General features: G+C 71.1%; 39 protein-coding genes (1 of these 39 running past the window's edge). 22 read left to right on the plus strand and 17 right to left on the minus strand.

What is annotated here, in order from left to right:
• The 3 genes in view from ACGFJ7_RS25940 to ACGFJ7_RS25950 are tightly spaced (at most 21 nt apart) and all read right to left on the minus strand, a layout consistent with a single transcriptional unit that may run on beyond the window.
• On the minus strand, window positions 1-463 hold the 5' portion of the coding sequence (locus tag ACGFJ7_RS25940) for an anti-sigma factor domain-containing protein (protein ID WP_392644217.1). The gene continues 263 nt to the left of window position 1, outside the view; 463 of the gene's 726 nt are visible here — the first part of the coding sequence; it begins with the start codon at window positions 461-463; its stop codon lies off the left edge, out of view.
• Complete coding sequence (gene sigK, locus ACGFJ7_RS25945) at window positions 460-1,023, minus strand: ECF RNA polymerase sigma factor SigK (protein ID WP_360259671.1); 564 nt, start codon at window positions 1,021-1,023, stop codon at window positions 460-462. The genes ACGFJ7_RS25940 and sigK overlap by 4 nt, the downstream gene beginning before the upstream one ends.
• A 21-nt stretch (window positions 1,024-1,044) precedes the next feature.
• Complete coding sequence (locus tag ACGFJ7_RS25950; protein ID WP_392644219.1) at window positions 1,045-1,911, minus strand: LysR family transcriptional regulator; 867 nt, start codon at window positions 1,909-1,911, stop codon at window positions 1,045-1,047.
• Window positions 1,912-1,988: 77 nt separating this feature from the next.
• On the opposite strand from ACGFJ7_RS25950, the gene mgrA reads away from it, so the two are divergent.
• Window positions 1,989-3,020: an L-glyceraldehyde 3-phosphate reductase gene (mgrA, locus tag ACGFJ7_RS25955; RefSeq protein ID WP_392644221.1), complete on the plus strand. Its 1,032-nt coding sequence runs from the start codon at window positions 1,989-1,991 to the stop codon at window positions 3,018-3,020.
• Here mgrA and ACGFJ7_RS25960 read toward each other — a convergent pair.
• Window positions 3,017-3,883, minus strand: coding sequence for an NAD(P)-dependent oxidoreductase (locus ACGFJ7_RS25960; RefSeq protein WP_392644223.1), 867 nt, complete (start codon window positions 3,881-3,883; stop codon window positions 3,017-3,019). The two genes, mgrA and ACGFJ7_RS25960, sit on opposite strands and share 4 nt — an antisense overlap.
• A 62-nt stretch (window positions 3,884-3,945) precedes the next feature.
• On the opposite strand from ACGFJ7_RS25960, the gene ACGFJ7_RS25965 reads away from it, so the two are divergent.
• The 3 genes from ACGFJ7_RS25965 (at window position 3,946) to ACGFJ7_RS25975 (ending at window position 9,737) form a co-directional block, all read left to right on the plus strand.
• The gene (locus ACGFJ7_RS25965; protein WP_360259680.1) at window positions 3,946-5,607 is read left to right on the plus strand and encodes a bifunctional 3'-5' exonuclease/DNA polymerase; all 1,662 of its coding nucleotides are present in this window, start codon (window positions 3,946-3,948) and stop codon (window positions 5,605-5,607) included.
• 120 nt (window positions 5,608-5,727) lie between these two features.
• Window positions 5,728-9,348 carry a methionine synthase gene (gene metH / locus ACGFJ7_RS25970; RefSeq protein WP_360259683.1) on the plus strand — a complete coding sequence of 1,207 codons (3,621 nt, stop codon included), beginning with the start codon at window positions 5,728-5,730 and terminating at the stop codon, window positions 9,346-9,348.
• The gene (locus ACGFJ7_RS25975) at window positions 9,345-9,737 is read left to right on the plus strand and encodes a rhodanese-like domain-containing protein (protein ID WP_360259686.1); all 393 of its coding nucleotides are present in this window, start codon (window positions 9,345-9,347) and stop codon (window positions 9,735-9,737) included. Before metH ends, ACGFJ7_RS25975 begins: the two co-directional genes overlap by 4 nt.
• On the opposite strand, the gene ACGFJ7_RS25980 is transcribed toward ACGFJ7_RS25975, so the two are convergent.
• Window positions 9,731-10,744 carry a sialidase family protein gene (locus ACGFJ7_RS25980; protein ID WP_392644224.1) on the minus strand — a complete coding sequence of 338 codons (1,014 nt, stop codon included), beginning with the start codon at window positions 10,742-10,744 and terminating at the stop codon, window positions 9,731-9,733. The two genes, ACGFJ7_RS25975 and ACGFJ7_RS25980, sit on opposite strands and share 7 nt — an antisense overlap.
• A 199-nt stretch (window positions 10,745-10,943) precedes the next feature.
• On the opposite strand from ACGFJ7_RS25980, the gene ACGFJ7_RS25985 reads away from it, so the two are divergent.
• Complete coding sequence (locus ACGFJ7_RS25985; protein ID WP_360259691.1) at window positions 10,944-12,647, plus strand: NAD-binding protein; 1,704 nt, start codon at window positions 10,944-10,946, stop codon at window positions 12,645-12,647.
• Window positions 12,648-12,661: 14 nt separating this feature from the next.
• Window positions 12,662-13,141, plus strand: coding sequence for a hypothetical protein (locus ACGFJ7_RS25990; protein WP_392644226.1), 480 nt, complete (start codon window positions 12,662-12,664; stop codon window positions 13,139-13,141).
• Here the strand turns inward: ACGFJ7_RS25990 and fxsT are convergent.
• Window positions 13,138-15,984: an FxSxx-COOH system tetratricopeptide repeat protein gene (fxsT, locus tag ACGFJ7_RS25995; RefSeq protein ID WP_392644228.1), complete on the minus strand. Its 2,847-nt coding sequence runs from the start codon at window positions 15,982-15,984 to the stop codon at window positions 13,138-13,140. The genes ACGFJ7_RS25990 and fxsT overlap by 4 nt on opposite strands.
• A gap of 209 nt (window positions 15,985-16,193) precedes the next feature.
• Between fxsT and ACGFJ7_RS26000 the strand changes: the two genes are divergently transcribed.
• From ACGFJ7_RS26000 to ACGFJ7_RS26015, 4 genes are read left to right on the plus strand one after another with little or no spacing between them, the layout of a single operon-like run.
• On the plus strand, window positions 16,194-17,045 hold the full coding sequence (locus ACGFJ7_RS26000; RefSeq protein ID WP_392644230.1) for an aminoglycoside N(3)-acetyltransferase: 852 nt from the start codon (window positions 16,194-16,196) through the stop codon (window positions 17,043-17,045).
• On the plus strand, window positions 17,042-17,239 hold the full coding sequence (locus ACGFJ7_RS26005; protein ID WP_360259700.1) for an FXSXX-COOH protein: 198 nt from the start codon (window positions 17,042-17,044) through the stop codon (window positions 17,237-17,239). The genes ACGFJ7_RS26000 and ACGFJ7_RS26005 overlap by 4 nt, the downstream gene beginning before the upstream one ends.
• Window positions 17,240-17,243: 4 nt before the next feature.
• Window positions 17,244-18,431 carry an FxsB family cyclophane-forming radical SAM/SPASM peptide maturase gene (locus tag ACGFJ7_RS26010; RefSeq protein WP_392644232.1) on the plus strand — a complete coding sequence of 396 codons (1,188 nt, stop codon included), beginning with the start codon at window positions 17,244-17,246 and terminating at the stop codon, window positions 18,429-18,431.
• Window positions 18,432-20,066 carry an aKG-HExxH-type peptide beta-hydroxylase gene (locus ACGFJ7_RS26015; RefSeq protein ID WP_360259704.1) on the plus strand — a complete coding sequence of 545 codons (1,635 nt, stop codon included), beginning with the start codon at window positions 18,432-18,434 and terminating at the stop codon, window positions 20,064-20,066. It abuts the gene before it with no gap.
• Here ACGFJ7_RS26015 and ACGFJ7_RS26020 read toward each other — a convergent pair.
• Window positions 20,063-20,542: a hypothetical protein gene (locus tag ACGFJ7_RS26020; RefSeq protein ID WP_392644234.1), complete on the minus strand. Its 480-nt coding sequence runs from the start codon at window positions 20,540-20,542 to the stop codon at window positions 20,063-20,065. The two genes, ACGFJ7_RS26015 and ACGFJ7_RS26020, sit on opposite strands and share 4 nt — an antisense overlap.
• 77 nt (window positions 20,543-20,619) lie before the next feature.
• Here ACGFJ7_RS26020 and ACGFJ7_RS26025 point away from each other — a divergent pair, with 77 nt between their 5' ends.
• Window positions 20,620-21,816 carry a cytochrome P450 gene (locus ACGFJ7_RS26025; RefSeq protein WP_392644236.1) on the plus strand — a complete coding sequence of 399 codons (1,197 nt, stop codon included), beginning with the start codon at window positions 20,620-20,622 and terminating at the stop codon, window positions 21,814-21,816.
• Entirely contained in the window at window positions 21,813-22,013 is a 201-nt protein-coding gene (locus tag ACGFJ7_RS26030; RefSeq protein WP_392644238.1) for a ferredoxin, read from the plus strand. Before ACGFJ7_RS26025 ends, ACGFJ7_RS26030 begins: the two co-directional genes overlap by 4 nt.
• 60 nt (window positions 22,014-22,073) lie before the next feature.
• Here ACGFJ7_RS26030 and ACGFJ7_RS26035 read toward each other — a convergent pair whose 3' ends face one another.
• Genes ACGFJ7_RS26035 through ACGFJ7_RS26045 form a run of 3 tightly spaced genes read right to left on the minus strand, consistent with a single transcriptional unit; the run spans window position 22,074 to window position 24,511 of the window.
• Window positions 22,074-23,114 carry a glycoside hydrolase family 43 protein gene (locus ACGFJ7_RS26035; RefSeq protein WP_392644240.1) on the minus strand — a complete coding sequence of 347 codons (1,041 nt, stop codon included), beginning with the start codon at window positions 23,112-23,114 and terminating at the stop codon, window positions 22,074-22,076.
• A 39-nt stretch (window positions 23,115-23,153) separates the two neighbouring features.
• Window positions 23,154-23,978, minus strand: coding sequence for a metal-dependent hydrolase (locus ACGFJ7_RS26040; protein WP_360259716.1), 825 nt, complete (start codon window positions 23,976-23,978; stop codon window positions 23,154-23,156).
• 56 nt (window positions 23,979-24,034) lie between these two features.
• Complete coding sequence (locus ACGFJ7_RS26045; protein WP_392644242.1) at window positions 24,035-24,511, minus strand: DUF1707 domain-containing protein; 477 nt, start codon at window positions 24,509-24,511, stop codon at window positions 24,035-24,037.
• Window positions 24,512-24,730: 219 nt separating this feature from the next.
• Here ACGFJ7_RS26045 and ACGFJ7_RS26050 point away from each other — a divergent pair, with 219 nt between their 5' ends.
• The 4 genes from ACGFJ7_RS26050 (at window position 24,731) to ACGFJ7_RS26065 (ending at window position 28,086) form a co-directional block, all read left to right on the plus strand.
• Entirely contained in the window at window positions 24,731-26,050 is a 1,320-nt protein-coding gene (locus ACGFJ7_RS26050) for a histidine kinase (protein ID WP_360259720.1), read from the plus strand.
• Complete coding sequence (locus ACGFJ7_RS26055; RefSeq protein WP_360259723.1) at window positions 26,051-26,722, plus strand: response regulator transcription factor; 672 nt, start codon at window positions 26,051-26,053, stop codon at window positions 26,720-26,722.
• A 59-nt stretch (window positions 26,723-26,781) separates the two neighbouring features.
• Complete coding sequence (locus tag ACGFJ7_RS26060) at window positions 26,782-27,597, plus strand: formate/nitrite transporter family protein (protein ID WP_360259725.1); 816 nt, start codon at window positions 26,782-26,784, stop codon at window positions 27,595-27,597.
• Window positions 27,598-27,732: 135 nt separating this feature from the next.
• On the plus strand, window positions 27,733-28,086 hold the full coding sequence (locus tag ACGFJ7_RS26065; protein WP_360259727.1) for a hypothetical protein: 354 nt from the start codon (window positions 27,733-27,735) through the stop codon (window positions 28,084-28,086).
• A gap of 157 nt (window positions 28,087-28,243) precedes the next feature.
• Here ACGFJ7_RS26065 and ACGFJ7_RS26070 read toward each other — a convergent pair whose 3' ends face one another.
• The 4 genes from ACGFJ7_RS26070 to ACGFJ7_RS26085 all read right to left on the minus strand — a co-directional run bounded on the left by ACGFJ7_RS26070 (window position 28,244) and on the right by ACGFJ7_RS26085 (window position 30,283).
• Window positions 28,244-28,609, minus strand: a complete 366-nt coding sequence (locus ACGFJ7_RS26070) for a nuclear transport factor 2 family protein (protein WP_360259729.1) — start codon at window positions 28,607-28,609, stop codon at window positions 28,244-28,246.
• Window positions 28,610-28,753: 144 nt separating this feature from the next.
• A complete protein-coding gene (locus ACGFJ7_RS26075) occupies window positions 28,754-29,083 on the minus strand; it encodes a hypothetical protein (protein ID WP_392644247.1) in 330 nt (109 codons plus the stop codon).
• Window positions 29,080-29,565: a response regulator transcription factor gene (locus ACGFJ7_RS26080; protein ID WP_392644249.1), complete on the minus strand. Its 486-nt coding sequence runs from the start codon at window positions 29,563-29,565 to the stop codon at window positions 29,080-29,082. The genes ACGFJ7_RS26075 and ACGFJ7_RS26080 overlap by 4 nt, the downstream gene beginning before the upstream one ends.
• A 43-nt stretch (window positions 29,566-29,608) precedes the next feature.
• Window positions 29,609-30,283, minus strand: a complete 675-nt coding sequence (locus ACGFJ7_RS26085; RefSeq protein WP_392644251.1) for a histidine kinase — start codon at window positions 30,281-30,283, stop codon at window positions 29,609-29,611.
• 97 nt (window positions 30,284-30,380) lie between these two features.
• Between ACGFJ7_RS26085 and ACGFJ7_RS26090 the strand changes: the two genes are divergently transcribed.
• Entirely contained in the window at window positions 30,381-30,527 is a 147-nt protein-coding gene (locus tag ACGFJ7_RS26090) for a hypothetical protein (RefSeq protein WP_392644253.1), read from the plus strand.
• 114 nt (window positions 30,528-30,641) lie between these two features.
• Here the strand turns inward: ACGFJ7_RS26090 and ACGFJ7_RS26095 are convergent, their stop codons facing one another.
• Both ACGFJ7_RS26095 and ACGFJ7_RS26100 read right to left on the minus strand, forming a co-directional pair.
• On the minus strand, window positions 30,642-32,393 hold the full coding sequence (locus ACGFJ7_RS26095; protein ID WP_360259739.1) for a SpoIIE family protein phosphatase: 1,752 nt from the start codon (window positions 32,391-32,393) through the stop codon (window positions 30,642-30,644).
• A 23-nt stretch (window positions 32,394-32,416) separates the two neighbouring features.
• A complete protein-coding gene (locus ACGFJ7_RS26100; protein ID WP_392644255.1) occupies window positions 32,417-35,035 on the minus strand; it encodes a glucosidase in 2,619 nt (872 codons plus the stop codon).
• 55 nt (window positions 35,036-35,090) lie between these two features.
• Between ACGFJ7_RS26100 and ACGFJ7_RS26105 the strand changes: the two genes are divergently transcribed.
• The 3 genes from ACGFJ7_RS26105 (at window position 35,091) to ACGFJ7_RS26115 (ending at window position 38,922) form a co-directional block, all read left to right on the plus strand.
• Entirely contained in the window at window positions 35,091-36,992 is a 1,902-nt protein-coding gene (locus tag ACGFJ7_RS26105; RefSeq protein ID WP_392644257.1) for an amylo-alpha-1,6-glucosidase, read from the plus strand.
• 131 nt (window positions 36,993-37,123) lie between these two features.
• The gene (locus ACGFJ7_RS26110) at window positions 37,124-37,276 is read left to right on the plus strand and encodes a hypothetical protein (protein WP_360259747.1); all 153 of its coding nucleotides are present in this window, start codon (window positions 37,124-37,126) and stop codon (window positions 37,274-37,276) included.
• 77 nt (window positions 37,277-37,353) lie between these two features.
• Entirely contained in the window at window positions 37,354-38,922 is a 1,569-nt protein-coding gene (locus ACGFJ7_RS26115) for an FAD-dependent oxidoreductase (protein ID WP_392644259.1), read from the plus strand.
• Here the strand turns inward: ACGFJ7_RS26115 and ACGFJ7_RS26120 are convergent.
• Window positions 38,835-39,053 carry a hypothetical protein gene (locus ACGFJ7_RS26120; RefSeq protein ID WP_360259751.1) on the minus strand — a complete coding sequence of 73 codons (219 nt, stop codon included), beginning with the start codon at window positions 39,051-39,053 and terminating at the stop codon, window positions 38,835-38,837. The two genes, ACGFJ7_RS26115 and ACGFJ7_RS26120, sit on opposite strands and share 88 nt — an antisense overlap.
• A gap of 68 nt (window positions 39,054-39,121) precedes the next feature.
• On the opposite strand from ACGFJ7_RS26120, the gene ACGFJ7_RS26125 reads away from it, so the two are divergent.
• Entirely contained in the window at window positions 39,122-39,952 is an 831-nt protein-coding gene (locus tag ACGFJ7_RS26125) for an LLM class F420-dependent oxidoreductase (protein WP_392644261.1), read from the plus strand.
• Window positions 39,949-40,368 (plus strand): TIGR03668 family PPOX class F420-dependent oxidoreductase, encoded by a 420-nt coding sequence (locus tag ACGFJ7_RS26130; RefSeq protein ID WP_392644262.1) that lies wholly within the window; start codon window positions 39,949-39,951, stop codon window positions 40,366-40,368. The genes ACGFJ7_RS26125 and ACGFJ7_RS26130 overlap by 4 nt, the downstream gene beginning before the upstream one ends.
• The last annotated feature ends 91 nt before the right edge of the window (window positions 40,369-40,459 follow it).

Genomic DNA, 40,459 nt, shown 5'->3' on the forward strand with positions numbered 1-40,459 from the left:
CCCGCCCGCCGCTGGTCAGCGTCTGTTCCCGCACCTGCAGGTCGGGGGCGGCCAGGATCGCGCGGACACGCGCCTCGGAGGCGCGCGCGGCTTCGGCGACGGCCCGTTCCTGCCGTACCCGCTGATCTTGAATGGCGTAGACGGCGGCGCCGACGCCGGCGGCCGCCACCACCGCGGCCGCCGCGGCCACCAGGTGAAAGCGGCGTTTCGGCGTGACCGCACGGACCGGGACGGCCGGGTCTTGCCGGGTGGTGGTGATCGCGTCGAGGATGTTCGCGCGTAGCGCGGGCGGCGGCACCGACCAGGCGGTGTCGGCCAGGCGGGCCGCGGCCTCGCGGAATTCGTCCACCTCGGCCCGGCAGTCCGCGCACTCGCGCAGGTGCCGCTCGAAGGCGGCCCGTTCGAGGTCGTCCACCGCGTCCAGCACGTAGGCGCCGACGAGCGCGTGCACGTCGGGCCTCACGCCGTCGCCCCCGTCGTCAGGCAGTCGCGCAGCCGGGCCAGGCCGTCGCGCATCCGCGATTTGATCGTCGGCAACGGCGCCCCCAGCAACTCCGCCACCTGGGGGTAGGTGTGGCCCTGGAAATACGCGAGGGTGACCGCCTGCCGCTGGAGGCCGGTCAGCTCGTCCAGGCAGTGCCGCACCTGCCGGCGTTCCAGGCGCACCGCGACCTCGTCGGCCACCGCGTCGTACGGGGTGTCGACCGCCGCGATGCCGGCCCGGACGGTCCGGTCGGCCGCCGCCCGCTCGGAGCGGGCCCGGTCGACCGCCCGCCGGTGCGCGATCGTGAAGATCCACGCCGTCGGGGTCCCCCGCCCCGGATCGAACTGGGGAGCCCGCCGCCACACCTCGACCAGCACCTCCTGCGCGACCTCCTCGGCCTGCGACACGTCCCGCAGCACCCGCCGGACCAGCCCGAACACCCGCGGCGCGACCACGTCGTACAGCCGGGCGAAGGCCTTCTCGTCGCCCCGCGCCACCCGCGCCAGCAGCGCCTCGATGTCCAGCACCGGCGTCACCATCCGCGCCCCCTCACGGGGAGCCTAGAGCGAGGAGATCATGCGCAACAGCTCCCCGGCCGCCGGCCCGGGCGGCGCCGACGCGGGCAGGGCCACCGACACCTGCCAGGACGCACCGGCGGCGAGCCGGGCCACGTGCAGGCCCGAGGCGTGCGGCTTGCGGGTCACCGGCGCCGGCACGACGGCGATCCCCAGCCCCTGGTGGACGAAGTCCAGCAACGTGTGGACGTCGTTCACTTCGACCGAGACGCGCCGGTCCACGCCGTGCCGGGCGAACAACTGGTGGTTGACCTTGCGGGCGCCCCAGTCGGGGCTGAAGTCGACGAAGTCCGCCCCGGCCAGGGCCGCGGGATCGAGGCCGGCCGGTACGTGGTCCGGGTGGGCGAGGAGCAACATCTCCTCGGTGGCCAGCGGTTCCAGCCGTACGCCCTCGGGAGCGGCACCGGGAAGCGCGACGAATCCGACGTTGAGGCGCCCCTGCCGGATCTCCTCGACGATGTGCCCGGAACCGGCGTAGCGCAGGCTGATCTCCACCCCCGGATGGGCGCGGCGGAACGACGCCAGCAGCGGTGGCGGATCGATCACCCCGAGGCACTGCTCGGTGCCGACCGCGAGGCTGCCGCGCAGCAGCCCGCGCACCGCGGCCACCGCTTCCCGGGCCGCGGCCGCGCTGGCCAGCGTACGATTCGCCTCGGTCAGCAGGGCGCGCCCGGCGTCGGTGAGCCGCACGCGGCGGGTGTGCCGGACGAACAGCTCGGCGTCCAGCTCGCGCTCGAGCGCCTTGATCGAGGCCGAGAGGCCGGACTGCGCCACCCGCATCCGCTCGGCGGCCCGGGTGAAGTGGCGTTCCTCGGCCACCGCGACGAAGTACTCCAGGTGCCGCAACTCCATGATTGAGCAGTCTAGGTGCTGAATCCGAGCGCTTTCTTCTGTTGGACCTTTGATCACCGAGGGACGAGGGTGGGGACATGCCAACCAGCTACACCGCCGAAGGCGACCGTTACGACACCATGGAGTACCGCCGGACCGGGCGTTCCGGGCTCAAGCTGCCCGCCGTCTCGCTCGGTCTGTGGCACAACTTCGGCGACGACAAGCCCCTGGAGACCCAGCGGGCCATCCTGCGCCGGGCCTTCGACCTCGGCATCACCCACTTCGACCTGGCCAACAACTACGGTCCGCCGTACGGGTCGGCCGAGCTCAACTTCGGGCGCCTGCTGGCCGAGGACTTCCGCCCGTACCGCGACGAGCTGGTCGTCTCGACCAAGGCCGGGTACGACATGTGGCCCGGACCGTACGGCGAGTGGGGCTCCCGCAAGTACGTGACGGCGTCGCTGGACCAGTCGCTCAAGCGGATGGGCCTGGAGTACGTCGACATCTTCTACTCGCACCGCTTCGACCCGGAGACGCCGCTCGAGGAGACGATGGGCGCGCTCGACGCCGCCGTGCGGGCCGGCAAGGCGCTCTACGTGGGCATCTCGTCGTACTCGCCGGAGAAGACCGCCGAGGCGGCCGCGATCCTGCGTGACCTGGGCACGCCGTTGCTGATCCACCAGCCGTCGTACTCGATGCTGAACCGCTGGATCGAGGGCGGCCTGCTCGACACGCTGCGGGAGGTGGGCGCCGGCTGCATCGCCTTCTCGCCGCTGGCCCAGGGCATGCTCACCGACCGCTACCTGGACGGCGTCCCTTCGAACAGCAGGGCCGCCGAGCACAAGTCGCTCTCGACCGACCTGCTGAGCGACGACAACCTGGGCAAGATCCGGGCGCTGAACGAGATCGCCCAGCGCCGCGGTCAGAGCCTGGCCCAGATGGCGATCGCCTGGTCGCTGCGGGACTCTCGGATGACCTCGGTGGTGCTCGGCGCGAGCAGCGTGGCCCAGCTCGAGGCGAACGTCGCGTCCCTGGGGAACACGACGTTCACCGACGGCGAGCTGGCCGAGATCGACAAGTACGCCACCGAGTCGGGCATCAACCTCTGGGCGCGCAGCAGCGAGGTCTAAGAGAAGGACGCGTGGTAGGACGCGGCCATGTCCGCGTCCCCATGCCCCTGCTCCTCGGCCCGGCGGAAACGTTCGGCGCCGGCTTCGGCCAGGTCCAGCCGTACGCCGTGACGCCGGCCGGCCTCGACGATGAGCCGCGCGTCCTTGCCGGCCGTGCTCACCGCGAAGCTGGCCGGCGTCAGGTTGCCCTCGCGGACGAGGCCGGTCTTGGCCCGCAGGTAGCCGTTGTCGAGCGGGCCGCCCTGGATCAGCTCGAGAAACTTGCCGAAGTCGACGTGCAGCGCCTCGGACAGGGCCAGCACCTCGCCGCCGGCGTGGGTCAGGGCCAGCACCCAGCTGTTGGCGACCAGCTTCAAACGGGTTCCCTCGCCCGGTTTGTCCAGCCACACGGTTTTCGCGCCGACCGCGTCCAACACCGGCGCGATGTCGTCCCTTTTGTCAGCGGGGCCGGCCGCCAGCACCGTCAGCTGGCCCGCCTCGGCCGGCTGCCGGGTGCCCAGCACGGGGGCGTCGTAGTAGACGAGGCCGTGGGACGCCGCATAACCGGCGAACTCGTCGACGTCGTCCAGGCTGACCGTTGTCGACTGCACCCAGATCTGGCCCTCGGAGAGCGCGAGCTGCGCCTCGCGCATCACCTCGCGCACGGCCGCCCCGTCGAAGAGCATGGTCAGGACGACGTCGGCCCCGCGCACGGCCTCCTCGACGGTGGTCACGACCCGCGCCCCGTCGGCCGCGAGGGGTTGCGCCCGCTCCGGGGTGCGGTTCCACACCCGTACGGTGAAACCGTTCTTGACCAGATTGCGGGCCATGGCGGCGCCCATGATGCCGGTGCCGAGAACGCTGACGGTGAGGGTCTCTGTCATGCGCATCATCTTCCCGCTCGCCCGCGGCGAAAACTGTCGTACCCCTTCGCGAGAATGGCCACATGCTGGTAGCGGTGGACCCGTCGGGGTTCCTTCAGGAGCTGCGGGCCGACGGATCACCCGCCGGTCCGCCGGTCCGCGCCGCCGACCTGCCGGCCGCGATCGCCGCGCGGGAGGCCGCCGACGGGCCGCGCTGGGTCTGGCCGTCCACCGCCGAGTTCTATCCGGGCCTGCTCAAAGCCGGGGTCCGGGTCGCCCGCTGCCACGATCTGGAGCTCACCGAGACGCTGCTGCTCGGCCACGCCGGCCAGTGGGGCGCTCCCCGCTCGCTCGCCGCGGCGCGGGCCCGCCTGCACGGTCTGCCCGTCCCACCCGATCCACCGCCGCGCCTGCCCGATCCGCCCGGTCTGGCCCAGGTCGCCCTGTTCGAGACCTTGGGCGGGCCCCCGGCGCCCGGATTCGACGTTCTCGAGACCATTTCCCAGGTGTACGCCGATCAGGTGCGCCGGGTCGCGACAACCGAACACCCGGGCCGCTTCCGGCTGCTCGTGGCCGCCGAGTCGGCCGGCTCCCTGGTCGGGGCCGAGATGGGCCACGCCGGCCTGCCCTGGCGGGCCGACGTGCACGACGAGCTGCTGCGCGAGCTGCTGGGCCCGCCCCAGGCGGTCGGGCCGCCGCGCCGCCTGGCCGAGCTGACCGCCGAGATCAACGCGGCCTTCGGCGTCCGGGGTCTCCACCCCGACTCGCCGGCCGAGGTGGTCAAGGCGTTCGCCCGGGCCGGCGTCGACATCCCCAACACCCGGGCCTGGGTGGTGCGCCAGGTCGAGCACCCGGCCGTGAAGCCCCTGCTGGAATACAAGGAGCTCTACCGCATCTGGACCGCGCACGGCTGGTCGTGGCTCGACCAGTGGGTCACCGACGGCCGCTTCCGCCCGGAGTACGTGCCGGGCGGCGTCGTCTCCGGCCGCTGGGCCACCCGGGGCGGCGGCGCCCTCCAGGTGCCGAAAGTGGTGCGCCGGGCCGTGATCGCCGATCCGGGCTGGCGGTTCGTGGTGGCCGACGCCGGTCAGCTCGAGCCGCGGGTGCTGGCCGCGATGTCCGGCGACCGGCGGTTCGCCGAGGCCGGGGCCGGACACGATCTCTACGCGGCGCTGGCCGCGGCCTCGTTCGACGGTGACCGGGCCAAGGCCAAGGTGGCGCTGATCGGCGCCATGTACGGCCAGACCGGCGGCAACGCGATCCCCGCCCTGGCCGTGCTGCGCAAGCACTACCCGGTCGCCTTCGACTACGTGGAGGCCGCCGCCCGTACGGGCGAGGCCGGTGGCCTGGTCCGCTCCTGGCTGGGCCGGACCTGCCCGCCCTCGTCAGCGACCTGGGGCGACGACGCCGGGCTGGACCCGCCAGAGACCGAGCAGCCGCTGAGCGGCGCGTCCGGGCGGGCGCGCGGGCGCTTCACGCGCAACTTCGTCGTGCAGGCCACCGCAGCCGAGTGGGCGCTGGTACTGCTGGCCACTTTGCGTACGGCTTTGGAGGGAACCCGGGCCGAGCTCGTGCTTTTCGTGCACGATGAAGTGGTCGTGCATTGCCCCGCCGAGGAGGCGGACCAGGTGGTCGCCGCCGTCCACGACAGCGCCGCCAAGGCGGGCCGGATGCTTTTCGGGGACACGACGGTGCGCTTCCCGCTCGACGTCTCAACAGTTGGCGCGTACGCCGACGCCAAGTGAGATTGCGGTAACTTGGGTGGACCGAAGCGAGAGGCGCTGCAACGGGGAGTGATCCCCGCCACGCTCGCTCGGGGCAATCCGACCAAGGGCGCCTCCGTTGTAACCACGGAGGTGGTCGGTATGGAGAGAAACGAACGTGTCGCGGAACTGAAGCGTCTGCTCGGCGAGCGGATCCTGGTGCTCGACGGCGCCTGGGGCACGATGCTGCAGGGCGCCGAGCTCAAGCCGGAGGACTACCGGGGCGACATGATCCCGGCGGATCATCCGCAGGACGTGACCGGCGACCCCGACCTGCTGATCCTCACCCGGCCCGACGTGATCCTCGACGTCCACCGGCAGTACCTGGCGGCCGGGGCCGACATCACCACGACCAACACCTTCACCGCGACCAGCATCGCCCAGGCCGACTACGGCCTGGAACATCTGGTCCGCGAGATGAACATCCGCGGCGCCCGGCTGGCCCGGCAGGCGGCCGACGAGGCCGGGGGGATGCGGTTCGTGGCCGGCTCGGTCGGCCCGCTGAACGTCACGCTGTCGCTCTCGCCCAAGGTCGACGACCCGGCGTACCGCGCGGTCACCTTCGATCAGGTCAAGGCGGCGTACGCGGAGCAGATCTCGGCCCTGGCCGAGGGCGGCGTCGACCTGCTGCTGATCGAGACGATCTTCGACACGCTGAACGCCAAGGCGGCCGTCGCGGCCGCCCGCGAGGTCGCGCCCGACCTGCCGCTCTGGATCTCGGTGACGATCGTCGACCTGTCCGGGCGCACGCTCAGCGGCCAGACCGTCGAGGCGTTCTGGCGCTCCATCGAACGGGCCGAGCCGCTGGTCGTGGGCGTGAACTGTTCGCTCGGCGCGACCGAGATGCGCCCGCACGTGACCGACCTGGCCCGCCTCTCGAACGTCTACGTGGCCTCCCACCCGAACGCCGGCCTGCCCAACGCCTTCGGTGGCTACGACGAGAAGCCCGCGGAGACCGCCGCGCTGGTGAAGGGCTTCATCGACGACGGCCTGGTCAACATCGTCGGCGGCTGCTGCGGGACGACTCCCGCCCATATCGGGCAGATCGCGCTGGCGGCCAAGGGCGCGACGCCCCGCGTGATCAACCCGCCGGCCGAGACCACCCGCTTCAGCGGCCTCGAGCCGTTCGCGATCGGCCCCGACACCGGCTTCGTCATGATCGGCGAGCGGACCAACGTCACCGGCTCGGCCAAGTTCCGCCGGCTCATCGAGGCCGACGACTACCAGGGCGCGGTCGACGTGGCCCTCGACCAGGTGCGCGGCGGGGCCAACCTGCTCGACGTGAACATGGACGCCGACCTGCTCGACAGCGAGCAGGCGATGACCACCTTCCTCAACCTGATCGCCACCGAGCCCGAGGTGGCCCGCATCCCGGTCATGATCGACAGCTCCAAGTGGAGCGTGCTCGAGGCCGGCCTCAAGTGCGTGCAGGGCAAGGGCGTGGTCAACTCGATCAGCCTCAAGGAGGGCGAGGAGGCCTTCCTGTCGCAGGCCCGCAGGATCCGTGACTTCGGTGCGGGCGTGGTGGTCATGGCCTTCGACGAACAGGGTCAGGCCGACACCCGTGACCGCAAGGTCGAGATCTGCGGGCGCGCGTACGACCTGCTGGTGAATGTCGCCGGCTTCGCGCCGGACGACATCATCTTCGACCCGAACGTGCTCGCGGTCGCCACGGGCATCTCCGAACACAACGGCTACGCCAAGGCGTTCATCGAGGCCCTGCCGCTGATCAAGCAGCGCTGCCCGGGCGCCCGGACCAGCGGCGGCATCTCCAACCTGTCGTTCTCGTTCCGCGGCAACGACGTGGTCCGCGAGGCCATGCACTCGGCCTTCCTGTTCCACGCGGTCAAGGCCGGCCTCGACATGGGCATCGTCAACGCCGGTCAGCTCGCCGTCTACCAGGACATCCCGGCCGACCTGCTGGAGCTGGTCGAGGACGTGCTCTTCGACCGCCGCCCGGACGCCACCGACCGGCTGGTCACCTTCGCCTCCACGGTCACCGGCAAGGGCAAGCAGCGCGAGGTCGACCTGTCCTGGCGCGAGGCCCCGGTCGCCGAGCGGCTGTCGTACGCCCTGGTCCACGGCATCGTCGACTTCATCGAGGACGACACCGAGGAGGCCCGGCAGCAGTTCGCGCGGCCGCTCGAGGTGATCGAGGGCCCGCTCATGGACGGCATGAAGGTCGTCGGCGACCTGTTCGGCTCGGGCAAGATGTTCCTGCCCCAGGTGGTCAAGAGCGCCCGCGTGATGAAGCGCTCGGTGGCCTACCTCGAGCCGTTCATGGAGGCCGAGAAGGAGCAGGCCCGCCTGGAGGGCCGGGTCGAGACGTCGCGCGGCCAGGGCAAGGTCGTGCTGGCCACGGTCAAGGGCGACGTGCACGACATCGGCAAGAACATCGTCGGCGTCGTGCTCGGCTGCAACAACTACGAGGTGATCGACCTCGGCGTGATGGTGCCGGCCGCCAAGATCCTCGACACCGCGGTGGCCGAGGGCGCCGACGTCGTCGGCCTGTCCGGCCTGATCACCCCGTCGCTCGACGAGATGGTCGCGGTCGGCGCCGAGATGCAGCGCCGCGGCCTCAAACTGCCGCTGCTCATCGGCGGGGCGACGACCTCGAAGCAGCACACGGCCGTCCGCATCGCGCCCGCCTACCAGGCCTCGACCGTGCACGTGCTCGACGCGTCGCGGGTCGTCGGCGTGGTCTCCGACCTGCTCGACCCCGACCGGGCCGAGAAGCTCGACGTGGCCAACCGGGCCGACCAGGAGCGCCTGCGCGAGCAGCACGCCAACCGGCACGCGCAGCCGCTGCTCACCCTGGAGCAGGCCCGGGCCAACCGTGAGCGGGTCGACTTCAGCGACCTGCCGACGCCCACGTTCACCGGGGTACGGGACGTGCAGCCCACGATCGCCCAGCTCCGCGAGATGATCGACTGGCAGTTCCTGTTCCTGGCCTGGGAGCTCAAGGGCAAGTACCCGGCCATTCTGGAGCAGCCGGTCGCCCGCGAGCTGTTCGACGACGCGAACACCCTCCTCGACAAGATCATTTCGGACGGTTCGTTCCAGGCCCGGGGCCGGTACGCGTTCTGGCCGGCACACAGCGACGGCGACGACATCGTGCTCGACAACGGCGTGACGTTCCCGATGCTGCGCCAGCAGACCCAGAAGCCGGCCGGCCGGGCCAACCGCTCGCTGGCCGACTACATCGCCCCGTCGGGCGACCACCTGGGCGGCTTCGCGGTCGCGATCCACGGGGCCGACGACCTGGCGGCCAAGTACGAGGCGGAGAACGACGACTACCGCGCCATCATGGTCAAGGCGCTGGCCGACCGCCTGGCCGAGGCGTTCGCCGAATACCTGCACCTCCAGGTCCGCCGCGAGTGGTTCGAGCCGGACGCCAAGCCGAAGCTGGAAGACCTGCACGCCGAGCGCTTCCGCGGCATCCGGCCGGCGCTGGGCTATCCGGCGAGCCCCGACCACAGCGAGAAGAAGGACCTGTTCAACCTGCTGGGAACGCGGGAGATCGGCGTGGGCCTGACGGAGTCGTACGCGATGACCCCGGCCGCCGCGGTCAGCGGCCTGATCTTCGCCCACCCCGACTCGCGGTACTTCACCGTGGGCCGGCTCGGCAAGGACCAGATCGTCGACTACGCGGCCCGCCGCGGCATGAGCGTCGACGAGGTCGAGCGCTGGCTGCGCCCCAACCTGGCCTACGAGATCGCATGATCGACTCTGTGCTGGAGAAGGCCCGCGAGGGCCTTCTCCGCCTGGATCCGCACCAGACCCGCGCCGCCGTTCTCGACGGCGCTCTGCTGATCGACACCCGGACCGACCGGCAGCGCGCCGAGCAGGGCGACCTGCCCGGCGCGATCGTCATCGACCGGACCGTGATGGAGTGGCGCCTCGACCCGGCGTCGCCGAACCGGATTCCCGAGGCCACCGGCCACGACGTACAGATCATCGTGGTCTGCCGTCAGGGTTACAGCTCGAGCCTGGCCGCGGCCAGCCTGCAGGCGCTGGGCCTGTGGCGGGCGACCGACATGATCGGCGGCTTCGAGGCGTGGGCGGCGGCGGGCCTGCCCCGGTCGGACAAGCCCGCCGACGTACGTTACTGAGGGTAGTCCTTGGTCTCGGTGAAGATGCCGACCACGGTGGCTGCCCGCACGTCGAAGCCCAGGGTCAGGAACCTGCCCGGCTCCAGCTCCACACTCGACGGATTCGCCTGGTCGGAGTGGCCCGAGTCGTAAAGCTGCACATCCTCGTACCCGTCCCAGCCCTTCTCCGGATCTCGCACGAGACGCCCGACCGTGTCGCGGTGCTCCGAGAACCGGGGCTTGAGGTCACCGTACGTCACCAGCACCTCGCCCGTGCTCAACCGCAGAGCGTGATGGGAGGAGGCGGGCATGTCGGTCGGCTGGGCGATGCTCCAGGTGTGCCCGTCGTCGGTCGACTCGGCCAGGTAGGCGTGCCCCACCGTCGTCCGGATCAGCACGATCACCCGGTCGTCGAGCACCGTGAGCGTCGGCTCCTGGAAATGGACGCCATCCGCGGCCGCCAGCAGGATCTCGGACTCGGCGGGCCAGGTCCGCCCGCCGTCGGTGCTGCGCACCACTGTCGCGCGCATCCAGGCCTCGCCGGGCAGACGCCCGTACAGCGGAAAGAGAAGATCGCCGCTGGGCAGCTCGGCCGCCGCGCCGTGCGAGGCCGAGAAGGTCTTGGAGGCCCGCCGCTCCTGTTCCGGCAGAGCCATGGCCGTGCCGACCAGGATCGGCTCACTCCAGGTCTCGCCGTTGTCGGTGCTGCGGTGCACCCAGGTGCCGTGCGTGGTGTGCCACGGCTCGGTCCACTCGATCACGAAGTAGCTGAGCAGCACGGTGCCGTCGCGCAGCACGGCCAGCTTGGGATCGCGGTCGTCGAAGGGCCCGTCCACCGCCGTACGCGGCGCACTCCAGGTCTTGCCGTTGTCATCGCTTTCCGCGAGCCGGATCCGCCCGTCCGCCTTGACGTGCCCGGTGCTCTCCCGCCAGGCCGCCAGCAACCGCCCGTCGGCCAGCCGCACGACATCGGGAAAATGCGGAAGCAGCCCCGGCTCGGCCCGGGCCACAGTGATCTGCGTAGGCAACGCTTCACCCCTCACGCGATGGTCGTCCCTCCCGTCCGACCCTACCGTGATGCCCTCGGCGGGAGTGCCGGCGAACCATCAGGCCGTACTCCAGGTAGCCGCGCAGTGACACAATGAGATGATGGCTGTGGCGAACGTCGATAGAGCAGCATCCGCCGCTTTCGGGCGCCATACCGCTGTCGTCGTACGGCTGTCCTTTGTGGCTCTGGCTTTCGCGGCGCTCATTCTGGGCTACCTGGGCCTCGACCGTTACTTCGTCGAGCAGGGTCTGCCGGGACGGACCTTCCTCAACATCGCCTACTTCGACCTTCAGCTGTTCGTGCTCGGCGCCGACCCGCTGCAGGAAGCCACCGCCCTGCCGCCGACTCTCCAGATCGCCCGCTTCGCCGCGCCTGCCGTGACGCTGTTCGCCCTCGCCGAGGCGGCCCGGCTGCTGCTGTCGGCCGAGTTCGGCCGGCTCCGGGCCCGGAGCGCCCGCGGGCACGCCATCGTCTGCGGCGACTCGACCGCCGCGGCCACCCTGGCCCGTAATCTCGCGACAGCGCAGCGCCGGACGGTGCTCATCCGTACCCTTCCGAGCGGCCCGCTGGCGTCCCGCCGCGACCATCTGCTGAGCGTCACCGGCGATGCCACCGACCCGGACATCCTCCGCGGCGCCGGCGTCGCCCACGCCACTGTCATCTACGCCTGCACGGATGACAGCGCCACGAACGTGGCCATCGCGGCCGCGGCCGGCCGGGTCATCGACAACCAGTCCGGACGGGCGACGGTGTACGCGCAGATTCACGATCCGGAACGGGCCGTCGCCCTGCAGGCCCGGCGCCTGGGAGTCGACGCCGCCCCCAACCTGAGGCTCGACTTCTTCAACCTCGACCAGCTCGCGGTGCAGGTGCTGCTCACGGAGCGGCCGCCGGAGCCGGTCGGCGGGCATGCGCCGAGACTGCTGATCGCCGGCGACGCGCCGTTCGCCCGGGCGCTGCTGGTCTCACTCGCCCGGGGCTGGCGGCTGCGGCGCCCCGGCGGCGACACGCGGATCGCTGTCGACTTCGTCCGGCCCGGCGCGGGCGACACGCTGGCCGCGCTGCGCGGGCGTTACCGGATCCTCGACGACGCCTGCGAGATCACGGCGTACGAGACCGACGTCCCGTCCGTGCTCGCCGGGCGGCCGGAGCTGGTCTACGACGACGCCTATCTCTGCTATCGGGACGAGGAGTACGGCCTGGACCTGGCGCTGACCACGTACGAGTTGTGGCATCGCGTCGCCGGAACGGTGCTGGTGCCGGTCGACCGGCTGGCCGGGCTGACCGACGCGTTCGGCGACGAGCACGGCCGGCGGCTGCTCGACCAGGTCCACGGCAAGATCAAGCTGTTCCCGAAGCACGCCGCCGCCTGCGATCCCGCGCTCATCGCCGAGGACCTCGTGGAGCGCCTGGCCCGCCTGATCCACGAGCGGTACCTGATCGCCTGCCGGGAGCTTCCCGACGAGCCCACCGACCCGGCCGCCCTCGTGGAGTGGGACCGGCTGGACGAGGAGCGCCGCGCCTCCAACCGGTCGCAGGCGGATTCCATCGGCGCCAAGCTCGGCGCCATCGGCTGCACCATCGTGGCCCGCAGCGGCTCCGGCGACTTCGCCCTCACCGAGGACGAGGTGGAGCTGCTGGCGCGGGCCGAGCAGGCGCGCTGGGCCCGGGAGGCGCGGGCGGCCGGCTGGCGCTACGGCCCGGCCCGCGATCCCCGGGCGAAACTGACGCCGTATCTGCTCGACTGGGCCGACCTGCCCGACGAACGCCGGGAGAAGAACCGCGCCGCGGTGCGCGACCTGCCGACCGTGCTGGCCGACGCCGGATTCCAGGTGGTACGCCTCGCCGGCCCTCAGCACGCCCGCACGGCACACCTGGTGTGACGGACGGAGAGGTGATGGGCGAGCGGGCGCTGCGCGTCGGAGTCACCGGCCACATCCGGCTGAGCCGCGAGTCCAGCCGCCCGATCTACCTGGCGCTGCGGAGTTATCTGGCCGGGCAGCTGCGCGTCCATGATCACCTGTACGGCATCACCTGCCTGGCCGACGGGGCCGACAGCCTGTTCGCCCGGGCGGTCAGCGATCTCGACGGCACGCTCGAGGTGATCCTGCCCGGGCCGCCCGGCAACCGGCGCCGCACCCGGCGCCTGCTGAGACGGGCCCACCGGGTCTCGCAGGTCGGCCCCGGCCCGGTGGAGGCCCGCTACGCGGAGGCGAGCGAACGCGTGCTGCATGGTTGCGAGGTCTTGGTTGCGGTCTGGGACGGCACCGACGCCGGCGGACAGGGCGGTACCGCTCACACCGTGGCCCGGGCCCGTGAACTGGGCAAGCAGGTCGAGGTCATCTGGCCCGCACAGGCACGTCGCCTCGGCCCCTAGGTGGGCGGCGGCTCGATGTCGCATTCCAGCCGCCTTCCGGCGAGGGCGGCCCGCGCGTCGGGGTGCTCGTCACCCAGCAGCCCCGCGAGCCGGCCGGCGGCCTCCCGCCGTGACTCTCCCCGATCGAGCGCGAGATTGGCGGCGCAGACCCAGGTCTCCGGGTGCTCCTCACCCCGTACCCGCAGAAAGCGCTCCACCGTCGCCTCGCCCAAGTCGACGGCGTCCTTCTCGAGGTGATGGTGCGCCAGATCGTTGGCCAGCCCGATCGCGGTGATCAGGGTGTGGGGATGGTCCGGTCCCAGGGTCCGCGCGGTCTGCTCGTACGTCAGCTCGTCGATGTTGTACGCCTCCCGCCACTGTCCCAGCGCCCGCAGGACGACGGCCAGGTTCGTCGAGGCGGCGAGCGTCAACGGGTTCCGCGGCCCGAACAGCCGCCGATAGCGATCGAGCGCTTCGGTAGCCAATCGCCGAGCGCCGAGCGCGTCGCCGACGGCCCGCAACGTGTTGGCGTAGGTCATGATCGACGCCAGGGTCAGGTGGTGATCGGGCCCGTACCGGCTCTGGCAGGTCCGATAGTCGTCGGCCGACGTCTGCAGGGCCTCGCCGAACCGTCCCGACTTGCGCAGCCCGACGGCGACCGCCCGCCGGGCCAGGGCGATGTCGCCGGCGTTGCGCCTGCTCATGTGCTGACGTTGCAGGTCGACCGCCGCATCGAACCGGGCCAGCCCGAGCAGGTCCCAGACCTGGTTGCGCACGGCCACACGGGTGCGCTCGTCCTCCGCCCCGATACTTCGGCTCAGCGTGCCGACCAGCTTCTCGTCGAGCTCCAGCGCCGCACCCGGATCGCCCAGCAGTCTCAGGTTGATGGTGAGGTTGCCGACCGCGTCCGTCGTCCGCGTGTCCTGCGGGCCGTGCAGCCGGCGAAGCACCTCGGCCGTGCGGCGATCCTCGTCGAGGGCCTGCCGGTACTCTCCCGCCAGCCTCAGATAGAAAGCGAGGACCCGGGCGGTGGCCAGGGTGTCGGGATGATCGGGGCCGAACTCCCCGCTGGCCCGCAGCACTTTCAGCAGCTCGACGATCATGCCGCGGGACTCGTCGTACGAGCCGAGCGATCGCAACGCATTCGCGAGATGGCGGGTGGCCCGGACGGTGAGCTTGTGCTCCGGGCCCAGCCCGCCGTCGGCCGGATCGGCCCGCCACACCTCGACGGCGGAGCGTCCCAGCTCCGCTGAGGCCTCGAAGTCACCGATCCGTTCCAGATAGCGGATCTGATCGAGGACAGCCGCCCGCGCGGCGATGTCCGCGGAACGCAGGGCGCCGGACGAGATCAGGTGCGGGCCGATCTCACCGTGCTGGGTCCAGGTGCGTGAGTCGTCGGGATCCCGGGGATCGGCGGCGGCCAGGAGGCGATGAACGTCCAGCCGGCGCAGGCCGGCGTCCTTTTCGCTGAGACCGTCCCGCACCATCAGCTGCACCAGCCGATGCATCTGGATCTGTTCGCCGTCGCCGCCCAGCTGGACGAGACCGTACCGGCCCAGATGCTCCGCCTGCTTCCTCAGATCGTCCGTGCGGTACAGCACCCGGCCCAGAGGAAGCGTCACGTCGGCGTCCCGGCCCCGGTGCAACAGGGACAGCGACACCGGGAGCGGTGCCATGAACGCCAGAACCTCCAGCAGCTGAGCCGCCGCGACGGACTCCGCCCGCAGCCGCCCCGCCGCGACACTCACGAACGTGGTCACCGTCGTGGTGCGCGACCCGGGCCGGAGCCCCGCCGCCAGCAACTCCTCCAAGTGCTCGGCGAACAACCTCAGATATTCCCCGAGCGGCATGCCCGTCGCGGCCTGCATCGCACAGACCTGGTCGACGGCGAGCGGGAGGTCGCCGAGCTGACCGGCCAGCATGTCGCAATCGTCGGCGGGGGCGGTGACACCCCACTCGCGCATGAAGGCGATGCTCTCCGGCCGGGAGAAGACGCCCACACTGAACGGGGTACCCGCGGCGGACGCCCAGGCGTAGTTGCGCGATGTGATGATCACCTGGCCACCGACCGCCGGGACGAACGAGGCGAGGTCCGCCGGCTGGTCGGCGTTGTCGTAGATCAACAGCCAGCGCAGCGCGCTCTCCTCGAGCGCGGTGAGCACGTCCCGGACGGTCTGCCGCATGTCGTTGGCCGGAATGATCCCCAACTGGTCGCCGAGGGCGGCCAGAGCCGCGATCGCCTGCGACGGCTGCTCGGCGGGCACCCACCAGAGCACGTCGTACTCGGCCGCCCACCGGGCGACGTACTGCAGCGCGAGCTGCGTCTTACCCACACCGCCGAGCCCCACCAGCGACATCGGCATCCGGGCGGGACCGGTGAGCACCGCCCTCATCTGCGTGAGCAGTTCCTGCCGGCCGGTGAAGTGAGGGGCCGGGCCGGGCACGTTGTTCACCACCGCGCCGGAGGCGACCGGCGGAACGGCCGGCGGCGCCGGCCGGTGCGAGGCGACGAAGTCGTTCCGTACGCGGGCCGGCAGGTCCGGGGCCGGGCCGTCGTCCGCCGCCAGCCAGAGCTGATGGAAGCGCCGGATCTCCTGATCGGCGTCGTGCCCGGTCACCGACCAGTCGGCGAGTTGCCGGACGACACACTCGACTTTGACCCATTTCGGCAGGCCGCTGCCGCGCAACATGGCGCCGATCGTCTCGTGGCTGACGGTGTCCGGCATATCGCCCCGGTCCCGGATCGCCGCGCTGATCCGGCGTGCGCCCGGCTTCCCGGCGGCGCGGTGGAGCTCGTGCAGGCCGCGGAGAAGATCACCCAACGGGCCGTCGCCGACGATGCCCGGCTTAGGTGCCCTCGCCACCATCAGACTCCCGTTCGTCAGCACCGGATGCCAAGAACTGTCAAGTTGCGCCAGCTTCTCCGAAGTCCATTGGAAGGCCAGATGCCAATAGTCGTCAACTTGTGCGGGGAGATGACAGAACCGGGCGCCGCGCGGGCCCGGTAAACGACAATAAAGGCCTCGCCGTGAAGTGCGAGAACAAGCCTGTTCCTCCTGAGAAGGAGTTTTAGATGATCGCTCCCGGCACACCGCTGAGGACACGTGAATCACTCACGCGCGAATTCATGTCGCTCGGTGTCCGGGCCGGCGACGTCCTGCTGGTGCACAGCTCGCTGCGGGCCGTCGGCTGGGTGTGCGGCGGCGCCACGGCTGTGGTTCAGGCCCTGCTCGACGCCGTCGGTCCAGGTGGGACGGTCGTCGTGCCGGCGCAGACGCCCGGCCACCGTGACCCCGCGCGCTGGTCGCACGAAGCGGTCCCGTCCGAGTGGTGGGACACGATCCGTGATCACCTTCCCGCTTTCGAGCCGCTTCTGACGCCCAGCGCCACCATGGGCGTCATTGCCGAGCGCGTCCGGACATGGCCGGGCGCCTGCCGGAGCGGGCACCCGCTGACCTCGTTCGCCGCCGTCGGATCGGCTGCGGAGGAGCTGATGGCCGGGCACGAGCTCGAATCGATGCTCGGCGACGGCTCGCCTCTGGGGGCGCTGGAGCGCGCCGGCGCGAAGGCGCTGCTCCTCGGCGTCGGTTACGAGAAATGCACCGCATTCCACCTCGCGGAGTCGCGCCGGGAACACCCTTCCGTCGTGGAACTGACGGCCGTCATGCGCACCGGAAACGGACGGGAGTGGGTACGATACGAAACGATCGGGCTCGATGATCACGATTTCGGTGATCTGGGAGTCGCGTACGAGGCCGCGTACCATAAGAACGACTCTCTACGCCGAGGGATGGTCGGCGCAGCGACGAGTCGCCTTTTCCCCATTCGCGAAGCGGTGCGTTTCGCGGAAAGCTGGTTGACCGACCGGCGACCCGTGTTCCCGAATCCCCGTCCAGGCACGGGCGACGAAAGCGAGAAGCGATGACGCCACCTTCCGCCCACTCCATCGAGACCCGGCTCGTCCGCGTGGCTGACATGCCGCTCGACGAACTCCTGGCCTTGAGGAAGCGCGGTGACACCGCCCTGGATCACTGCCTGCGCCGGGTGCTGGAGCGCGCCTCGTCCGGAGAGCAGGACAGTGTGGCCGCCTTCAACTCGGCGCCCCTGCGGCGCTCCTGAACCCATGGTCGCCGTCGACCTGGGGCCACCGCGCCGGACGGCCGGCGACGCGGCGCCGGCCATGGAGCCGTTCCAGCAGTTCATCGTCAAGGTCCACAGCCGGTGCAACCTGTCGTGCGACTACTGCTACGTCTATCACCACGTCGATCAGAGCTGGCGTGACCGTCCAACGGTGATGAGCGCGCAAACCATCGAGGCGCTCGCCGACCGGATCGGGCAGCATGCGGCCACCCACGCTCTGCGAAAGCTCTTCGTCCTGCTCCACGGTGGGGAGCCTCTGCTCGCCGGGCCGGCCGTCATCGAGCACGTCATCACATCGGTTCGCGCCCGCGTGCCCGCCGCGACCGAGGTCGACGTTTCGGTGCAGACCAACGGCACCCTCGTCAACGACGAGTTCCTCGGCGTCTTCGACCGGCACCGGGTCGCCGTGGGCGTCAGCATGGACGGCGGCCGGGAGGCGCACGATCGGCATCGGCGCTACGCCGACGGGCGCCCCAGCTTCGACCTCGTGAAGCTGGGCTTGGACCGGCTGAAGACGCACGGCGACATCTGGACCGGGCTGCTTCTGACCATCGACTTGGCGAACGACCCGGTCCGGACGTACGAGGATCTGGTGGCTCTCCGCCCACCGAGCATCGACCTCCTGCTTCCGCTGGCCAACTGGGTGCACCCGCCGCCGCACCACGACCCGGCGTCGACGCGGTACGCGACATGGCTCATTCGTGTCTTCGACCGATGGTTCGACGCCCCGGTCCGCGAGACCGGCGTCCGGCTCTTCGAGTCGATCATCATGCTGATCCTCGGTGGCGCCAGCGACACCGAGGCGATCGGACTGGACGGCCCCCGCGCCATCACCATCGAGACCGATGGGAGCCTGGAGGTGACCGACGCGCTCAAGACCACCGCTCCCGGCCTGGGCGCCCTGGGGATGTCGATACACGACCATTCACTCGACGAGGCCGCCGGCCACCCGGCCGTACGAGCCACCGGGCGAGGACTCGCGACACTGGGCACCGGCTGTCAGATCTGCCCGGTGGTGACGACTTGTGGAGGCGGCCAGTATTCGCACCGTTTCGGCGCCGACGGCGGTTTCGCTCAACCGTCCGTCTACTGTCGGGACTTGTATCGGCTGATCGCTCACATCCGGGGCCGCGTGGCCGACGCGCTCGAAGCGCGCGGAAGGCAGCACTGAATGCGCCGATACGTCCTCACCGGCCCGCAGTTCCGCAGCCTGGCCGAGGGCGGCGGCTCACCGGACGCCATAGCCCTGCTGACCGAGGCGCAGCTCTCCGCGCGCCGCCTGCGCCTGCTCGCCGTGGCCGAAAGGTGGGACTCCCTTCCGGTCACGCTCCGAGACGCGCTCCATCTCGTGATGGAGACCGAAAAGGTGTCGCCCGCAGCCGGACTCGAGCTTCTGCGATACCCGTTTCTGCGCGCCTGGTTCGGGTCGGTGGTGCCCGTCCTCGGCGGCCGGGCGGCGGAGCAACTCGGGTCGCTGGCCGCCGCCACCGCTGTCTGCGCCGGTGTCCCTTTCGAGCTCACCATCGACTGCTCCGGAGCGGATCTGCACCTGCCGCGGGTCGGTACGGCCACCGACGTAGGACCCGCCTCGGTGCCGGTCCGGTTCGACGGCACCACGCTGACCGTGGGGAGCGCGCTCAAGCTGCCGGTGCCCGCGGACGAGTCGCGCCCCGGATGGCGTCCCGTCCACCACGTCCGTCTCGCCGGCCACTCGCTGGAGATCATCGACGGGGACGCGCTGCGAGACCGTTTCCCCGTGGCTCCCCTCGACCCCCTGCCCTCCGCCGCCCTGGACCGGCTGGACCACCTGGTACGCGAAGCCTGGCAGCTGCTGGAGGACGAACAACCGGCGCACGCCGCGGGAATGCGTATCGCTCTGCGCGCCCTGGTGCCGCTGCGGACGCCGGAGGACGCCGCCCAGGTGAGCGCCTCGGTCCGTGGCTGCTTCGGCGCGATCGGGATGTCGATACCGGACGATCCGATGACCCTCGCGGAACTGCTGGTGCACGAGTTCCAGCACGAGAAGCTCGGCGCCCTGCTCGATCTGACGGATCTGAGCCCCGGCGACGGCTCTGCCCGCTATCACGCTCCGTGGCGACCGGACCCGAGACCGGCCCACGCGCTTGTGCAGGGCGTCTACGCCTTCACCGGCGTAGCCGGCTTCTGGCGAGCCTGCCGATCGCGTACGGACGATGCCGGCACCCGTTACTTCACCTGGCGCGACCACGTCGGCTACGCCCTCGGCCAACTGCTCGACGGGGGTGAACTCAGCTCGGAGGGCGATCGGTTCTTTCGTGGTCTCGACGGCACGCTCGCCACCTGGCGGAGTGAGGAGGCGACGCCATCGGCGATCCGGCTCAGCACCATCGCGACGCAGGTGTCGTGGCGCCTGGCCCACTACCGTCCGCGGGACGCCGACGTCGACGCCCTCGTGCGCGCCTGGTCCGCGGCGCGGACCAGGCCCGCCTACGGGCCGCCCGTGGTTGGCGCGGGGATGCCGCCGGCCGAGTTGGCCGGCCTGTTGGAGCGCCGGGCCGCGGGAGACGGCACAGGGTACGCGGACGCGACCGAAGCCGAACGGGCGATCCTCCGCGGCGAGTCCGCGGTCGCCCTCCGTCTCCTGCCGTCGCCGGTCGGCGACCGGGAGTGGGCCGCGGCGGCCGTCGCACTGTGCACGCCGACGGGCGACCGGGCAATCGCCGGCCGGCGGCCGGACCTGTTGAGGGCCGTCTTCGAGCGGCTCGACGCCGAGCCACGGCGACCCGGCCTGTCGACCCTCCATCGATGGCTGAGCGACGAGCCCTAGCCCAAGCCGTGTCTCAGCGCCTCGGCCATCGCGTCGCGGCGGCGCAGGGCCGCTCGCCAGCCGACCACCTCGGCCTCGGTGGTGTCGCCGGTGCTGGAGGTCGCCCGGACTATCCAGGGCCGGCGGAACAGCACCCGGGTCACCACCGAGGCGGCCAGCAGGATCAGAATGATCAGCGCGTCCAGGACGATCAGCAGCAGTGGGAGCAGCACCCACCAGAACAGCACCGCGGCCAGCACGAAGGCGAAGAAGACGATCGCGATGATGACGAACTCGTCGTTGAAGTTGCCGCCGCTGCTGCCGACCTCGCTGCTCACCTCGGCACCGCCGCTGACCACGTCGCCGGGGCCGACGTCCTTGCGGCGCTTGGCCCGCCACCCGCCGAACCGCCGGGCCATCACCCGCCACCGCGGCTCCCACACCACTCGTACATCCCACCGCGTCCCGCCGGGCGCGGAGACCTCCACTGTTCGCACGGGCACAGCCTCTGGTATCGATCAAGATGAATGTCGAGTAGGGTCGGCCCCGTAGGTCTCACGGGGAGGTACGCCGGATGTCACTGCCCGCGCTGCCGATGCCGGCCGAGGACGAACGGCCCTTCGATCCGCCGCCCGAGTACACCGAGCTGCGCGCCGGCCGGCGAATGGTCCGGGTGGCCTGCCCGACCGGTCTCGACGCCTGGCTGGTCTCCGACTACGCCGGGGTGCGGGAAGTCCTCGGCGACGGCCGCCGGTTCTCGACCCGGCCCGGGCTGGCCGCGCACGTGCTCGCCTCCTACGCGGAGGACGGCCCGATCGACAACTTCACCCGCATGGACGGGCCCGAGCACGTCCGGATCCGGCGCAACTTCGCCCCGCAGGTGACACACGCCCGCCGGCTGGCCGAGCTGCGCCCGATGGTCGAGCGGATCACTGACGAGGCGATCACCCGCATGCTCGCCTCACCCCAGCCGTACCCGTTGCACAGTCAGTTCTCCACGGCCGTCACCACCGCGGTGATCGCCGAGCTGATCGGTGTGCCGCCCGAGCAGCGCCACCTGTTGCACGAGGCCGCGACGGCCCTGTTCGACACCTCGACCAAGGCCGACGAGCTCCGGGAGGCGCTGACCCCGCTCTACACGTACCTGTACGAGGCGGTCGCGACCCGGCGCGCCCAGCCCGGCGACGACGTGCTCAGCCGCATGATCGAGCACAGTGCCGACAGCGACCGCCCGCTGACCGACACCGAACTCACCGAGATGAACGCGGCCCTGCTGATCGCCGGCTTCGACACGACCGCATCCATGATCACGTACGGCCTGGTCGCCCTCCTGAACATCCCCGGCGAGTGGGACAAGCTGGTGGCGGACCCGTCGACGGCGGCGTCGGCCACCGAGGAACTGGTGCGCTACCTGTCGGTCGGCGCGGGCCTGCTGCGCCAGGCCACCGAGGACACGGTCCTGAACGGCCAGCGGCTCAAGGCCGGCGACTACGTGGTGGTGGCCGTCCAGGCCGCCAACCGTGACCCGGCCCTGCACCCCGACGGCGACGACTTCGACATCACCCGCAAACCGGGCGCCCACCTGGGGTTCGGCCACGGCGCCCACGCCTGCGTGGGCCAGCAGATAGCCCGCATGGAACTGACCACGGTCCTGCGGGCCTTGGCCACCCGGGTCCCGGCGCTGCGCGTGGCGGTCCCGCTGAACGAGATCAATTGGAAGAAGGACTCGGTGGTACGGGGCCCGGCCGAACTCCCGGTGGCGTGGACATGAGGGTGGCCGTGGACCGCGATCACTGCATAGGCGCGGGCAGTTGCGCGATGACCGCCCCCACGGTCTTCGACCAGGACGCCGAGGAGGCGCTGGTCATCCTCCTGACCGACTCCCCACCCGACTCCGACCAGGACGCCGTCCGGCAGGCGGTAGACCGGTGCCCGGCCGCCGTGATCCGCCTCCTGCCTACGAAATAGGGCCGTTCCATCTGGACGCTGTCGAGCCGGGCCGGGGCGCTCGCGGCCACCCTCGTGCGGTCACTCGAAGAACTTCAGGCTGAAGCCGGTGTCCGTGGCCGGGCCGGGGACGTTCGCGCGTGCGTACGTGGTGGTGCCCCACCAGACGAACGTGCCGGTGTACCAGTAGCGGTTCTCCCAGGTGTACGGCGTGCCCTTGGCGACCGCGTGGTAGGCGAACGGGAAGCGGGGGCCGGCCGGTGGGCTCGTGGCGATGTCGCCGTTCAGGAGGACGAACGTGTGGTGGCCGGGGCCGTCGACGGACAGCGTCGGGTCCCAGCCGGGCATCATCGTGGCGCGGTTCGAGCCGAACAGGCAGCCGTTCGACTTGTACCAGTCCCAGACGTACGTGGGGTCGCCGCCGGCGCGCAGGCGCAGGTCGGCCAGGCAGTACTGGTCGCTCCAGCTGCCGTTCGCCGAGTAGACGATGTGCAGTCGCCCGTCGGGGTCGCGGATCGGTTCCGGGGCCTCGTTGATGAACGGGTTGCCGACGACGCGCTCCCAGCTCTCACGCGGCTGCGAAACGACGTAGCGGGGGCCGGTGGCCGCGTACGGGCTGCTCATCTTCGCCAGGTAGATGTTCTGCTCGAGGTTCGTGTCGCCGGCCCAGCCGGACCAGACGAACCAGCGCTGCCCGTTGAAGACGAACATGCTGCCGTCGATGGCCCACTTGTCGTCCGGCAACGCCACCTGGGTCTCGGCGCCGTAGCCCGTGGCGGCGGACGCCGAGCTGATGACGTACATCCGATGGGCCGCAGCGCGCCCCGCCGAGAAGTGGATGTAGTAGCGGCCGCCGTCCAGCACGATCTCCGGCGCCCACACCTCGCCGAGGTTGCGCGTGTCGCTCCAAACCGTGCGCGCCGGTGCGGTGGCTACTGCCTCCGGCGACGATCCTTGGCGTACGGCGATGCCGGCTCCCGTCGACTGCACGCCGATGTAGGTCGCGCCGACCCGGATGACGCTCGGGTCGGCGGCGCGCAGTGACGTCCGGGCGGCCGCGGCCGGCGCCGCCAAGCCGGCCAGAACCGCTGCCAAGACGAGGAGAACCAGGCGAGCCCGCATGGCTCGACGATCCGAGCCATAGCGATGTCTGTCAATGAATTAGCCGCGGTCGGCCCACGTGTCCAGCTCGAGCTGGTGCAAAAGGGAAGGCGCGAAGATGCCGGCGATCGACAGGAGCGAGACGATCACGAAGGCCGTACGGAGAACGACCGTCTCGACCTTGCCGCCGACCTTGACCGCCATGCTGTTGGGGACGCCGACCATCCGCCACAGCTTGCGGCCGGTCGGTATCGGCCACAGGATCGGCACGCCGGCCGACGTGATGATGTCGCCCAGTAGGTGGACGACGCAGCCGACCGCCACCGCGAACCCCAGTAACGGATAGCCGCGGTCGCCCGGCAGGTGGGCCGCGGTGAACCAGGCGATCGCGGCCGAGCACAGGGTCACGATGACCCAGCCGGCGCGTTCGGCCCACTCGTCGAACAGGCCGCGCAGCGCCAGGCCGGCCATGAAGAACACGATGCCGACCACCGCCCACTTGCCGTAGTGGGTGGCCAGCGCCGTCGTGCCCCAGCCGACCAGGGCCGCGAACGGCAGCGTGTGGGTGAACGTGCGGTGCCCGTTGTTGCGGCGCGGGTCCTTGCTGAGCCGGGTGGCGGTGTAGACCCCGAGCGACACCTTCTCGATCACCTCGGCCGCGAACAGCGAGAACACGCCGAACGTCCGCGCGACCGTGGCGCCACCCTGGTTACGGGTGACCTTGCCGGACAGGTCGAGGTCGGGCAGCAGTGCTCCGCCCGCGCAGACGAGCGTGCCGACGCCCACGGCCAGCGGTGACTGCTCGTACCCGGCGTATTGGCTGAGTGCCCAACTGCCGGCGAGCCAGGCGGCCGCGCCCGAAAGGGCGTGCGACGGACCCATCATGTTGTGTTGTCCCTCCCCACAGAGCCGGGTAACTCTGGCAGAGCGGGGAGGGAAGATCAACAACCTCGATGGCCACTGTGGAACCGGGGGTGCCCCGAGTAGCCGGGCGCGTTCCAGGGCGCGATCCGGTGGGCGTAGGCGTAGCGGCCCCATCGAGCGTGCCGGATGAGGCCCATGACCAGGAAGGCGAGCGGGATGGCGGGCCAGAAGAACTGCGCCCCCGAGATGATCCACAAACCGGTCAGGATCATCGCGACCGACACGACGATATTGACATGCCGCCGCAGGCCCCGGCGTGTCGCCTTCTTCACCGCGGGTGACTCGGCGAGTGCCCACAGTCCGTTACCGGGCAGATCGGCGGTCAACGGGGTGAGCTCGTCGCGGTACGTCGCCGCGTAGCAGGCGGCCAGTCGCTGTTCGCCCTCGGCCAGGTCGAGGCGGCCCTCGGCCATCGCGGCCCGCAGGATCTCGGCGACCTGCTCGCGTTCCTGGTCGGAGGTCCGCATCCGTCTGGTGGTGTCGTTGGGTTGCACCGTTCCTCCTCAGTGGCTTCCGTGACACCAGAATCGGCGTTTCCGCCGCCTGCGGCGTCGGCCCGCCGGAGCATCTTTCCTGCGGCGTGTGGGTTATCCGCTTCTTGAGATGTACGACTTCTGGAGTACCCCGACCGCAGGCCGTACGCCCCGGGAAGCACGGGGCCGGCCGCCCGCACGCCGATGTCCCACCCCGGCCGAAGTCGGTAGGTTCGCAGCGTGAGGCAGAGAAAGCGGTGGGCGCCGCCCCCGACCGCCGACAGCCCGGCCCCGTGGTGGGACGGCGCTGGACGGGGGCCGGGGTGGCGGCCGGAGAACCGGACCGGGCGGTTCCGGTCCTCCCGCATGCAGCCGGGGGTCGGCGCGGTCATCGCCGGGGTGCTGTTCCACGTGCTCGGCGGGAACGGGCTGGCCGACGACGGGAAGGTCTTCGTGCCGCTGACGCCGTGGGCCTGGATGCTGCTCGTGGTGGGGCCGGCCGCGCTGCTGTGGCGGCGCTCCTGTCCGATCACCGTGTTCGCGGTCGCGGCGGCCGCCTCGATCGGCTTCGGCACGATCGCGGAGCCGAGCTGGGTGTACGCGGTGGCGCCGGCCCTGGCGCTCTTCCAGATCGCCCGGAACGGCCGGCCGGTGGCCGCCGGCGTCGCCGGTGGCACGGCTTACGTGACGTACCTCCTTGTTTGTGGCTTCTTCGCCGAGCGTCTGAGCCTGAACCCGGCCGTGCGGCCCAATGTGGGCCAGGCGGTGCTGCTGGCCGTCGGCCTGGTTCTGATGATCTTCCTGGGCAGCGCCTCGAAGTCCCGGTCCGAGCACATGGCCGAGATCATGAAAGTGCGGGCCGAGCGGGCCCGGGCCCGCGAGGAGCAGGAACGCCGTCAGGCCTCCGAGGAACGGCTGCGCATCGCCCGCGAGCTGCACGACGTGCTCGGCCACCACCTCTCGCTGATCAACGTGCAGGCCGGCGTCGGCCTGCACCTGATGGAACGTCAGCCCGAACAGGCCCGCGAGGCGCTCGCCGCGATCAAGACGGCCAGCGCCGAGGCGCTGCGTGAGGTGCGCGCGGTCCTCGATGTGCTGCGCACCGAGGACGAGGCCGCCCCGCGCCAGCCCGCGCTGGGCCTGAGCCGCCTGGAGGACCTGACGGCGGACGCCGGCCTTCCGGTCGAGACCAAGGTGACCGGCGAGCCGCGCGACCTGCCGCCGGAGGTCGACCGCGCCGCCTACCGCATCGTCCAGGAGGCCCTGACCAACGTCCGCCGCCACGCCGGCCCGGCCGCCACCGCCCGGATCAGCGTCGACTACCTGCCCACCACCCTGCACCTCGGCATCCGCAACGACGGCACCACCACCGCGCCCCGGGACGCCGGCGAGACCGGGGAAGCGCATGCCGGGACGGGGATCGCCGGGATGCGGGCCCGGGCCGAGAGCCTGGGCGGTCAGCTGGAGGCCGGCCCGGTCGACGGCGGCTACCTCGTCTCCGTGCTGCTGCCGTCCCCGGCCGCCGCGCCCATGGCCGCGCCCATTCCAGAGGAGTGCTAGATGATCTCGGTGCTGCTGGCGGACGACCAGCTTCTCGTCCGGGCCGGCTTCCGCGCGCTGCTCAACGCGGAACCCGGCATCCAGATCGTCGGTGAGGCGGCCGACGGGCTCGAGGCGGTGAAATTGGCCCGGCAGACCCGGCCCGACGTCGTCCTCATGGACATCCGCATGCCCGGTGTCGACGGCTTGGAGGCGACCCGCCGCATCGCCGCCGAGCCCGAGCTGGCCGAGGTGCGGGTGGTCATTCTGACCACCTTCGAGCTTGACGAGTACGTCTTCGAGGCGCTCCGCGCGGGCGCGTCCGGTTTCCTGGTCAAGGACACCGAGCCGGTCGAGCTGATCCGCGCGGTGCGCGCCGTCGCCGCCGGTGACGCGCTGCTCTCGCCGAGCGTGACCCGCCGGGTGATCGGCGAGTTCACCGCCGGTCACCGCGGGCGCCAGGCCGTGCCACCGGCCGCGCTCGACCAGCTCACCGACCGCGAGCGCGAAGTGCTCGTCCTGGTCGCCGAGGGGCTGTCGAACGACGAGATCGCGGCCCGCCTGGTGATCAGCCCGGCCACGGCCAAGACCCACGTCAGCCGCACGATGATCAAACTGGGGGCCCGGGACCGCGCGCAGCTGGTCGTCTACGCGTACGAGGCCGGTCTGATCCGTCCCGGCTGGCTGGGCTGAGTAACCGCCCCATCGGCGGGTATCTCTCTGTCCGCGAGTCGGCAGGCGGGAGTGGTGTGATGGCCGCGAAGGAACCCCCGGAGATCGCCGAGGCGGCGGTGGCCACCGGCGTCAAGAAGGCCGAGCTCAGGTGGGACAAGACCCTGGTCGGGTCCTTCCTGGCCGGCGCCTACATCGCCTTCGGCGGGCTGGTCGCCATCGCGGTGTCGTCCGGTCTGGACCCGCGGCTGTGGGGCAGCCTGCCGACCCTGTTCACCGGGGCCGCGTTCACCCTCGGGCTCGTGCTCGTCCTGGTCGCCGGTTCACACCTGCTGACCGGCAACATGATGCTGGTGCCGATGAGCGCCATGCGGGGCCGGCTCACCACGGGGGACGTCGCCCGCAACCTGACGCTCGTGCTGGTCGGCAACCTGGCCGGGGCGCTGTTCGTGGCGTACTTCCTCGCCGTGCAGAGCGGCGTGATCGGCGACGTCGGCACCGACGCCGGCACCTCGGGCGGCATGGCCTACGAACGGCTGGCCGGCATCGCCGAGGCCAAGGGGATGCACGAGAGCAACTGGCAGATCTTCCTGCGGGCCGTCGGCTGCAACTGGCTGGTCTGCCTGGCCGTCTGGATGTCGCTCGCCGCCGACACGCTTTCCGGCAAGATCCTGGTGATCTTCTTCCCAATCATGGCCTTCGTGGCGATGGGCTTCGACCACGTCGTGGCCAACATGTTCTTCCTGCCGGCCGCGATCTTCGCCGGCGTGCCCGGCCTCGGCTGGGACGACACCCTGCGCAACTGGCTGTTCGCCGGCGCCGGCAACCTCGTCGGAGCGGTCGTCTTCGTCGCCACCTCGTACTGGTATATGTACCTGCGCGACGATTCCAAATGATCTTTTATATCCATCGCTTGCCGTACGGAAATCATTCACTCTTTCGTGGTTGTGTTTCTGCGCGTGGAAAATGCAGCGTGCCTCCTAACATTCTTTCCATCAGGCACCGCTTGATGAGAGAGAAAGGCAGTTGTCATGAATAAGGTCACGCGCAAGATCACGATGACCGGTGTGGCCCTGGCCGCCGGCCTGACCATGGGCGTCGCCCCCGCCGCCGTCGCCCTCGCCGGCCCGGCCCAGGGTGGCGCGGCCGCGCAGGCCAGCGACCACCGGAGCCCCCGCGGCGACCGCCTTGTCGGCTTCTACCGCACGCAGAGCCAGTGCTGGAAGGTCGGCCGCATCGGCCAGTTCCACGACAAGTGGGACCGGTTCGACTGCGACCGCGTGCAGCGCGGCTTCAAGCGTGGCTGGGTCGCGCTGAAGGTGAGCAAGGACATGCGGGGCCACCAGCACGGCCACGGCCCGAGCCGCCCGCACGGCCACCGGTAATCTCGTTGCACGACGAAGGCCGCACCCCGGCGACGGGTGCGGCCTTCGTCATTTTCAGACAATTCCCAGGTTTGCGCTTTTTAACCGATGGGAAGTGATAGTCAGGACGGCGTGTCGTTTCCGCAAAGCAATTCCGCTAGTACTTTCGGACAATTCCTCAACGATGATCGTTCTCTTTGAGCTCGATCACCCAGGCCCGCCGCTCACAAATCTTCCCGTCCCGCATCCGGAACACCTCGGCCATCGACATGCGCACGACCGCACCGGTGTCGCGCGTCGCCGACCCGCTCAGCTCGGCCATCACGGTGTCACCCTGCTCCACCATCCGTACCACCTCGAGCCGCGGCGGCCCGGCAAAGCCCGGCCCCTCGATGGCCGCGTCGTAGGCGGCCTTCCCGCTCAGCCGGAACGCCCCGAACACCGTCCACTCGATGTCATCGGTGAGACACGACAGGATCCGCTGGTGATCCCCCCGGCGAAACCCCTCGAGGTACTCCTCAACCGTCTCCGTGTTCCGCGACATGCACCCTCCCACTCGCGTCTGGTCGTCCTAGACGGTCGTAGCCGTCCCGCAGCTCTTGACATCCCCGCCGCGCGCGGCGACCTCACGGACGCCATGATGGGCCGATGGATGACCGGGAGCTGGTCGGCTACTTGATCCGGTGCCTCAACGCTCGCGCATGGCGGCCTTCGCGTCGGTGAGCGGAGTCTGGTAGCCGTCTCTGAAATCCCGGCCGCCCGCGATGAAGTCCCGCGTCCACGATGGCCGGCAGTTCCGGGAGGCCGTTCGTCGCGTGTGGCGGGCCTCGTACTCGTCCCCGCCGTCGGCGAGATAGGCGGTGATCTTGTTGACGTTGGCCCTGATCGAGTGCTGGTCGTCGCCGAAGAGTCCCACGGCGGCCCGTAGATCCATGTCGATCTCTTCGAGCGGGGGAACCGTCCTCATCAGCTCGCGGTGCTGCTCGACGTAGGTCTGCCCGGACCGGTGAGCCCTCATGAGCCGTTGCGAGAGAGCCACCTGACTGTGCACGGCGGCCAGCCGGCGCAGAAAATCGAGCTGCTTGGCGCCTCTTCGGCCCGCAGCCGCGCCGCCCGCTGCAGCAGGTGGGTGAGAGCCGCACCGAAGAGCACCACGACCGCGATCTCGATCAGCGCCTCGGCGACGGCCCGCCCGAAGGTGTGCACCTCGGCGTCCGTGTCGAACGTGGTGAGCATCAGCACGGCCACGCCGGCACACCCGGGATCAGCCCGGAGGGCCCTCGTGGCGGCCACCCCGCCGACGCCCGGCATCCGCACGTCCATCAGGACCACGTCGGGTCTCGTACGGCGGGTCAGCCCCACCACCTGAGCCCCGTCGGAGGCCTCACCGACCACGGCGATCCGCTCGCCGGCACCACCCTGAAGAAGCACGGTCAACCCGGCCCGCACGATCGCCTGGTCGTCGGCGAGCACCACCCGCGTCACCCCGTCACCGGTCATGGCGCGTCGTGGGGGATCGTCGCCTCGACCCGCCAGCCGGCGGTCAGGGTGCCGCCCGAAGCGACGTCAGCGCCTCCGAGATCGAGGCGGTGACCTGGTCGAGAGCCCGTGACGCGGCGGCCGGATCTCGGCGGTCCTCCTGCCGGGCGACGCCGGCGTGGATCGCCGCCACGGTCAGCGTGTGACCGATCGAGTCGTGCAGCTCACGGGAGAGTTCCTGCTTGTGCGCGGCCAGCCGGTGCTCGGCGGCCAGCGCGATCTGCCGCTCGGTGAGCTCGCCGATCCGGCGCCGTGCCCGGACCAGTTCGCCCAGCGCGATGGCGGCGACGGCCAGCGCGACGTGCCCCGTCATGTCGTAGAGCAGCACGTACTTCTCGCTCTGCCCGTCGAGGATCCGGAAGACCGCCGACACGCTCAGGGCGATGACCGCGGCCGCGGCGGCCGAACGGCGATGCCCGGCCTCGGCCGCCGAGTAGAGGGCGGCGGCCACCGGCACGGCGACGCCGATCGCCGGATAGCCGGCGGTGTAGTACGCGAACAGCCCGAACACGGTGAGCGCGAGGACGAGCCGCGGATGAGCCCGCCGGCGCAGCATCAGGGCGCCCAGCGCCACGGCCCACACGTAGGCGCCGGGAGTGTTCTGTCCACCCTGGCCGGCCGAGACCACCACGGCCAGCACGGCCGCCACCCCGACCGCGAGTGCCGCGTCTCGTCTCACATCCCGATGCTAAAAGGTTCTTCGTACGCTCAGAAGCGACATTCGCGGCCGCCCTCGGCGGGAAGTCGTGGCGTGGGGCCGGCCCTATGGTCGCCGCATGAGACTCGGTCTGCGTCCCTGGGTGATCGTTCTGCTCGGCCTGGCGGCCGCCCCGCGGGCGGTGTTGCACGATCTCGACCTGATCCACGAGAGGACCGGAGTCAACGCGGTGCTGGCGGGTCGGTTCTGCTGCGCGGTGCCATAACGGTCAGCAGCCTCTTCACCGGCCTGGCCGTCGGCGCGATCTGTGGTGCGATCGCCTGGTTCGTGAGCTGGGCCGTCGGGAGCCGCCGCCGAGGGCGCGCGTCGTGACGCGGTGTCAGACGGTGGGGTCCCGGGGGGTGGCGACCAGCAGCAGCGCCACGTCGTCGTCGGGGGCTGTGGCTTCGGCGTGGTGGAGGACCAGGTCGGCCAGGGCGTCGATGTCGGTGGTGGTGTGGCCGGCCAGGAGGCGGTGGACGCGGGCGATGCCGTCGTCGATGGTGGCTGTGCGGCTTTCGACCAGGCCGTCGGTGTAGAGCATCACGATCGCGCCCGGTGGCAGGTGGCAGGTCTGGTTGCGGCGGGAGACGCGGCGGACCGCGCCGATCAGCGGGTCGTGTTCGCCCAGCGAGACGGCTCGGCCGTCCAGCAGCACGACGGGTGCCGGGTGGCCGGCGTTGGCCCAGGTCAGCTGATGTCCGCCGGCGGGGTCCGGCTCCAGGTAGGCCAGCAGCACCGTGGCCAGGTTCTCCAGGCCCGCCACCCGGCGGGTGTGCTCCAGCCGGCGCAGCACCGCCGACGGTGGCTCGTGCCGGTCGATGACCAGGGTGCGCAGCATGCTGCGGTACTGGCTCATCGCCGCCGCCGCGGTGACGCTGTGGCCGGTGACGTCGCCCATGACCAGCACCAGGCGGTTCCCTTCGAGGGCCAGCGCGTCGTACCAGTCGCCGCCCACGTGGTCTTCGTGGTGGGCGGGGGCGTACCGGGCCGCCACCCTCAGCGTCGGGTGGTGCGGCAGCGGGCTGAGCAGCGCCTTCTGCATCACCGCGGCCGCCGCCCGCCGGTCCGCCAGCACGTCGGCGCGGGTCAGCGCCTGCACCACGAAACCGGCCAGCGCGGTCAGCACTGCCTGCTCGCCGGAGTCCAGGATGTTCGGCTGGCGCCAGACGAACGTCAGCGCCCCGGCCGGGCCGGTCGCCCCGGGCAGCGGCACGCTGGCCGCCGACTGCCAGCCCAGTTCCTCGAACGTGCTCAGCGCGTCCGGCGCCGTCGCCGCGACCGCCGCCAGGTTGGGCAGCAGCACCGGCCGGCCGGTCCGCGCGGCCAGCGCCGACGGGGTGCGCGTCCCGTCCGGGTAGAGCGCCCATCGGTCGGCCTGAACGGACGGCAGCAGCCTCTTCGACGCCAGCGCCACCTGTTCGCCCTCGGCGAGCAGGGAGACTCCGACGTACGCCGGGTCGAGTGTGCCCGTCACCAGTTCCCGCACCGCGTCGACCACCTTGTCGACGCTGTCGGCGTCGGCCAGGGCCGCGCTGGCGTGCAGCAGCAGCCGGGTCCGGCCGGCCACGGTCTCGGCCGCGTACCGGGCGATCCGCGCCCGCAGGGCGTCGGAGCATGTGGCGGCCAGGTCGGCGAGCAGGGACAGCTCGGCCTCGGTCCAGTGCCGGGGCTCGTGGTCGATGGCGCACAGGGAGCCGAGCACCTGCCCGTCGGCGTCGGTCAGCGGCATTCCCGCGTAGCCGACCACGCCCAGGTCGTCGACGGCGAGGCTGTCGCGGACCAGGGGGTCGGCGCGGGCGTCGACGACCACCAGCGGCTCGCGGGTGGCCACCACGTGCTGGCAGAAGGAGTGCGACAGCGGGGTCTGCCGTTCCCGCGCCCACGGCTGGCCCAGCCCGCAGGCGCCCGGGAAGACCTGCCGGTCGTCGCTGACCAGGGACACCAGGGCGACCGGCACGTGCAGCGTGCGGCGAACGATCTCGGCGAACCGGTCGAACGCCTCGTCGGCGGCCGCGCCGAGGCCGGTGTGCCGCAGCGCCGCCAGCCGGGCCTGGCCGGCCAGCGTCCGGCGCAGATCGTCGTCGAGCATCCGGCAATTATGGGACGGCCGGATCAGCGGCGCAGCGTCAGGATCAGGTCGACGACCAGGGCGGTCCAGCCGGTCTGATGCCACGCGCCGAGGCCGGCCCCGTTGTCGCCGTGGAAGTACTCCGGGAAGACGATCAAATCCTTCCAATCCGGGTGGGTCTGCAGGAGTTCGGAGGCGCCGTAGATCGGGCGGTGGCCGTTCTCGTCCGGCAGGAACAGGGCGATCAGCCGCCGCGAGATGTCGTCGGCGATGTCGGCCAGCGGTTCCTTCTGTTGCGAGCCGGTCGGGTACTCCGCCTTGATGTCGTGGCCGAAGAAACCCGCGTACTCACGAAGGGCCTCGATGAGCAGATAGTTGACCGGCATCCAGATGGGGCCGCGCCAGTTGGAGTTGCCGCCGAACAGGCCGCTCGTGCTTTCCGCCGGCTCGTAGCCCACCGTGAAGTCGGAGCCGCCGAGCGACACGGTGAAGGGCTTCTCCAGATGCGATCGGGAGAGGGTCCTGATCCCGTACGGGGAAAGGAATTCCTCCGGGTCGAGCATGCGGCCCAGGACGCGCAGCAGCTGGTCCTGGCCGACCATCGCCAGCAGGCGTTGCTGGCGGCCCTCGGGGGAGAGGCGGCGGGCGCTGATCACGTCGGCCATCTCGCCCTGTGACGCGCGCAGCCAGCGCAGGCGGGCGCTCAGCTCGGGCAGCCGGTCCAGCGTGGCCTTCGTGATCCGGGTGGTCGCGGCCAGCGGGAGCAGGCCGACGATGGAGCGCACCTTCAACGGCAGCTTGTGGCCGTCGGGCAGGCGCAGCTGGTCGTAGAAGAAGCAGTCCTCCTCGTCCCACAAGCCCTGGCGGTAGGCCGCCTCCGCGATGTAGGCGAAGTGTTCGAAGAACTTCGTCGCCATGTCCTCGTAGGTGCGGTCGTGCAGGGCGAGCCGGATCGCCATGTCGAGCAGGTTCAGCGCGTACATGGCCATCCAGCCCGTGCCGTCGGACTGCTCGAGCACACCGGCCACCGGCAGGGCGGCCGAGCGGTCGAACGGGCCGACGTTGTCCAGGCCGAGGAAGCCGCCCTCGAACACGTTGTTGCCGCCGACGTCCTTGCGGTTGACCCACCAGGTGAAGTTCATCAGCAGCTTGTGCATGACGCGGGCCAGGAAGTCGAAGTCGCGGCCGCCGTCGATCTCGAAGACGCGCAGCGCCGCCCACGCGTGCACCGGCGGGTTGACGTCGCCGAACGCCCACTCGTAGGCGGGGATCTGGCCGTTGGGATGCATGTACCACTCGCGCAGCAGCAGCACGAGCTGGGCCTTGGCGAAGCTGGGGTCGACCCGGGCGATGGAGACGCAGTGGAACGCCAGGTCCCAGGCCGCGTACCAGGGGTACTCCCACGGGTCGGGCATGGAGATGACGTCGAAGCTGTTCATGTGCCACCAGGCGTTGTTGCGCCCGTAGCGCCGGCCCGGTGGTGGCGGCGCCGAGCCGGGGTCGCCGGCCAGCCACTGCTTGACGTCGAAGTGGTAGAACTGCTTGCCCCACATCAGCCCGGCGATGCCCTGCCGGGCCACGGCCTTCTCCTCGGCCGACGCGGCCGCCGGAATCACGTCGCCGAAGAACTCGTCGGCCTCGGCCAGCCGCGCGCGCATGACCTCGTTCCAGTCGTCGGCCAGGTCGAGCGCACCGACCTGGTCGTCGTCGGCCGCCAGCCGCAGGCGAATTGTCCGAGTCTCGCCGGGACCCAGCGTGACTTTATACCAGAGTGCACCTTTTGTGCCGGTCAGAGCGGGGTTCACGGTAGGGGCGCCGGAAACCACGAAGTCGTTGATGCCGTCCTTCGGGAACATCGTCGTACCGGGCTGGCCCCACAGGCGCTGCGAGTTGGTCTCGTTGTCGCAGAGCAGCGGCTCGCCCCGCTCGTCACCCTCGAGGACGATGCTCCCGAGCGTGCGATGACGCCCGGCGAGCCGGCCGGGACGGCCGACGATCGACGGTACGGCGCGATTGGGCAGCCCCCACGACCACGTGTTCCGGAACCACAGCGTCGGCAGCACGTGCAGGGTGGCCGGCTCCGGGCCGCGGTTCGCGATGTGGATCGCGATGCACATGTCCTTCGGGGACGCCTTGGCGTAGTCGACGGTCACCGCCCAGTAGCGGTCCTCGTCGAAGATCCCGGTGTCGGCGAGCTCGTACTCCGCCTCCTCCCGGGAACGCTGCCCGTTGACGCGGACCAGCTGGTCGTACGGGAAAGCCTCCTGCGGATAGTGGTAGCGCCAGCGCATCCACGAGTGCGTGGGCGTCGAGTCCTGGTACCACCAGTACTCCTTGGCGTCCTCACCGTGGTTGCCGCCGTCGCCGCCGAGCCCGAACATCCGCTCCTTGAGGATCGGGTCCTGCCCGTTCCACAGAGCCAGCGCGAAACAGAACGTCTGCCGGTCGTCGCAGATACCGGCCATGCCGTCGTCGTTCCACCGGTAGGCTCGCGACCGCGCGTGGTCATGGGGAAAGTAGTCCCACGCCGTCCCGTGCTCGCTGTAATCCTCCCGGACCGTGCCCCACGCGCGCTCCGCCACGTAGGGGCCCCATGCCCGCCACGGCTGCTCGCCGGAGTCCGCCTGCGCCAGGCGTAAGCGCTCCGCCACGCCGTGTCTCACCCCCACTATCCGTTGTCACCTAGTTTGATTGTGCCCGAGAACTGGAGGTCATCTGATGGCTACGCTGCGCAGGACGGCGTTCGGCCCCCAGGTGTGCGGGCACCTCGGCGAGTCCGCCACTCGTGAGTGGCTCGTACCCGACGGCGCCGGCGGATACGCCATGGGCACGATAAGTGGTCTGCGGACCCGGCGCTACCACGGATTACTCGTCGTCGCGGGGGAAACGCCGGCGTCGCGCCGGCTCGGTCTGGCCTCTCTGGACCCGGTTCTCACGCTTGCCTCGGGTACGTCCGTACGCCTGGCCACCCACGAATGGTCCGACGGCACCATCGCCCCGCGCGGCCACGAACTGCTGACGAGTTTCGAACTGGTCGACGGCCTGCCCCGCTGGCGCTGGCGGATCGGCGACGTCGTCCTGGAACGCGTGCTGGCCATGGAAGCGGGCCGCCCGGCCGTCGCCGTGGTCCATCGCCTGCTCACCGGCGGCCCGGTCGGCCTCACCCTGGACGCGCTCTGCACGTGGCGCGACATCCACGGTGAGCGCACGGCGTCCGGCCCGCCGCCGGCGGTCACCGCCGCCGAGGGCGGGTGCGTGGTCGAGGAGGCGTACCGCTTGCGGGGTCCCGAATTCCGCCCGGCGGGTGCGTGGTGGCGCGGGGTGCGGCACCGCGAGGAGGCGGCGCGGGGCCTCACCCCGACCGAGGATCTGTGGTACGCCGGAAGCTTCCACGCCGAGCTGCGCCAGCCCGGCGCGGTCGCGTCGGTCACGGCCTGGGCGGGCGATCTGAGCTCGCCCCCGCCGCCGGCCTCGGAGGTGGTGGAGGCCGCGCAGGCCCGCAACCGGGCCGTCGTGGCGGCGGCCGCACCCGCCGACGACGACCAGGCGACCCTCGCGCTCGCGGCGGACGCCTTCATCATCCGTACCACCACAGGGTTCGACGTCGTCGCCGGCTATCCGTGGTTCGGCGCCTGGTCCCGCGACACGATGATCAGCTACGAGGGCCTGTTCCTGTCCACGGGCCGGTTCGACGAGGGAAGAACTTTATTGCTGTCGTACGCGGCGACGCTCTCCGAGGGCATGCTGGCCAACACGGACGGCCAGTTCAACACCGCCGACGGCACCCTCTGGTTCATCCACGCGGTCGGCCGCCACGTGGCCGTGACCGGCGACGTGGACCTGGCCGCCACCCTGCTCCCGGCGCTGCTGGACGTGGTCGGCCACCACCTGCGGGGCACCCGCTACGGCATCGCCGTCGACCGGTCCGACGGCCTGCTCCGCCAGGGCGCCCCCGGCGAGGCCCTGACCTGGATGGACGCCCGGGTGGAGGGCGTGCCCGTCACCCCGCGCGCGGGCAAGGCGGTCGAGATCAACGCCCTGTGGGTGAACGCCCTGGCCACGGTCATCAAACTGGCCTGGCAGGCCCGCACCGGAGCCGGCCCCGCCGTGAAGGCCCACCCGGAGGCCCTGACCAGCTTCGCCCGCCGCTTCCCGGCCCCGTCCGGCTGGCTCTACGACGTCCTCGACGGTCCCGCGGGCGACGACGCCACCATGCGCCCCAACCAGCTCCTGGCCTGGTCTCTGCCGTACGCCCCGCTCCGCCCGGCCCCGGCGGCGCTGCAGGCGATCGGCGCCGCCCTGATGACCCCGCTGGGCTTGCGCAGCCAGGCCCCGAACACCCCCGGCTACCACGGCACCCACCGAGGCACCCCGGCCGCCCGCGACGCGGCCTACCACACGGGAACGGTCTGGCCCTGGCTGATCGGCCCCTTCGTCACGGCCTGGCACCGCATAGGAGTCCCCGCCACCCAGATCATCTCCGACGCCGACGACCACCTGACCGAATACGGCCTGGGCTCCATCTCGGAAACCGCCGACGGCAACGCCCCGCATGCCGCCACCGGCTGTCCCTTCCAGGCCTGGTCGGTAGCCGAGGCCCTCCGAGTCCGCCGCCTGTAGTCAACCTCCTGTCCCGCCGGGTAGATGCGCCAAGGGCTGGATCACCTACGAGCCCGCGGCCATCGGCAAGCCGGACGGCGTCGAATACCGCAACGACACGACGAGCGCCCGCTGGGAGTGGTAGATCCGCGGTGGTGATGCGCGTCGGCGTGGCGTTCATCGCGGGATTCAGCGAGCGGCTGGCCCAAGACGCCATCACCCGGGCCAGCAGCGCCATTCCGGCCACCGAGCTGCCCGAGGATCCGGCGCTGAAGCCTCCACCCCGGTCGGGAAAGCCGGCATAGGCACAGTTCAGTTCAGGGAATCGGCCGCCAGTCGGGTGACGCATGGTTGCGGGCCGCGGGGCTGGCACGGTGGCTGCATGACTCAGAGCACGCCGTCGTTTCCCGAAGTGGGGGATGTGGAAGCGGCCGCCACGGTGCGGTTGAGCGCGGAGCAGTTCGAGCGGGCCGCGCGGTACGGGGTGGTGGCCGAGGTCGAGCCGGGGCAGCGTCTGCCCAATGACCTGACCCTGTGTGACACTGCCACGCTGGCCGATGGGCTTGTCGCCTACGGGCCGGGCGGGTTCGCCGGGGAGCTGAGCGTTCTCACGGGGCAGAAGCCGGCTCTTTCCGTACGGGTGGTGACGGCGGGCCGGGTTCACCGGCTGGACCGGCCGGCTTTTCGGCGGCTGATGGCTCAGCAGACGGATCTGTCGGATCTGTTTCTGCGGGCGCTGATCGCGCGCCGGCGGCTGCTGCGGTTGAGCGCGGAGCAGACCACCCGCATCATCGGTGATCCGCGGGGTGGGGACGGGCTGGCCCTCCGGGTTTTCCTGTCGCGGCAGGGGCTGCCTCATCTGTGGCTCGACGCCGCTTCGGTGGAGGCTCACGCCGTACTCAACAGGGAGGGCCTGCGGGAAGACGACCTGCCGGTTGCTTTCACGCCGGACGGGATCCTGCGGCGGGTGACGCCGGGTGTGCTGGGGGAGCGGCTCGGGCTCACCTATCGGGCCGCCGGGCGGGGTGTCGTCGACCTCGCCGTCGTCGGGGCCGGACCGGCCGGGCTGGGTGCGGCCGTCTACGGCGCTTCCGAAGGGCTGAGCACGCTGCTGGTCGACGCGGTCGCCACCGGCGGGCAGGCCGCGACCAGCGCAAGGATCGAGAACTATCTGGGGTTCCCGTTCGGGCTCAGCGGCTCCGACCTGACCACGCGGGCGGCCGTGCAGGCGCTCAAGTTCGGGGCCGAGATCGCCAGCCCGTGCGAGGTGGCGGCGCTGCGGACCGGGGAGAAGGAGCATGTGCTGGTGCTGTCCGACGGCACCGAGGTGCCGGCCCGGGCGGTCGTCGTCGCCACCGGGGCGGCCTACCGGACGTTGCCGATCGCCCGGTGGGACCACTTCGTGGGCAGGGGGATCTACCACGCCGCCACCGATCTGGAGGCGCAGGGCGTCGCGGGGGAGGCGGTCGCGGTGGTCGGCGGGGCCAACTCGGCCGGGCAGGCGTCGCTTCACCTGGCCCGGTACGCCGAGCACGTCACGCTGATCGTGCGCAGTGCCGACCTCGGGGCGAAGATGTCGGCCTACCTGGTCGAGCGGATCCGGGCCGACCCGCGGATCACCGTGCGGACCGGCACCGAGATCACCGGGCTGATGGGTGAGGAACGACTCGACGGCCTGACCGTGACCGGACTCGGCGAGCCGCTGGCGTGCCGGGGGCTGTTCAGCTTCATCGGCGCGGTCGCGGCCACCGGGTGGCTGGCCGGGCCGGCGCTGGACGAGGACGGGTTCGTGCTGACCGACGGACCGGGGGCGCTGCCGTTCGAGACGAGCGTGCCGGGGGTCTTCGCGGCCGGGGACGTGCGTCACGCCTCGCTGAAGCGGGTGGCGGCGGCCGTGGGGGAGGGCGCGAGCGCGGTCCGCTCGGTGCACCAGGCGCTGGCCCGGGGGTGATCCTCCGTGCAGAGGGGACAGAGCCGGGTCACGCCGTGGCGTTCGCAGTACTCGTTCGTCTTCTTGAAGGACACCAGGCCGGCCAGGAAACCCACCAGCAGGGCGGCGACGACGACTATGCCGAGGATCATGGGACTCTCCTCCCGCGCTTTCCCCTCACACGTCGCGGGGCGGCGGGCCGGTTCATAGGATCAGCGGCATGGATTTCGGTGTCGGTTACTTCCCCACCCATGACGGCGTTCGGCCCGGTGAGATCGCGAGGCGGGTCGAGGAGCGCGGGCACGCCGCGCTGTACTTCGCCGAGCACACGCACATTCCGGCCAGCCGCGAGTCGGCGTGGCCCGGTGGTGACGTGCTGCCGCAGAAGTACTCGCACACGTACGACCTGTTCGTCGCTCTGACCGCGGCCGCCGAGGCCACCAGCCGGCTGCGGATCGGGGCCGGGGTGTGCCTGGTCATCGAGCGGGACCCGATCACCACGGCCAAGGAGGTGGCCAGCGTCGACCACCTCAGCGGCGGGCGCCTCGACTTCGGCGTCGGCATCGGCTGGAACCGCGAGGAGATGCGCAACCACGGCACCGACCCGCGCACCCGGGTGCGGCTGTTCGGCGAGCGGATCAAGGCGATGAAGCAGATCTGGACCGAGGACGAGGCGACGTTCCACGGCGAGTTCGTCAACTTCGACCGGATCTGGTCGTGGCCCAAGCCGGCCCAGAGGCCGAACCCGCCGGTGCTGATCGGCGGCGGCGGCGAGAGCGTGGTCGATCGGGTTCTGGAGTACGGCGACGGCTGGTTCCCGCAGTGGCGCGACGACAACATCGCGGCCCGGGTGACCGAGCTGCGCGCCCGGGCCGACCGCTACCTGCAGATCCAGATGCTGAGCGTTCCGCCGGACCCGAAGGCGCTGGAGAAGTGCGCCGAGGCCGGCGTCGAGCGGGCGTCGGTGTGGTTGCCGTCGGGCCCGTGGAGCGTCGTCGAGCCGGCCCTGGAGAGGTGGGAGAAGGCGATCGGCGAGCTGGTCGGGCGGTGACGCCGGCCGAGCGCTTCGCCACACAGCCGGTGGCCCGGCTGGCCACGGTCGGCGCGGACGGGGCGCCGCATCTCGTGCCGATCGTGTTCGCCCTGATCGGCAACGTGATCATCTCAGCCGTGGACGCCAAGCCGAAGCGGACCCGCGCCCTCAGGCGGCTGGCCGACATCGCCGCCGAGCCGCGCGTCAGCGTGCTGGCCGACCATTACGACACCGATTGGCAAACCCTGTGGTGGGTACGGGCGGACGGCCTGGCCCGGGTCCGCGACGACCCGCCCGCCGGTGTGCCGGAGCTGATCGCGCGCTATCCGCAGTATCAGCAAGCCGCTCCAGCCGGCCCGTACCTCGAGATAACCGTGACGAAGTGGACAGCGTGGGACGCCACGGCTCACAGTTCGCCGGGGGCGCCCGCCTAGGCCGTGTCCTGCCGATCACCGGAGCCAGATTAGGGCGGCGATGAGCAGCAACGATGACCGGTAAAGGGCGGCGCGTTTGGCGTAGCGAGTG

Source organism: Actinoplanes sp. NPDC048988 (assembly GCF_043197815.1).
GTDB lineage: Bacteria > Actinomycetota > Actinomycetes > Mycobacteriales > Micromonosporaceae > Actinoplanes.

Coding starts and splice junctions, on each gene's coding strand:
- ACGFJ7_RS26080 (WP_392644249.1), bottom strand. CDS start 29,565: ATGACCGGTGACGGGGTGACGCGGGTGGTGCTCGCCGACGACCAGGCG.
- ACGFJ7_RS26065 (WP_360259727.1), top strand. CDS start 27,733: ATGAATAAGGTCACGCGCAAGATCACGATGACCGGTGTGGCCCTGGCC.
- ACGFJ7_RS26040 (WP_360259716.1), bottom strand. CDS start 23,978: ATGATGGGTCCGTCGCACGCCCTTTCGGGCGCGGCCGCCTGGCTCGCC.
- ACGFJ7_RS26055 (WP_360259723.1), top strand. CDS start 26,051: ATGATCTCGGTGCTGCTGGCGGACGACCAGCTTCTCGTCCGGGCCGGC.
- ACGFJ7_RS26105 (WP_392644257.1), top strand. CDS start 35,091: ATGGCTACGCTGCGCAGGACGGCGTTCGGCCCCCAGGTGTGCGGGCAC.
- ACGFJ7_RS25965 (WP_360259680.1), top strand. CDS start 3,946: ATGCTGGTAGCGGTGGACCCGTCGGGGTTCCTTCAGGAGCTGCGGGCC.
- ACGFJ7_RS26115 (WP_392644259.1), top strand. CDS start 37,354: ATGACTCAGAGCACGCCGTCGTTTCCCGAAGTGGGGGATGTGGAAGCG.
- ACGFJ7_RS25960 (WP_392644223.1), bottom strand. CDS start 3,883: ATGACAGAGACCCTCACCGTCAGCGTTCTCGGCACCGGCATCATGGGC.
- ACGFJ7_RS26030 (WP_392644238.1), top strand. CDS start 21,813: ATGAGGGTGGCCGTGGACCGCGATCACTGCATAGGCGCGGGCAGTTGC.
- sigK (WP_360259671.1), bottom strand. CDS start 1,023: ATGGTGACGCCGGTGCTGGACATCGAGGCGCTGCTGGCGCGGGTGGCG.
- ACGFJ7_RS26035 (WP_392644240.1), bottom strand. CDS start 23,114: ATGCGGGCTCGCCTGGTTCTCCTCGTCTTGGCAGCGGTTCTGGCCGGC.
- ACGFJ7_RS26000 (WP_392644230.1), top strand. CDS start 16,194: ATGATCGCTCCCGGCACACCGCTGAGGACACGTGAATCACTCACGCGC.
- ACGFJ7_RS25990 (WP_392644226.1), top strand. CDS start 12,662: ATGGGCGAGCGGGCGCTGCGCGTCGGAGTCACCGGCCACATCCGGCTG.
- ACGFJ7_RS25950 (WP_392644219.1), bottom strand. CDS start 1,911: ATGGAGTTGCGGCACCTGGAGTACTTCGTCGCGGTGGCCGAGGAACGC.
- ACGFJ7_RS26075 (WP_392644247.1), bottom strand. CDS start 29,083: ATGAGGGCTCACCGGTCCGGGCAGACCTACGTCGAGCAGCACCGCGAG.
- ACGFJ7_RS26095 (WP_360259739.1), bottom strand. CDS start 32,393: ATGCTCGACGACGATCTGCGCCGGACGCTGGCCGGCCAGGCCCGGCTG.
- mgrA (WP_392644221.1), top strand. CDS start 1,989: ATGCCAACCAGCTACACCGCCGAAGGCGACCGTTACGACACCATGGAG.
- ACGFJ7_RS25975 (WP_360259686.1), top strand. CDS start 9,345: ATGATCGACTCTGTGCTGGAGAAGGCCCGCGAGGGCCTTCTCCGCCTG.
- ACGFJ7_RS26070 (WP_360259729.1), bottom strand. CDS start 28,609: ATGTCGCGGAACACGGAGACGGTTGAGGAGTACCTCGAGGGGTTTCGC.
- ACGFJ7_RS26015 (WP_360259704.1), top strand. CDS start 18,432: ATGCGCCGATACGTCCTCACCGGCCCGCAGTTCCGCAGCCTGGCCGAG.
- ACGFJ7_RS26125 (WP_392644261.1), top strand. CDS start 39,122: ATGGATTTCGGTGTCGGTTACTTCCCCACCCATGACGGCGTTCGGCCC.
- metH (WP_360259683.1), top strand. CDS start 5,728: ATGGAGAGAAACGAACGTGTCGCGGAACTGAAGCGTCTGCTCGGCGAG.
- ACGFJ7_RS26120 (WP_360259751.1), bottom strand. CDS start 39,053: ATGATCCTCGGCATAGTCGTCGTCGCCGCCCTGCTGGTGGGTTTCCTG.
- ACGFJ7_RS26010 (WP_392644232.1), top strand. CDS start 17,244: ATGGTCGCCGTCGACCTGGGGCCACCGCGCCGGACGGCCGGCGACGCG.
- ACGFJ7_RS26090 (WP_392644253.1), top strand. CDS start 30,381: ATGAGACTCGGTCTGCGTCCCTGGGTGATCGTTCTGCTCGGCCTGGCG.
- ACGFJ7_RS26060 (WP_360259725.1), top strand. CDS start 26,782: ATGGCCGCGAAGGAACCCCCGGAGATCGCCGAGGCGGCGGTGGCCACC.
- ACGFJ7_RS26025 (WP_392644236.1), top strand. CDS start 20,620: ATGTCACTGCCCGCGCTGCCGATGCCGGCCGAGGACGAACGGCCCTTC.
- ACGFJ7_RS26005 (WP_360259700.1), top strand. CDS start 17,042: ATGACGCCACCTTCCGCCCACTCCATCGAGACCCGGCTCGTCCGCGTG.